We start from the raw sequence: 57,671 nt of genomic DNA, 5'->3' as shown, positions 1-57,671 counted from the left end.
GCATCATTGTTAATCTGTGACGCAAAAAAGTTGTTGGCAAAGTTGTTTGGTCCCGATAAAGCAACAAGTGTAGCCGAGGTTGGACCAAATAACGCTTGATCCCCCGAACGGTTGGCATCCCCCTCCTGTGCGCTGAATAACGCTCTGCCGCCAAGCGCACCTGTAATTGGTGTTGCGAAGCCTGTGATCGTAGTTGAAACTGGGGCTGAGGTTGCCTGTACAAGTATTGCACCTGCCCGTAGGGACATATTGCGAAAAGGTAAGGCTGTATTTTGGTAGATTACGCCTAATGTCCAGCCAGCATGGTTGGCCGTGGAATCACTAGGGATAACAATCGTACCCACTACACCGCCAGTGGTGTAGGTGCCGGCGCCGCCTTGTTGGATAATGCTGGTCACGTTGGCGGAACGAACATATGCTGATGCACCACCTCCCAAATCGACTACGTTGCTCGTTGCTGAGTCGGGAGTAACGCTGAATGTAGTGCCAGCAGGAGTTATTAGGGAGACAGGATTGTTAATGGCCGAACTGAGGTTAACGGTTCCGTTAATATAGGTACCGCCCCATATCAGTTCTGCATACAGCACTGTGCTGCCAGATGGTAGGACCAGTATGGCTGCTGAACTGTTGCTTGTATAAAGACTAGTAGTTCCGCTAGGATAGGAACCAAATGTCGATGAAGTATTAACAGTAGTAAAGCCACCGATGCTGTCTAGTGTCCCTGGCACTCCGATCGTATCGGAGCGGCTAAGTCCAAGCGTGTTGCCGGTAAATGTGATAGCACCGGTCGCATTGATCGTTGCCCGTACGACTAGTGGAATGATTCTCACCTCCTTCGAGGTTGATTTTGGCCAAAAGTGAACCGTCCTATAGTTAGGACGGCACAGTTAATACCTGTATGTTAGCCTATGATACAAAATGGGTATTAGTGTATGTCCCATCTTAAAATTATAGAAAAAAATGTCTGTTTTGTGATTTAAGTCTTCGTTCGACAAGAACATGAGGTTCAGGATAATGACTTCTGCTCATCAGCTCCAGCTCCTGATCAGTGATATTGTGCTTGACTACGACAAAATGGTACATGATTTCATGCACTACATTTGCTTGAAGGGTCTTTAGTATTTCTAGTTCTTCAGTTTCGTAAAGCGGATCTTCATAAGGGTGTTGATAGAATAACTCCATCCGCAGCAACCGATAATCGAAGGGTGGTGCGGGTACAGGGTAGTCTGGAATAGCTGGGCATACTGGACCGGATGGGGGTTGGAAGAAGGATCCTGTAAAATGCCGGGGGGTATATTCGTCAAACTTCTGCTTAAAGGAAGGATTGGACATATGGGCAAAGCTGTGGGCATAGGGTGCTAGAATGCAAACAACTGCTTTATGGATGCTAATTCTGTGAATTTCCGCCATGGCTGCGAATAAATTGTCCACATAAGGCAGTACACGGCTAGCCATAACAAACTCAGCGCTATTGTCAGGGAGAGGAATCTCTTGGCAAATATCACAGACAATATCTACAACAGGACCCGCGATCCGATCGATCCCGAGATAACCTGCTTCCTTATTAGATCCACAGCCGATATCGATTTTCAAGGGGCTCACTCCTTTGGGATAAATCAGGCTCACACTATTGTATTAATACCGCTGTAGCCTGCATCCGACGGATGCCTAATAGAGGCTGGAAGTTATCTAAAATTACTTCATATGAAACTTTCATAGAGTGGTTAACGTTATAAGAGTATACTTATGAAGATGACTTTGAAAATAATCGCCACATAGAGGAGGCACTCAACATGAAAAAACAACGTTCATTACCCGCCATAGCAGCGATTGCTGCCTTAACATTTGCCTTAACCGCTTGCGGTGGGAATAATTCGGCACAGACTTCAGGAGAACCGACTGCAACACCTTCTCCAACTCCAACCGAGAGCGCAAGCACAGCTGAGCCTACAGAAGCTCCAAGCACTCCCGTACCTACTGAGAACCCAAGTACAGCCACACCAACCGAAAATCCGAGCACAGCTAAACCTAGTTCTACTCCAAAAGCTGAAGGAAAAACAATAAAAATGACGGCCGTTTATATCGGACAAATAGATAGTCATTCCGTTGAGATTGCGACAAAAGAAGGTCCAACCGCTTTTGAGATTTCAGCTGGAATGGAGAGTATACTTGATACTTTGAATTCAGATGATTCCGTAGTTATTGAATACGTGGAAAAAGCAGTGGAGGGCGATCCGTCCGTCAAGCAACGTGTGCTGACAAAGCTGGCTCTAGCAAAATAATTGAAGGTATTGATTTGTAAATAGAGGGTGTCTCAGCAATCATATAGTGGTTGCTGGGACACCCTCGTATTTTTTAAGCATAGTTCTTGCTCAAAACACTAAACTTTGTTTGATCGATCACAGTCCGCATACCTACACCATTATGGATTAGGAGCCACACTATTGGAACTAGCAGCACCACTAACGGAACTAGTAGCACCTATATTGGACTCAGCAGCCATTAAACGCAGCTTTTCCCTACATTTAATTCGCTATCGGACCCCATAGCAGTTATTTCTATGAAAATCGCTCAATATGATCCTTTTTCCATGCAATAGCGTCACTGGGGTCCGAAACTGTGCTCCAAAGGCGAAAAAAACGTAAATAACGTCATCTGAGTCCGTGAGCCGCGGATGAGGGATAGGATCCAGCATTATCGGACCCAGCAGCCCTTAAACGCAGCTTTTCCCCACTTTTGATTCGCTATCGGACCCCATCGCAGCTATTGCCATAAAAAGAGCCCAATAGGATCCTTTTTCGATGCAATAGCGTCACTGGGGTCCGAAACTATGCTCTAAAGGCGAAAAAAACGTAAATAACGTCATCTGAGTCCGTGAGCCGCGGATGAGGGATAGGATCCAGCATTATCGGAATTATCATCATCGGAATCAGTATTATCGGACCTAGCAGCCCTTAAACGCAGCTTTTATTCACATTTGGTTCGCTATCGGACCCCATCGCAGCTATTGCCATAAAAAGAGCCCAATAGGATCCTTTTTCCATGCAATAGCGTCACTGGGGTCCGAAACTGTGCTCCAAAGGCGAAAAAAACGTAAATAACGTCATCTGAGTCCGTGAGCCGCGGATGAAGATGAGGACTCCCCAATGCAGATTTTAGATTCATACATAAATAAAGGTATCCTCACAACCCGCTCAAAGTTGTTGGGATACCCTTTTTAATGAAGTTAGCATGTTTAAAAGAAGCTTAAAGCGTTCCAGCATTGACTAGGAAGGTTGTAATAAGCAGCATAAAGAGTAAGATAATAACACCATTGACTATCGTGCCAATAATGCCAAACACCTTGCGACGTTTCCGAATGGAAAGCCCAATGATGCCGATGACTACACCGATTACATTAAGAGCAGCCAGAATAATAACCGTTAATCCTAGAAGCATTATGAATTGCGAGGACTGGCTTAATAGTTCGGAATTCTCATTAACCAATGAAGAAGACTTCATTATAATAGAGATAAAGATGGCTGCATAGCCGATGATCGACACGAGACAGATAATGAACGAAGCAATACCAGGTCCAGAATGTTGAAGATCATGTTCTACTTTTTGATGCGTAGATGATAAATCAGCGCTTGGGTAATCCGGATGAGGGTTGGGATTTCCCACCTCTGCCGCAGGTACGTCTGATTTTGACAGAGAATTTAAGTCCATGGTTTGCACTCCTTGAGAGATTAGAATGAAAATGTTGTTAATATCCACTTTTTCATATTGATGCTAAAAAAGCAACCCCTGAATGAGGCAAAATAAAAAATGACTGCTGGAAATAGGAACTGGCATTACGTTATGATAGAATGAGTCTAAAATTAAGGGGGTGTAATCATTTGCAACGGAAATTTATGGCCTGGGGGGCTGTGCTAGCAATGCTGGCAGTAGGAATTGGTGCTTTCGGTGCCCATCTACTAAAACCAGTGATCAGTGAAGACTATATGAAGGTATATGAGACTGGTGTGCAGTATCACTTGGTACATGCGCTGGGGGTAATTCTCATCGCACTGGCTGTGGGCCAATGGGGCGAAAGTGCCCGATTGCGTTGGGCGGGCCGATTGTTAATTGCAGGTACCATTTTGTTCTCTGGCAGTTTGTATGTTCTGAGTATCTCCGGAATTAAGGTGCTAGGAGCGATTACACCTATCGGTGGGGTATGCTTTATAATTGGCTGGTTATGCCTTGCGATAGAGGGATTTTCACGTAAAAAGTCGTCTTAGTTGTTAAAAAAAAAGAAAGACCAATAAGCACCTGTTCCCCAAAGAGGGAGGGTGCTTATTGGCTTGTAACGCATGCGCTTACAGAAACTCGTCGATTTCATTTAGATTAAAGCTGTACACCTGCTTCTCATCCACATGGTAGACACTTATAGAGTTGGCTGCTTCATCAAAGTTTAAAATACGACAGGGCATGGACACTTGTTTCCCGTACCGGTTCGCTCGTAAACGTACCAATTGATTATTCTGAATATACTGACGAATCTTCCCGTATGCATCAGCTGGCGTCTCAATGGCCGTTTGCTGTGCAGGCGTTTCTGCCTGTTTTTTTATCGGTGTATCCAGCTGCTTCTTCGTAGATTTTGGAGGCAGCTTTAATGAAATGGGAGGAGCAGAGTTTTGATTCAAAGCTAGTTTAGCGGAGCGTAGCAAGCTGTCAATGGTTCTCCCTAATTCAAGACCGGAGTTAATGTTGAAATCTGTGATATGGTCATTATTGTTCAACATTTCGAGCAGAAATTGCAGTGCAAGCGGGTTGGTACGGGCATTAATCAGGATGTCGACGTTAAATAAATAATTGCCGTCTGTGCGTTGTAGTTTCTCGTCCATAAATCCCCCAGCTTTTCGTTTAGAACATCTCTGAATGGTTACAGGAATGTAATTAACTATAACATTAAACATGCAATATTCATATACCCAGGACTACTGGAATAGGGACTATTATACTGCATTTTATACTAGGCATAGGACTACCGTCAGCACACCCACAGGAAAATTAGCATACATATACAACGTGGATAGTGAAAAAAAGGAGGTGCTGCTATTGGTTACTATGGAGCCTATTACAGTAGGTGAACATACGCTGATCGGGGTAGAGGTTAAGCTTCCCAAAACTACACTGCTCTCCATCAGCACGAACCGAGGTTATATTATGTGCGGTGCACTGGATGTCGGTCTCCTCAATGAAACACTTAGTGATCGGCATATCATCGCAGCTCGTGCGGTGGGTGTACGGACGCTTGCCCAGCTTTTAGCTGCCCCGTTGGAGTCTGTAACGATAGAAGCAGAGAGTCTTGGCATCGTACCAGGTATGACGGGTGCGGAAGCGTTACTTCTTATGGTCTGACCGGAAAATTCAACAATTCCAAACAAACGGGGCTTAGGCCCTTTTTGTTTGTGTGCAAGTATTCACATTTAAGCATAATCGGGTGTGTCTTTGCTCATGCTAGTACAAATAAAGGTGTTATGGAAGGCTTCTCCTTGTTTCGTATTACAGGTAAAAGGGTAAATTAAGAATAGACAAGTTACTACCGGACGAAGGAAATAGTAACCGGTAAATATAATGGATAAGGTAGGGATCATCTCATGGCTAAAGCATCGAATAAAGTAAATACAACTTCACTGGAACAGATCATGAATCGTCAGGTTGCTAACTTAAATGTCCTGTACGTAAAAATTCATAACTTTCATTGGTATGTCAAAGGAGAACAGTTTTTCTCCCTTCATGTGAAATTTGAGGAATTATATAATGAAGTAACCCTTCACATGGATGAAGTAGCAGAACGCTTGCTAACCATCAAAGGCAGTCCGGCAGCAACATTGAAAGAATATTTGGAATTAGCTACAATTCAAGAAGCTACAGGTAAGGAAGATACACGGGGAATGGTTCAGTCTCTGATTGAAGACTTCGCCACCATCTCTGAAGAGCTGACAGAAGGCATCGAGCTTGCCGAAGAAACCAAGGATCAGCCAACCTCAGATATGTTCATTAAAATCCGTAGTGATCTGGAGAAACACCAATGGATGCTACGTTCGTTTCTTAGCTAATCATTAAGCAGTTTGAATAAGGCTTCCTGCGGGAAGTCTTATTTTTGCGTAGTCTTATGTTTAATGAAAATCTTCTCTGAGTCACAAGTGATTAGCTAAAGAGAAATTTGTAAAAAAACAAGGTTTGATATAAAATTAGTGAGAATCATTGATAATCATTGTGATTCAATTTATAATAATTATAATGTGATAGAAAATCTAATTGTGCTGGGAATCAGGATTATCCTGTTTCAATACAACTTTTGATTTCGCAAATCGATCAATGGAGGGAATAATATTATGGCAGCAGAATTTGTCATTGAGGGTCTTAAAGCGACGATTGAGGGGAAAGAAATTTTGAAGGGGATTAACCTTCAAATGAAAGGTGGCGAAATTCACGCCATCATGGGACCAAACGGTACAGGTAAAAGTACTTTGGCTTCGGCGCTAATGGGTCATCCTAAATACGAAGTAACTGATGGAACTGCAACTCTTGATGGTGAAGATCTTCTGGAGATGGCTGTTGATGAACGCGCACGTGCAGGTCTTTTCCTTGCAATGCAATATCCAAGCGAAATCTCTGGAGTAACTAACTCCGACTTCTTGCGTTCTGCCATTAATTCCCGTCGTGAAGAGGGAAGCGAAATCTCGTTGATTCGTTTTATTCGCCAAATGGAAGCAAAGATGAAAGAACTAGATATGAACCCTGAGTTTTTACACCGTTACTTGAACGAAGGCTTCTCCGGTGGTGAGAAGAAACGTAATGAAATTCTACAAATGATGATGCTGGATCCAAAAATCGTGATCTTGGACGAAATTGACTCCGGTCTTGATATTGATGCTTTGAAAATTGTAGCTGAAGGCGTAAACTCCATGCGGAGCGAAGAACGCGGCTTCTTAGTTATTACCCACTATCAACGTCTTTTGAACTACATCAAACCTGATTATGTTCACGTTATGATGCAAGGTAGAATCGTGAAATCCGGTGGTCCAGAGCTTGCACAGCGTCTGGAAGCAGAGGGTTATGAATGGATTAAAGAAGAACTCGGAATTGAAGATGAAACTGTAGGGCAAGAAGCGTAAGAAACGCCAGGAAGGAGGAGACCACTATGACGACACAGACCATTCTTCCGGTGGATGCCGAACGCTTGAGCGAATTATCGCACAGCAGCGGCGAACCGGGTTGGCTGAAAGAAAGCCGCTTGAAGGCACTAGAATTGGCAGCTACTCTGACACTGCCTAAATTAGAGAAGACACGGATTGATCGTTGGGATGTCAATAATTATGGTAGCTATAAAGCAAGTGCACCTTTTGCTTCGCTAAGTGATGCACCTGCATCTATTTCTTCCTTGATCAAGGATCAGGAGGAAGGCAGCCTGATTATTCAACGCAACTCTGGTGCAGTATATACACGTATCGCTCCTGAGCTTGCAGAACAGGGTGTTATTTTTACAGATCTACAGACAGCTGTTAAAGAACACGGAGATTTGGTTCAACGTTACTTGCATAAAGCCATTCAGCCAGACGAACATTCTATCGCAGCGCTTCATGCTGCATTGTGGAATGGTGGAGTATTCCTCTATGTTCCTAAGAATGTTGTTATTGAAACTCCGCTTCAAGCAGTGCTGTTAACGGATGATGCGGAAGCGACTTTTGTTCCACACATTCTGGTCGTAGCTGATACTAACAGTTCCGTAACCTATGTAGATAACTACGTATCGGATAAAGAAGAAGCTGGACTACACAATGGTGCGGTAGAGGTATTCGTGGGCGCTGGCGCTAAAGTTCGTTATGCCACAGTGCATCAGCTTGGTGTAGATACTACAGATGTAACTTATCGCCGGGCTGTTGTTGAGAATGACGGAGTCATCGAATGGATCGTTGGTGAGATGAACTACGGAGATACTGCGAGTGATACCAAGTCTGTGCTTAAAGGCAACGGTTCTAGCTCCGATGCTAAAGTAATTGCAGTAGGTACGGGATCACAGAAACTGAATTACACCACTCAAGCTCAGCATTTTGGCAAAAGCACACCAAGTGACATGATCACTCGTGCAGTTATGCGTGATTCTGCTACTTCTATCATCAACGGAATCACCAAGATTGAGAAAGGTGCTACTAGAGCGGACGGCCAGCAAACGGAAAAAGTATTGATGCTGAGTCCAAAAGCCCGTGGTGACGCCAATCCGATCCTGCTTATTGATGAAGATGATGTTACAGCCGGCCATGCCGCTTCCGTAGGTCAGGTCAATCACGAGCAAGTCTTTTACCTAATGTCCCGCGGAATTACACGGCATGATGCAGAGACTCTGATCATCTACGGCTTCTTGGCTCCTGTTGTGTCACAAATTCCACTGGAGGGACTGCGCAATCAGCTCCAATCTCTTGTGGAAAGGAAGTTAGTGCAATGATTAGCAACGCCATCCGGGAGCAATTTCCCATACTGAACCAAAATGTGAACGGACATCCACTGGTCTATCTGGACAGTGCTGCTACTTCACAGAAGCCTCGGAAAGTAATTGAGGCGGTCAAGTCGTATTATGAGTGGGATAACGCCAACGTACACCGTGGCGTCCATACTTTAGGCAGCCGAGCAACCGATGCCTACGAGGGAGCCCGGGAGAAGCTAGCTAAGTTTATTAACGCCCGCAGCACTAAAGAAATTATCTTTACACGCGGAACAACTACAGCCTTAAATCTTGTGGCCTCTTCTTACGGACCCTCTGCTGTGGGTGAAGGCGACGAAATCGTCATCACCTTAATGGAGCATCATAGTAATCTGATTCCATGGCAGCAGCTCGCTAAGAAGACAGGTGCTACATTAAAATATATACCGTTGCAACCTGATGGAACGGTTACGTTGGAAGCTGCCGAGCAGACGATTACGGATAAAACCAAAATCGTTGCTATCGCTTATGTATCCAACGTTATGGGAGTAACTCATCCTATTAAAGAGCTTGCGGCTATTGCTCATCGTCATGGTGCAGTAATTGTCGTAGATGGTGCACAAAGCACACCACATATGAAGGTCGATGTGCAGGATCTGGATTGTGATTTCTATGCACTATCTGGTCATAAAATGCTCGCACCAACCGGAATTGGCGCTTTGTATGGCAAGAGAGCACTTCTCGAAGCCATGGAGCCCGTCGAATTCGGTGGCGAGATGATCGATGATGTGGGTCTTTATGAATCCACATGGAAAGAACTGCCTTGGAAGTTTGAAGGCGGTACGCCGATCATAGCTGGTGCTGTTGGTCTAGGTGCAGCCATTGATTTTTTACAAGAAATCGGTTTGGATGAGATACACCGCCATGAGAAAGCTCTTGCAGCGTATGCAGAGCAACGTCTCTCGGAGATCGAGGGTCTGAACATTTATGGTCCTCGAAATCGTGAAGTCGGCGTTGTCACCTTTAATCTGGGTGACGTTCACCCGCATGATGTCGCTACAGTGCTAGATGCGGAAGGGATTGCCATCCGCGCCGGGCATCACTGCTGTCAGCCGCTGATGCGCTGGCTGGAAGCCAGCTCTACAGCACGTGCAAGCTTTTATCTGTATAATAACGAGCATGATGTAGATCGACTGGTGGACGCTTTAATCAAGACAAAGGAGTACTTCGGCTATGAACTTGGATGACTTATACAGACGCGTAATTATGGATCATTATAAAAGTCCTCGAAATCGCGGTTCATTTGAAGATGATGCTCTAAAAATTGAACTGAATAACCCAACCTGTGGTGACCGTATTACTCTTCAGCTTAAGGTAGAGGATGGAATCGTAAAGGATGCCCGTTATAATGGTGAAGGCTGTTCGATCAGTATGTCGTCGGCTTCGATGATGACTGAGGCGATCAAAGGACAAACGGTTGAACGTGCACTTGAACTAGCTGATAACTTCTCCTTACTGATGAAGGGTGAAGACGTGGATTTTGGAGATTACGAAGACATTGAAGCCCTTTCGGGTGTGAATAAATTCCCTGCGCGGATCAAATGCGCAACACTGGCTTGGAACGCACTTCGTAAAGGAATTGACGAAGAAGAGCAACATAAATAACAGTAGAACAAGGAGGCTGACACCATGGCTAAGAAAGCGCCTGATATGGAAGAATACCAGTACGGGTTCCGTGATGAGCATAAGTCGATATTCCAGTCTGGTAAAGGTTTGACGGCCGAAATTGTTAAAGAAATTTCAGCAATCAAAAATGAACCACAGTGGATGCTTGACTTCCGCTTGAAATCTTTGGAGCAGTTCCGTAAAATGCCAATGCCTACATGGGGCGGCAATATGGATGATTTGGACTTCGAGGATATTCAATACTATGTAAGACCTTCAGAGAAGCAAGGGAAGACTTGGGAAGAAGTTCCTTCCGAAATCAAAGAAACCTTTGATAAGCTGGGGATTCCGGAAGCGGAACAGAAGTTCCTCGCCGGCGTATCGGCACAATATGAATCTGAGGTAGTCTATCACAGCATGCAGAAGAGCCTTGAAGATCAAGGGGTTATTTTTACAGATACCGACACTGCATTGCGTGAGCACCCAGAGCTTCTGAAAAAATATTTCGGGACGATCATCCCTCCAACCGATAATAAGTTTGCCGCACTTAACAGTGCAGTTTGGTCAGGCGGCAGCTTCATCTATGTTCCTAAAGGTGTGAAATGTGAAGTTCCTTTGCAGGCTTACTTCCGTATTAACTCTGAGAACATGGGACAATTCGAACGTACTTTGATCCTTGCTGATGAAGACAGCTTCGTGCACTACGTAGAAGGATGTACTGCTCCAATCTATAGCACGAACTCTCTGCACAGTGCGGTTGTTGAAATCTTGTGTATGAAGAACGCTCGCGTTCGTTATACCACAATCCAGAACTGGGCTCCAAACATCTACAACCTCGTTACGAAACGTGCGGTTGCAGAAGAGAATGCTACTATGGAATGGGTCGATGGTAACATCGGTTCCAAGCTGACCATGAAATACCCTGCGGTTGTTCTTAAAGGCCGTGGTGCTAAAGGTTCAGTACTATCCATCGCGGTAGCAGGTAAAGACCAGCATCAGGATGCGGGTGCCAAGATGATCCATTTGGCTCCAGATACAACATCCACCATTGTATCGAAATCCATCAGTAAACATGGCGGTAAAGTAACTTACCGTGGTCTAGCTTCCTTCGGCCGTCAAGCAGAAGGTGCGAAATCGAACATTAAATGTGATACGCTGATTTTGGATAATGAGTCCACTTCGGATACTATTCCTTACAATGAAATCATGAACGATAACATCGTTCTTGAGCATGAAGCAACCGTGTCTAAAGTTTCTGAGGAGCAACTGTTCTACCTGATGAGCCGTGGCCTCACAGAAGCAGAAGCGACTCAAATGATCATCATGGGCTTCATCGAGCCGTTCACAAAAGAACTGCCGATGGAATATGCGGTCGAAATGAACCGTCTGATCAAGTTCGAAATGGAAGGTTCAATCGGTTAATAAGAGCGCTTATGAATGGAGGCCCGTCCTCCTAACACTTATATATTTCTTCAAAGCATCCGTAGATATTTTTCTGCGGATGCTTTTTTATTGGCACAATTGAAAAAATCCCCGAATGCTCCGGGGACACACCTTTAATATTTTTTATTATCCATTTCCGGCAACGGCAATTCCACTGAAGGATCTGGCTCCCAGAGATGCCGTTCTAATCGCTGATGCTACAATGGTGTATTGGATCTGGCCGGTAAGCACATCGGTTGAAGGCGGATAGTCGACAGCGGTGATTCCAACCATTTCATATTGGGTCGTTGTATTATTAATGTTTCCGGGGTAGGTTGTACTAAAAATTAATATATTATTGCGGTAAATACTAAAAGTAACATCATTCTGAACTATAATGCTGACATCAACACTAAGTCTGGCAAAAGCATTCAATGTGACTCTCACTAAGCCTGCATTTGCAGGTGTAACATTTACTGTCTGAAGTCCAATGTCACCGAAAATTGCACTTGAACGAACTAAATTAAGACTTTGTGCATCCATAGTGCTGCCCTGTGAAATTCGCATATCAAGAAACTGTATACTCATCCTATTCACCTAACCTCTCATTGTAGATTTTATATTTTATGAGAGAAAAAATAGAATGGTGTGTAAGATACAAACAGATAGCGGGTTGATTATATGAAACGCTGCTGAAACCCAATTATAAACAGAACCCCCGCCAATCACTTGGCGGGGGTTCTTATATGGTATAGGTTACTATTTTGCCAGATCATTCACTTCTTTACTAAAAGCCTCTGAATATTGATTAAATTTACCTGCATCAAGTTTTAAGCTGTTATCGTTTGCTTTTGGAGGTGTCTCCTGGATCTGTTTATATAAAAGATCAATTTCTGGGGAAAGCTTGGCCCATATTTTTTTTATAGAATCATACTTAATATCTAACTCGTTCATATATGTATCGTATTCTTTTTTCTCTTCCATGGCTTTGCCAAGCTGTTCGATCGTAAAGTCAATGTCCATGCTCGCTCCTGTACTGCTTGTACCACTTCTAGTGTATGAGATAACATCTACAAACCCCACATTCCAAATGTCAGCAATAACAAAATTGCTTATTTCTCTTAGCATTTTTTCAGGTGAGGGTGCTGTATCAGTTTTTGAGGAGATTTCCCCGAAATTAAACAAGTTTTTAGATTCGTTGATCGCTGTGTTTGCGTCCGTAGGGTTATTGTTATTTGTATTGCTACACCCTGAAAGAAGGATAATGGCGATAATACAAGATAAAACAAGCTGCTTTTTCAATAAAGTTCCCCTCCATAATATAAGTAAAAAGTGTTGTATTACTATATTACGGTAAATTGTGGTAAAAGTTTTACATCTGAAGCAAATTTAAGACGGCGAAAAAGTGAACTCTTCGTATCCCGGAATAAATTCCAATAATTATGCAAAAAACCGAATAAAGGTCCTCCTAATATTACACGATGATTACAATAATCATGTAGATTCTTAATTCATCAGGATTAAGGAGGAAACACGAGCATTTTAAGATAACGAGGGTCCTTTATATCATGTAGATGCTGCTTTTTTCCGAAATAACCGCAAAAACGCGCAATTCTCCCCTTTGCCGCATTAAATTATGGATGATACACTGCTTAAAGTCACTAAATTGTAAGCGCTAAAAAAAGCTAGCTTACGATGTAACATTTGCTTTATACAAAAAATTGCTTACTAAGTAAGCCTTAAGGAGGAGAGATATGGATGTTCTCAGGCAACTGCGCGGTTATTATCGGGAGAAGCTGCATTTTCTGATTCTTTCGATTATATGTTTGGCCGCTGCAACTGCAGTGGGGCTGATTACCCCCAATTTGTTAAGAAAGCTGATCGATGAAGTTATTGTGCCACTTAAGTTTACAGAGGTGCCAGTGCTCGCATTGAGCGTGTTAGCTGTAGTAATAGTAAAAGCATGCCTGCAGTTTGCACATGGATTTTTTGGAGGACGGCTAGGTAACTTTCTTGCATACCGGCTGCGTAATGCTTGTTATGAGAAGCTGCAATTCCTATCTTTCCGTTATTATGATACCGCGAAAACGGGAGATTTGATGTCCCGGCTAACCGGAGATTTGGAAGCGATTCGTAACTTTATCGGTTTCGGTTTTGCTCAGCTGCTGAATGTCTTTTTTATGGTCATTTTTGGTTCGATTATGATGTTCTCACTCAATTGGCAGCTTACTCTAGTAACTTTGATTACGATGCCCATCCTGGCGTTTATTGCGCTAAAATTCGAGTCTAAGATTCACCCGGCCTTTCAAGAGATGCGTCTTGCACTCAGTTCTCTGACAACGGCTGTACAGGAGAATATCACGGGTGTGCGCACCGTCAAATCATTTGCGAGAGAGGCTCATGAAGTAGAAAAATTCTCACACCGCAACGAACGTTATAAGAATAACCAGATTTTTGCCGCTGAGCTCTGGAGTAAGTTTTTTCCGGCGATGGAGTTTTTAGCATCGATCAGTGCAGCTATTCTGCTTGGAGTAGGCGGAACGTTAGTTATTAAGGGGAAAATGTCACTAGGCGAACTGGTTGCTTTTTTCAGCTTAATTTGGTACATCATTGGACCGATTTGGGGTCTTGGATTCCATATTAATAACTATACACAGTCCAAAGCATCGGGAGAACGTGTATTGGAAGTACTTAATCAGAATATTGATGTGAAGGATAAAGAGAACGCCCGTGAACTGGTACCTTCTGAGGTTAAAGGAGATGTAGCGTTTAATCACGTCACATTTGCTTATGGGAACAAAATGCCTGCGGTTACAGACATTGATTTTGAGGCCAAATCTGGTGCGGTTATAGGGTTCCTTGGAGGTACGGGCTCTGGTAAATCGACCATTACACAGCTGATGATGCGTGCTTATGACGTTAATGAAGGCAGCATCACACTGGATGGGATGGACATCAGAGAATACAATGTTCGCAGCTTGCGTTCACAGATCGCGACGGTCTTTCAGGAGACCTTCCTGTTCTCCTCCTCAATTCGCAACAACATCTCCTATGGGTTGAAGAATGTAAGCATGGAAGAAATTATCCGAGCTGCACAACTTGCCAAAGCCCATGATTTCATCATGGAGATGGAAGACGGTTATGACACTGTGGTGGGTGAGCGCGGAATGGGTCTTTCCGGTGGACAAAAGCAACGGATTGCCATCGCTAGAGCCCTGCTTAAGAATCCGCGGATTCTTATCCTCGATGATGCGACCAGCGCTGTCGATATGGAGACGGAGCACGAGATTCAAGCCGGATTCCAAGAGGTCATGAAGGGGCGCACTACACTTATTATTGCCCATCGGATCTCCTCCTTGCGCCATGCGGATCAAATTATCGTCATGAACGAAGGTCATGTACAGCAGCGTGGTACCCATAAAGAGCTAATTGAAGTGCCGGGTCCTTATCAGGATGTATACCGGATACAGTATGCTGATTATCTGGCCAGAGCGACCGGAAGAGGGGAGGAGGGAGGCATATGAAACTTGAAGCCAAACCAATGACCGCTACGGGAGCAAAAAATAAAGCAGCCGAGCAGCAAGAACTGGATGAACGTTTTGTATATAAAGATGATGATGTCATCGATAAGGCTTTTGACTGGAAGCAATTCACCAGACTGTTCGGGTACATGAAGCCTTATGCAAAGCAGATGCTTCCATTGGTGTCCATCATGATGATTCTGGGAACCATCACGAAGTTGACCGTCCCGTTCCTAACAAGTTTAGCCATTGACCGTGCAATTGCGCCAAAGGTGGGGAATCCCAGCTTATCACTGCTTTATTCGCTTACAGCAGGGGTAATCGTCTTATATCTGATTCAATGGATTGCGGGAGTGTACCGGATTAAATACACGAACATCATAGGCCAAAGAGTGATTTATGATTTGCGCTCAGATTTGTTCAAGCATATTCAGAAGCTCTCCTTTAACTTCTTTGATAAACGTCCGGCAGGCTCGGTATTAGTACGGGTAACCAATGATATCAACTCTCTGCAGGATCTGTTCACAAACGGGGTTGTCAATCTGATGATTGACTGCGTGCAGCTTATGGGGATTACCATTATTCTGCTAGTGATTAACTGGAAGCTAGGTCTTGCAGTAATGGTTACGGTTCCGATTATGTTCTTTGTTTCAACTAAGCTGCGCCAAAAGATTCGGATCGCTTGGCAGGATGTGCGGATGAAGAACTCCAGAATTAATTCTCATTTAAATGAATCGATTCAGGGAATCAGAGTCACACAAGCCTACACCCAAGAACAAGAAAATATGAATTATTTCGATGTTATGAATACCGACAGCAAAAAATCCTGGAACAAAGCCTCTGCGATGAACCAGGCGTTCGGTCCGATTATTGAGGTCACAGGTGGTTTTGGAACAATGATCCTCTTTTGGCTGGGGGCTTATCTGATCCAATCTGGAGAACTCACAGTAGGTATGCTGGTAGCATTCAGTTCTTATGTCAGCAACTTCTGGGATCCGATTAATCGCCTTGGGCAGATGTACAATCAGCTGCTTGTGGCAATGGCTTCCTCGGAACGGATCTTTGAATATTTGGATGAGCAACCGGCGGTGCAAGATAATCCTGGTGCTAAGCCAATGGGAACGATTCGTGGGGATATTAACTTTGAAAAGGTCATTTTTGAATATGAAAAAGGCCGGGCTGCACTAAAAGGTATTGATCTGGATGTAAAAGCAGGACAGTCGATCGCGCTCGTAGGTCATACAGGTTCTGGTAAAAGTACGATCATTAACCTGATTGGCCGGTTCTATGATATTAAGAGCGGCCGAATCACGATAGACGGTGAAGATATCCGCGGGGTTACATTAGACAGCCTGCGAAGGCAGATCGGAATCGTGCTGCAAGATACCTTTATTTTCTCGGGAACGATTCGGGATAATATCCGTTTTGGCCGTCTGGAGGCTACAGATGAAGAAGTGGAAAATGCCGCAAAAGCCGTGGATGCCCATGACTTTATCATGAAGCTGCCCGGAGGGTATGAGACTGAGGTGGAAGAGCGCGGCAGCGCATTGTCGATGGGACAACGTCAGCTGCTCTCCTTCGCCCGGGCGCTTTTGGCAAATCCGCGGATACTAATCCTGGATGAGGCAACTGCCAGCATTGATACGGAGACGGAGCTGAAGATCCAGGAGGCACTCAAAATCCTGCTTCAAGGCCGAACCTCCTTTATCGTAGCGCACAGACTCTCTACCATCCGTCATGCGGATAAAATAGTCGTCCTCGATCACGGAGAGATTAAAGAAGAAGGAAACCATCATGAGTTGACATCCCGTGATGGGGTATACAACGGTCTGATCGAAGCGCAATTCCGTTTCCTATAGACCGACAGAACGGAACATAGCGGAACAGAACATAACACAACATAACACAACAAAACAGAACAGAACAGAACAGAACAGAACAGAACAGAACAGAACAGAACAGAACAGAACAGAACAGAACAGAACAGAACAGAACAGTACAGAACAACAGCTCATTCCCGTTGCTTAGGCAACTGCGGGGTGGGCTGTTTTTTATAGGGATATAGTGATTAAGGTGGTCGGGGCTTGGTGGATCAGAGTAGAGTGGAATATGGCAGAGGTATTACGGAACAAGGCAACCGAAGAACGGAAGAACAGCAGAACGGAAGAATGAAAGAATGGAAGAACGGAAGAACGGAAGAACGGAAGAACAGCAGAACGGCAGAATGGCAGAACAGCAGAACATAATGCAGCAGGGTAAGATTTCTATGATTCAGTTACTTGGGGCGTTTGGATACCCTGCCCGTCACATGCAGCTCAAACATTTGTGCACAAATATCTTGATGCCATTGTAGATCAGCTGTCTGTTCCGCTAATAGGATTTCATTTTGTAATCGGGCCATCTCATAGCAGTAGGTAGCGTTAATTTGCAGGCACTGCTGTTGCTCCGTTTCCTCAGCAGCAGTAAGCTGCCGTCTACGGCTCAGGGTGAACAACTCGGCAAGGCGTTCATGGACAGGAAGCATGCTTTTTTCCTCCTATAGCAATTTAAAACCACATATTAGTCTCGCCATTAGAAGAGGAATTCAAACGTTACGTCAGATAATTAAATTGAGGGGCATTACTATGTTGAGGGTAGGAGGAACTATCTTCGAAGTCAGAAGGAAACAATAGAGGTGAGAGAGGTGAGAGAGGTGAAAATCGAGGAATGTTTAGGAGTAATCTGGAAACCAATCTTTAGTTGCAGTTTGTACAATAGAAACCATCATTCTCGTTATAAAAATACTGTTAATTGCACTTTGTGCAGCTATTTTCGAGAAATGTGCTTATAAAGAGCATTTTCCTTAATTCTAGTTGCACAAAGTACAACTAAATCAGAATTTGGCTTGCTAGACGTGGATTTAGTTGCACAAAGTACAACTAAATCAGAAGTCAGCCTGGTAGACGTGGATTCTGTTGCACAAAATATAACAAAATCAGAAATCGGCTCGCTAGACGTGGATTTAGTTGCACAAAGTACAACTAAATCACAATTCAGCTCGGTAGACGTGGATTCTGTTGCACAAAATACAACTGAAAAATCCCCCGTAGTTAAACCGGGGGATTTAGTGTACAAACAGCAGCTCTGAACCTTCTGCTAAGCAACGCAGGACCTCAAGAAACGCCCTAGTCCATGTAGATTTCCACAATCGTAACGTTACGTTCGCGGGCTAGATCGACAAATAATCCATCGATCTTTACCAGCGGACGGAAAATATCAACTGGATTGTTCATGATAATCACACCTGTATCCCCCGTGTTCAGTAATACTCGCTTGCCGATAAAGTTGGGCATTAAATGTTGTATAAAGGCTTGAACCGTTCTGCCGTTCAGCTTACCAAAGCTGAGGTCATTTAGTTCACGTAGGACAGAAATAAGCTCTTGCTTGGACTGATAGACGCGTTTGGAAGTCATCGCACTATAGATGTCAGCTACAGCAGCAATTTGCGCATAAGGATGAATCTCGGATTTGGTTAGATTATTAGGATAGCCAGAGCCGTCCTCACGTTCATGATGCTGTAGGGCTGCCAAAGCTGTATGTGAGTCATCCATCGAATTGCGGATAATTTCGTAGCCGTACTTAGTATGTAGTTTAACTTCTTCGAATTCTTCCGCGGTTAATTTTCCAGGCTTATTTAATAGAGCAGGTGAGATTCTACATTTTCCAATATCAATTAAATATCCAGCTCGTCCAATCTCATAGCATTCTTGTTTGGAATACCCAAGCCAGATTGCAATATAATAAGAGAGCATACCTACCTGCAAAGAGTGGTTGTAGGTATAATTATCTTCGCGATCGAGCAGAAGCAGCAGGGAGACTACATCCTTTTGCTTGTCCAACGATTGAAGCGAAGGCTGAAGAATGTCGTTAACCACGGATTGGTTAAAGCTTCCTTTTAATAGTGCTTCCATATAAAGATTCTCAAAGCCGTCAATCATGGTATCAAAACTAGTGGTCACCGTCTGAATAATTGAAGGTCTGCTTAATGGGGCAGGTTCTTCCACTAACGTCTGGATATCAACATAATCAACTCCATGCTGCATCAGCTTGGCGATATCATCTATCTGGAGCAGCGATCCCTTTGGTAATACATGCAGACCTCTTGAACTATAAGCGTCTGAGTTGAGGTGATTACCAGGTTTTAGATCCGAGACGTGTACTCTCAATGCCTATGCCACCTTTTATCCGATTTTATCCAGAATATCAACAAAGTGCAGATTTTTCAATGAAAAAGGAGTGAAGATTAATTGTGGAGGGAATCGGCAGCCTTTTGTTCAGAGCCTACCCAGTGCTGGCCTGATTCATTGATGTCTTTTTTCCAGATAGGGACGGTCTGTTTCAGCAGTTCAATGGCCAGACGACTAGCCTCGTAACAGGTATCGCGATGAGGGGTGGAGACAGCAATGATAACGCTTGCTTCCTTAAGACCAACAAGCCCAATGCGGTGGGAAATCGCGCAGCGTGCATTCCAGCGATTCTGTACCTCATCACCAATTTCTTTCAGCTTATTTAAGGCCATAGGAATATAGGCTTCATAGTCTAATGCTGTTGTGCGTTGTTCTCCGGTCATTTCGCGTGTAGTTCCTACAAATAATAGGGATGCTCCATGATTGGCATCGAGGACGGCATCCAGAAGCTTCTCAGCATTTAATGGCAGATCCGTTATGCTATAGAGGCCGTCAGGAGTGCTCTCATATAAAGAACCATTCTCTCCCCCGGAAACGGGAGGGATTAATGCAACTTCGGCAGACTCGGTGATGAGGGCTTCATCAGGTGCATATTCCCGGTCAATAGCGACCAAAGAAGTTCCAATTAGGGATGCTGCATCCGGATAAGAGGTTGAAAGGAGTTCTTTTAACTTCCCAGCGGTTAAGGGATTCTCCGTCGCATGAAAGGTCAGAGAAGATGAACCGATAATCTCAGCCAAACCCGCGAACAGGCGGATTGTGATATGCATACTTATTCACCTCTGAAATATGTTGTAATGTCTACAATATACCATAATGAGCCTGAAAATGTTATGCTAGGCTCTATAAGATCATGCATCGGCTGCTTCATTAAAGAGCGGCTCAACAGGTAGGAGGAATGTTGCTAATGGGGCATGTGCCGCAAAGACTGACCATACTTCATACCAATGATATACATAGCCATTTCGAAATGGTGAGTCCATTGGCAGCAGAAATCGGGAGACAAAGAGCTGCAGCGGGAGAAGCGCCTGTGCTGCTGCTGGATATTGGCGATCATATGGATCGTGCAGCCGTCGAGACAGAAGGAACTATGGGTCAGGCTAACATTGATGTACTTAATTTAACAGGATATGATGCTGTAACCATCGGTAATAATGAGGGGTTAACATTCTCACAGGAGATGTTATCCTCTATTTTCTCCGGGTTACAGTGTCCAGTGGTATGCTGTAATTTTGTGGAGACTGCAACAGGGGAACCTCCCCACTGGATGAAGCGTCATGCCATCTTGGAGAAGGACGGAATCAGAATAGGAGTGACTGGAGCGACAGCGGCATTTACTTCGTTTTATTCCTTGCTGGGCTGGGATGCTCTGGATCCCGAGACAACCCTTCGGGAACAATGCCTTCTTCTAGCTCCTCAGGTGGACATTCTAATCATCCTTTCTCATTTGGGGCTTCCCGCAGATCGAATTCTGGCAGAGCGGCTGGAAGGTGTGCATGCTATTCTAGGTGGACATACACATCATATGCTGGAAGAACCGCTCATGATTAACGGAACAGCTGTATGTGGAGCCGGGAAATTCGGGCGTTACCTCGGGCGGCTTCAATTTGAGCGGAGAGAGGGACAACCTGGATTTAGCCTGGTGGCGGGTGAATGTATTCCGATTGACCCAGGACTGAAGGAAGAGATTGTAGGTCCTGCCGCTACTATTCATTTGGAGCGTGGTCGTGAGGCTCTTCAGCAGACCGTTGCGATCACAGATCGTGAGCTTCCTTTGAATTTGCAGGGAGAATCCCCTTTCGGCAATCTTTTAGCCCAAGCTGTACGTAGATTTACAGGCACTAGTTTGTCGATAGTTAACACAGGCCAGCTTCTAGGACCTTTGCCTGAAGGGGAGGTTACAGCGGGAATGCTGCACGCCCTATGTCCTTCTCCCATTAACACCTGCGTAATCAAGCTGAAAGGCCTAGATATTCGCATAGCTTTGGAGCAGAGTCTTACTGAAGAATTTTATAATAAGGTGATTTTTGGGTATGGCTTTCGCGGGGATTATCTGGGCAGCTTAGCAGTAGATGGGATAAAAATCTTGTACGATCCGCAGAAGATACCGTATGATAACAATATTGCAGTTTTTGTCGAAGGAAACCCGCTGGAGGATGATAAAGAGTATAATGTTGGTACGCTGGACATGTTTACTTTCCGTGCAGGCTATGAGACGATCGCCAATGGGAAGGATCCTGTATTTTTGCTGCCTCATTTTTTACGCGACCTGCTTGGGATGGAATTGCAGCGTCCGGACAGTCTTGATGAATGCATGCTCACTCGGTGGGAGATCAAGTCTGAGTAAACCTGCAGCTCACAAGATATACTTTTTGATTCCATTTAAACAGTGCTAGATTCCCGAAAAATAGGAGGAGATTATGGACACGATTACAGCTATTATTTTAGCAATTGTCGAAGGGATCACTGAATTTATTCCTGTTTCTTCTACAGGACACATGATCTTGACCTCGAAGCTTCTGGGCTTTGATGAGCAGGATTCGATTATGAAGACTTATGAAATCGTTATTCAGCTAGGGGCAATATTGGCGATTGCGCTTGTTTACCGCGAGCGTGTGCTTAATTTGCTGGGCATTGGGCGTAAGAACTCAGGAAGAGGCGGTGTGATGCCGGCGTCTCGTTTGAACTTAATCCATGTAATACTTGGGATTGCCCCAGCACTAGCTGTGGCATTTTTTGCCCGCGATTTTATAAAAAGTCTCTTTGGAGCCACGACTGTTCTTTGGGCGCTTGTCGCCGGCGGGATTCTAATGATTATCGCAGAATGGGTAAACAGACGCAAAATTAGAATTACAGCGCATGAGCTGGACGATCTTTCTTACGGACAGGCGCTGGCTATCGGGATGTATCAGATTATTTCAGTGCTGTGGCCAGGATTTTCCCGTTCGGGATCTACGATCTCCGGAGGGATGTTAAGTGGGGTTAGTTATAAAGCGTCTGCGGATTTCTCCTTCCTTATAGCCATTCCTATTATGTGTGCGGCTTCCGGATATGAAATGTTGGATTCTTATAAGAACTTCACTAGTGAGACGATTGGCTATTTTGTAATTGGATTTCTGATTTCTTTTGTAGTGGCTTATGTAGTGGTTATTTTGTTTATGAAATTGATTCAAAAGATTAGATTGACGCATTTCGCGATCTACAGATTTATTCTTGCTGCTATATTCTGGTTGTTTATTATGCGTTAATGCCCATAGGCAAAGACCTAGACACACCCGATGTTCTTCATGGTGCACCTGTCTGATCTCTACATAAACGGTATAGACAAAGCGTGTGACCCAAGGATTTCAAAACAGAATAGCATTTTACCGTTAAAGGCAGGAGTGAGCTAAGTGCGTTTAGTATCCGTGAATCAGCTTCAAGCAGGCATGAAATTAGGTAAAAAAATATATAATGATGAAGGTCTAACTCTCCTCGCGGATGGGGTGGAGCTTACTGATGCATTGATCAAAAGGCTTTCAAGAATTGACATCGGTTATATTTACATAGAGGACTCTGTCACGGACGATGTTGAAATTATAGGTATGCTTCAAGATGAGACACGTAATCAGGCACTGAAGGTGATTCGTAATCAGTTTCAGCAAATGACAGGCGCTTCAGGAATAAGTAAGGGATTCTACCATCTGGATAAAAAATTCTCAAAGATCATGGATAGCATCCTGGATGATTTGTCTTTACAAGAAGATCCGATGATCATGCTGCTTGATATGCACACCGCTGATAACTACTTGTACGTCCATTCCCTGAATGTCTGCTTGTACACTTTGGTGCTTGGCATTGCGCATGGGTACAGCAAAGAGGAGCTTCGAGTGATTGGTCTGGGTGCGCTGCTGCATGATATTGGCAAGACCCAAGTCCCGATAAAAATCATTCAAAAACCCGGTAAGCTCAGTGAAGATGAATTTCGCCATATGCAGGCACACACCGAGATCGGGTATCAGATTCTCAAGGAAGAACCGAATATCCCGCTGCTCGCGGCTCATTGTGCGCTTCAGCATCATGAACGCATTGACGGATCCGGATATCCGCGGGGATTAAAAGGGCCTCAAATTCATGAATATGCCAAATGGTTGGGCGTGGCTGATTCCTACGATGCCATGACCTCCAACCGGGTCTACAAAAAGGCTATGCTGCCACATCAAGCCGTTGAGGCGCTTTATGTAGGTTCTGGTACATTGTATGAGCAGAAGCAGCTAGAGTTATTTAGAGATCGTGTGGCTATCTATCCTCTTGGTCTTACGGTGAAGCTCAGTACGGGTGAAAGTGGAGTTGTTGTCAAAATAGACCCAAGTACGCCTCACAGACCGATTGTACGTGTGCTTACAGGGCCTGAAGGAGAGAAAGTCGTACCGTTCGAAAGGGATCTAGGAAAAGCCCTCTCCGTTGTTATCGTTGACGTCGCAGATCAAGGCGATTCTGTGGGAACGCCAAAATATTTATCATAGCAGCGAAGAGAGAAGATTAGGCTTGTCCGCATAACTCGCGGAAGCCTATTTTTCGTCTCGCTGCTATTATTTTTTACAGTGAAAAAGCTTGTAAGGTCAGTCTGAAAGACATCCGAAGTGCAGTTTTTCTGACTAACGTGGTATGATATAGGATAAGACACCGTTCAATCTTCATGATTATGGGTTAATAATAGGAATAAGATTTAAAGGAGCTAGTACAAATGAATGTTTTAAGACCATTAACATCTTCACCGAAGGAGCTGTCGCCAAGCTACGATCCGTGGGATCCCATTACTTCTTTACGTAAGCATGGACGCCATGTGCTAACGAGTGTGGAATTCACAGTAACCAATTTATGTAATATGCGGTGTGAACACTGTGCGGTAGGTGATAGTTTAACCTCTAGAGAAGGGGATATGCTGCCGCTTAAAAATATGTTGGACCGTTTAGATGAAGTAGAGCATCTGGAGACGATTAGTATTACCGGCGGAGAGCCTATGTTCTTGGCTGGAACGGTGGATAATATCATAGTGCCGCTCTTAAAGTATGCCAAAGAGCGGGGGATTAGATCGCAAATTAATTCTAATCTGACGATGCCGTATGCTCGATATGAAAAGCTGCTTCCGTATTTGGACGTTATGCATATTTCTTTTAATTATGTGAACGGAGACGATTTTCATGAAGTTGGTTTTGCCAACAGCGGGCATGCAGTTTCAAAAGAAAGTGCATATCGGTTATATAATGCAATGATTGAGAATTCTCGACGGCTAAGTGAGGATGGTATGCTAATTTCTGCGGAAACTATGATTAATTACCGTACACATACTAAGCTGCCTGAAATTCATAAGTTGATTCTCGATATGGGCGCCAAACGGCATGAGGTACATCCTATGTACAACTCCAGTTTTGCTTCGGCTTTGCCAGTGTTGTCCTTGAATGAAATGCGGACGGCAATCCATAAACTACTGGATACCCGTGATCCGGAGATTTGGATGCTGTTTGGGACCCTTCCGTTTTTTGCTTGCAGCTTCCTGGAAGAAGATCAGAAGCTGATAAGCAGAATGCGCGGCGAGAAGAATGTTACCCTTCGCAATGATCCGGATGGCCGGAACCGAGTGAACGTAAACATGTTTACTGGCGATGTTTTTGTTACAGATTTCGCTGATATCGCAGCCTTTGGCAACATCGAGAACCAAAAGCTGGATGATATATTTATCGATTGGCAGACTAAACACCCGCTGAACCAAAAGGTGAACTGCCACTGCGATGCAGCAGGCTGCTGCGGACCTAATCTGTTAGTGGCTGATATGTATTATCCGGAAGTTGACTTCAAAACTAGAAAAGCGATCAATCTGTAGAAATGAGGCGTTGTTAAGTGGTGCATACGGAATTTGAAGTAGGGAGATTATTGCTTAATCTTTTGCTGGTTCTGGTGCTCGTATTATTGAACGGTATTTTTGTAGCAGCGGAATTTTCATTAGTTAAGGTCAGGCAGTCCCGCCTGACCCAACTTGTCAGTGAAGGTAATAAAATGGCTGGATATGCTCTGAAAGTAAATAAGAGACTGGATTCCTATTTATCCGCCACTCAGTTTGGGATAACACTTGCGTCGCTGGGCTTAGGTTGGGTTGGAGAGCCCGCGATTTCTGAGCTGTTGGTCGAACCTTTAATGTACCAGATGGGGATCACCGATCATACCCTGATTTCTACCGTATCTGTGATTATTGGATTTTCGATCATTACATTTTTACATATTGTACTTGGGGAGCTTGCTCCTAAATCGCTCGCGATTCAAAGAACAGAAGGTTCGGCACTGTTGTTATCTGCACCCCTGATGTTCTTCTATAATGTGTTCATGCCTTTTATCTGGGTGCTGAACGCTTCAGCCAACGCGTTGCTTCGGTTAGTCGGTGTGGAGCCTGCAAACGAAAGTGAAGCAGCACACTCGGAAGAGGAAATACGTATTCTGATGAATCAGAGCGCCAAGAGTGGTGTCATTGACAAAGATGAAATGAAACTAATGGATAATATCTTTGAATTCTCAGATCTGCTTGCACGTGAAGTCATGCTGCCTCGTACAGATATGGATGTGCTTTACAGCAATCTTTCGTTAGAAGAAAATATGAAGATTATTACCGAAACGAGACATTCGCGTTATCCGGTTGCTCTGGAAGATAAGGACCGTATTATCGGTTTTATTCATATTACCGACCTGTTGTTTGCTCCACCGGAGCAACAGAATGATCTTACAACTCTGGTTCGGCCTATCCTTAACGTTCCGGAATCGATGGAAATCAGCCATACTCTTCGTTTTATGCAGAAGAATAAGGCTCAGCTGACGTTAGTTGTCGATGAATATGGCGGCACGGCAGGTTTGCTGACAGCAGAAGAGATTCTGGAAGAAATCGTAGGCGATCTGCATGACGAGTTCGAAGATGAGCGTCCAAGTGTGGAACATAACGGGGAGTACATCTCTGTTGAGGGCCGGATGCTGATTGAGGATGTCAACGATCTTACGGGTGTTGTGATTGAAGACGATGAGGTGGATTCCATCGGCGGCTGGTTGTTTAAGGAGCTGGAGGGTAATCCAACCAAAGGAAAACGTGTCAAAGTAGAAGATGTTATTTTTGAAGTCGAGGAATCGACAAGATTGCGTATCACTAGAATTAATATCCACCGGGAACCACGTGTCGAGGACGAAGAAACCTCATCAGAACCCAATGAGGATAAAGAATAACCTATTAAAAATTATAACGTATTGTTCCGGTTGATCAGGGATATAATGAACTCCTCCTGCAAGAGCTGTATGGCTCATGAAAGGGGGAGTTTTTTGTGGACACATAAAGGACATAACGCTCGTCTATGCTAATGTTTATTAATTGTTTGAAAGCGGGGTCTAGATTGAAAAAGAAACTTCTTCTCGTTGAGGATGAAATTCGTATTCGTGAACTGGTATCTGATTATTTCTTACAGAATGATTGGGAGGTACTTGAGGCGGATAATGGAAGAGATGCATTGGTTTGGTTTGATTCACTGCTGCCGGATCTGCTGATTTTGGATATCATGATGCCTGCTATGAATGGATTTGAAGTGTGCCGTGAAGTTCGTGAAAAATCAGCGGTACCCATCATTTTGTTAACAGCCAAGTCCACAGATGACGACAAAATCTACGGTTTTGAATTAGGAGCCGATGATTATGTTACAAAACCATTTAGTCCAAAGGTACTAGTAGCCCGGGCAAATGCACTTATGAAACGGGTTGAAGGCACTCATCAGCCTGAATCTAGCATAATAAAATTTGGTTCCGCGATGTTTAATACCATGGCCCATCGGCTGGAGGTAGAAGATGCGGAAGTGGAGCTTACCCCTAAGGAATATGATCTTTTATGGCTTTTAATACGAAATAAAGGGATTGTCATTTCAAGGGATACGATCCTCAGTCGGATCTGGGGAATTGAATTTGAAGGAGATTCCAGAGTTGTGGACAGTCATATCAAAAAGCTGCGAAGTAAATTGGGTTATGAATCACGTTTTATTCGTACGGTAATTGGCACAGGATACATGTTCGAGGAAGAGGCATGAGAAGACGGGGAATTACTTTTAAACTGTTTGTGATGACCGTTATCTTTTTCCTTTGCTTCTATGGCATGGTGATTCTAAGCCAATTGCTGTTGTTTGACAATTTCTATCAGAAGCAAAAAGAGCACCGCGTGGAGAAACACCTTAAGAGCTTTGCGGCAAGATATATAAGCGAGCCATGGGGAAGCACCCGAACCTCTCAGGAGCTTGTCCGGTTTATGCTGCGGAATAAAACACAAATGGTTATTTTGAAGCTGGATGGAAAGATGAATTCAGAAGATCCATTTCATATAAAGCTAATCGATGATGACGGGAAGAGTATGGTTGTTTCTTTATCCCTATTCATGAATCAGTACGGAGATTCACTGAGAGCAGCAAACATTAAAGTAGATGATCAGTTGAGCGTGGAAGGCGAACTTCTGGATGAAGACAGTGCTTCACCCGTTATACTCTACCCCATAAGCATTACAAAAAAAGGGGGCGGAACCATAGGGGAGACGGGAGAGACTGGGACGATTCATGCATCTGGTACTGTTGCAGAAGTTGTACTGCCTGATTTAAAAATATGGAATCCCCGCCAGGGAATATTGTTTGAGGCTCTTGAGGAATGGTTTCCTTTGACACCAGCGCAGATAGAAGACTTTAAAAATTTGAAAATACAGAAGCAAGACTGGGTTGCTCCCTGGAGTGGGAGTCGCAATTCTGTGGTTATTCTGCCCCTGAAGCAAAGTAACGGAGAAATTGAATTACTATTCACAGTCACTTCATTACAGGAAGTTAAGGATTCGAACGATGCCTTACGTTGGTTCTTTTTATATCTGGGAATGGGTGGCTTTGTCCTGATTCTGGTGCTTTCTCTCTTTTTCTCGAAAATGGTAACGCGTCCGCTAATTAAGTTAAACAAGATAGCAAAACGGATGGTTTCTCTGGACTTTACAGGGGACACATCGATTCGGCAGAAGGATGAGCTAGGCAGCCTTTCTAACAGCATGTTCACCTTATCACTAAGTCTGGACTCTGCTTTAGGGGAGTTAAGAGAGGCCAATCAGCAGCTAGTTGAGGATATGGAACAGAAGCAAAGAATGGAGATCATGCAGCAGGACTTTTTTGCCAACGCCTCCCATGAATTGAAGACACCCCTCAGTATTATCAAAGGTTTTGCTGAAGGCTTGGAAGACGGCGTTAGTGCCGGCAAGCAGGATCACTACATTAAGGTGATTATTGAGGAAGCCGATAAAATGGAGTTTCTTGTTAAAAATATGCTAGATCTAGCGCGGTTGGAGTCGGGTACGATTAAACTACGGAAATCTTCCTTTATGTTAAGTGAACTGACGGAAAAGGTGACAGACAAGCTGGTCCACTTGCTGAGTGAAAAACATTTGGAGGTCATCATTATTCCTGCGAATGAATTACCGGTCTATGCGGATGTGAACTGGATCGAACAAGTTATGCTAAATTTTATGACCAATGCTATCAGGCATGCGGAAGAAAGAAGTTCTATCACCGTCAATATTGAGAGTCATGCCCAGACTATTGTATTCACTATTCAAAATATAGGAGAATCAATCCCAGAAGATCAGCTGGAGCAGATCTGGGAACGGTTCTATCGGTCGGAGCCATCCCGCAGTCGAATGACAGGCGGTACGGGTCTTGGGCTTTCCATCGCGAAGCGAATACTGGATATGCACGCTTGTCTTTATACAGTGAAAAATACGGAGAACGGTGTCAGCTTTACAGTGACCTTTGAAGGTTAAACCGAATCAACAGAAATACTGCTATGAAAGGGGTGAAATTGTATGAAATTGAACTGGTTGCCTTCAACGTGCACACTCGGAAATTTGGGATTAGGATCACTATCCTTGTATTTTACGATTCAAGAACGATATAGCCTAGCTTTATTAATGATATTGCTCGCGGCAATATGTGATGTACTGGATGGATTACTGGCAAGAATATTGCAATGTACTAGTGAATTCGGTAAACAATTGGACTCATTGGCGGATATTATATCATTTGGTTTAGCGCCTACCTTCCTTATCTTGTTGTATAGGTTAGAAGATGCCCACTGGATTGGACCTGCAGCTGCAGTTTTCTTTTTGATCTGTGGCGCACTTCGTTTGGCCAGATTTAATCTGTCGGCGCCTTCCAAAGGGTTCGTGGGGATGCCCATTACTGCTGCTGGAGTCATTCTGTCGATGATTTCTTTACTAGATGAACGGATGAAACCAGGACTGGTCATCGGATTAATGGCATTGCTGTCCGTAATGATGATCAGCCGTATCCCATTTCCGTCCCTTAAAAAATCCTTCAACAGGAAGTGATACACCCATGCCTTGGATTATAGAGTTCATTTCACAATACGGATATTTAGCCATATTTGGCCTTATGGCACTTGGGATTATCGGACTTCCTGTGCCTGATGAGGTGTTAATGCTGTTTGTAGGCTATTTATCCTCCGTTATGGTTTTGGATTTTTCACTTTCCGTATTGGTTTGTTTTATGGGATCCATCACAGGAATGCTTATCAGCTATACCATTGGTTTAAGGCTAGGACAACCTGTGGTAGCTAAATTCGGCAAGTGGGTTGGCCTTACACCCAAGCGTTTTGCCAGTATGAAAAGATGGTTTTTGCGGTTCGGAAACTGGGCGATTTTCATTGCTTATTTTATTCCAGGTCTGAGGCATGTATCGAGCTATATCTCTGGAATCAGTGCTATGTCTTTCAAAAAGTATATACTCATAACGACTGCAGGAGCGCTAACCTGGTCACTCCTTTTTGTTTCCATCGGCTTTTTTGTGGGGGCTAAGTTTTCCTTTTTATAGCCATTGAAGCTTAACATTATTAATCGCAATTGAATGGAGCAAGATCAATGAATGTATTCAAGCGATTCTACGCGAATAGTACTACCAGACGCTTTTTTATTCTCGCACTTATCGGGTTGCTGCTGTACATGGTTCGAGGGATGCTTAATCTGGTGCTGCTGACGTTTCTGATTGCTTTTGTCATGAACAGCTTTCAGATTGTGCTCAGTAAACGAATTGGTAAATTCATGAAGGTCAACAGTAAGGTGATTATTGTCATTTTATACCTTGCTTTAATCGCATTGATTGTACTGGCCCTTGCAAGATATCTTCCTAAAGTATTGGAGCAGATTAAGCAATTAGCTATCTTCCTCACCAATCTCAAATCAGAGGATCTTCCGCAGAACAAGATTACATTATATTTGTATGATATGCTCAGGGACCTTAACTATCAGTCCTATATCAAAAGAGGCATCGATTATGTGCTGCAGGTTAGCAACTGGGGTGCAACTTTCGTTCTATCAACCATTTTAAGCTTTGTGTTTATTCTGGAGAAGAACCGGGTCGTCAGTTTCACTTCTAGGATGAGAGAGAGCAGGATTGCCTGGTTTTATATAGATCTGGAGTATTTCAGCCGAAAATTCATCGTTTCCTTTGGAAAAGTAATTGAAGCGCAAATTCTCATTGCCATGTTCAATACCTGTCTTACTGTTATTGGCTTGTGGCTGCTTAACTTCCCGTATTTATTTGCCCTAGCGATTTTGATTTTTCTGCTCAGTCTCATTCCGCTGGTTGGTTTTTTGATTTCGCTCATTCCGCTTTTAATAATTGGTTACAACATCGGCGGTCTGATAACAGTTACTTATGTGCTGGCGATTATTGCGGTGTTGCATTTTATCGAAGGCTATTTCTTGAATCCTAAGTTGATGTCCACAAAAATGAATTTGCCGATGTTTTTCACCTTTAGCGTGTTGTTGTTCTCTGAGCATTATATGGGTGTCTGGGGACTTATTCTTGGTATTCCTATCTTTGTATTTATGTTGGATATCCTTGAGATTACCCACGAAGATTCGTTCAAAAGAGCGAAGCCCTAAGCTGAATACTAAAAAACCCAAGTTATAAGCTGTTTTCGGTACTTTTCCGGAGACAGCTTATTTGTCATACACATTGCACAAAAAAAATTGCTAATGGGCTTTTTTTGTGAATAACGTTTTATATTGTGTCCTGCTGTCATAAGTTAGCTAAGGGAGTAATGTTCAGAGTCTTTAAAGAAGGAACAGGAACAAAGGAGGTACAAAAAAGATGGAATCACAGCTGCGGAGGTATACCCCCTTTAGGGGCCCGTTTGATCCTTGCCCACCGGTGCCGTTCAAGACGTATGTAGTTCCACCCAATCAATTTATCACCTTTCAGCCGCCCGATTTGCCACAGTTTAGTTTGCAGGAGGCTCTGAAGTATGGAACGCTCTGGCCAGCACTATTTAGTCCGTATGAATCCAAGTGCAAAGGAGGAGGGAAATAGACTATGGAGGCAAATCCTTGCGACCAACGTTATTATGAATTGCTTGAACAGTTGCAGACCCTTGATTTTGCCTTAGTGGAGTTGAACTTATACCTAAATACGCATCCTGACGATCTGAGAAGTATTGAACAATTTAATCAGCTTACGCTGGAACGAACTAAGCTAGCGAATCATTTTCAGGAGTTATATGGCCCGCTGCAGAATTTTGGCCGCGCATATTCTAAATGTCCATGGGAATGGAATCAACCCCCTTGGCCTTGGCAGGTGTAAGAGGAGTATAACCGTAAGGAACTATTTTTCTAGAGGAGGGAAGTTCCCGAATGTGGATATACGAAAAAAAACTGCAATATCCGGTACGGGTGGGTAAATGTGATGTCCGGATGGCGCGTTATTTGAGTGAGCAATACGGAGGCGCAGATGGCGAGCTCGCCGCTGCACTACGCTATATGAATCAAAGATACACGATTCCAGATAAAGTTATTGGCGTGTTGAACGATATTTCTACTGAGGAATTCGCTCACCTTGAGATGATTGCCACGATGATCTACAAGCTGACGAAGGATGCTTCGGTATGTGAATTAGAGGAAGCGGGATTAGGGCCACATTTTGTAGCGCATGATCATGCCCTGTTCTACACGGATGCTAGCGGAGTTCCATTCACCGCAGCCTATATTCAAGCTAAGGGAGATCCGCTGGCAGACCTTTATGAAGACATTGCGGCTGAGGAAAAAGCCCGGGCTACATATCAGTGGCTGATTGACATGACGGATGACGTGGATCTGCAGGATAGCCTTAAGTTCCTGCGGGAGCGGGAGATTGTGCATGCATTACGGTTTAAGGAAGCGGTGCAGATTATTATTGATGATCGGAATCAGAAGCGGGTGTTCTAAGGATTTCTGTGAAAAAGACATTTAAAGCCGTTCTCTTTTAAAAGAGAACGGCTTTTTTACGTTAAAAAATATGGAGGCTCCGCAGGAATTGATAGAAGAAATACCCGCCAAAGCCGATTAATACAACACCTGCGCTGATAGTCACCCATTTAATAGCCGTCCGGTTCATTGCTTTTCGTGTGGTGGATACAATCGTCATCAGGCCAATATCATGGAGCAGGATACCAATCAGGATACCTAATCCCACTAGCAAAAAGCTGCCCGTATTAGTACGGTCAAAGGAGTCGGACAATACGGTACCAAAGACACTAACCCAAAATACCAGGTTTCCTGGTGAGATCGCCACTAGCAAACCATTTTTGTAAGAAGAGAACAGCGATTTGGACGTCTTCTCTCCTCCAAGGGAAATATCATGATCTGCATTCTTGATGCTGTCATATCCAACGTAGCATAGGAAGAGAGCTCCAACTAACCACATGATTACTTGTATGATAGGCATGGAAAGAATAGAGGCTAGACCCAGGTATAAGCCTAGAATTAGGAAGAGGTCGATAGTCATTCCCCCGAGGCCAACAATCCAACCATGCATAAAGCCATTTTTTAAGCCTTGTTTGGTCATTTCAATGGTAATGGTACCTACAGGTAGAGCGATGGAAAAGCCGAGCAAAACGTATGTAAGAAATAAAGTCATTAAAATTTAAAGCCCCCTTTATCAAATTAAACGAAAGTATATTTTACACCATGAAGTAATAGGGGGCAATTCTTTTGAGTGAATTTATCTATTACAAATTTGCTCTAAAATTTTCGACCGCTCTAATAGAGACGGTCTTTTTTATTTATTTGAGGATCGCCAGAGATGAATATTAATGGTCTCGATTTTCTTTACCGATGAATTATTGCTCGAAAATTAAAGGGTGACATGAGATGAAAAATGTGATTTAGTTAGGTGAAAGTTAGTATATAAGCGATTAATTGAAAAAAAAGAGCCTCATTAGCTTCGGCTAACAAGGCTCTTAATACTGTCATGAGTTTGGATTTCATTATTTAATTGTTATCTTTATCGGTTTGTTTGATCAGTTCATAAGCGATATACCCGATCATTCCCAAGAACAACCCTGTGCCTGCAATAATGTAAACAATCGTAAATATTTTTCCGAGTGCTGTCTGGGGAACAAATGTTGGATGACCTAATGTACTAAGCGTTGCAACGCAGAAATAAATAGCATCCAGAACAGACAAACCTTCCTGTTTGACATAAAAAATGGTTCCAGACAACAGCGTCATCAAAACTAATAAGAATAATGCTTGGAAATTTTTACGTTTGAGCGCTTTCCATAAGCCCGAGAATAAACGTTTTAAAGTTAGTAAAAATGATAACATGCAGCTCCACCCTTCATTTATATTAGAGCATACATAACAAATCGTAGTCAAACTATTGAAACCAAGCAGCCTCTTATGAGGTTGCTTATTTGTTTTGAGAAATAGTTAGAGTCAGCAGCAACTTCCTGGTTCTCTCCCAAGTTAAATTCCTTCTAAGAGCATAAGTTTCCTTCAATTTGATAGAAATATTCTGATTCATAGGATCTATTATGGAATGTTGATTTCAAAGTAAAGCTTTGAAATCTTCTATTTAGCAATGGAAGCGGATAGGAGTAATGAATAACCTTGTAAAAGTAAATGTGCCAAATGTCTTAAATTTAACTAAAAGAAAAGTACGATGAGGTGACCTTAGAACTGGATCTATATACACTAGTAATTTTACTATTATGAAAATAATGGTTATTTATTGGGGATATTTGAACCATTTTAGCAAAAAATGTTATGGGAAATATAAACTATTCAGTCTTCAAACCGATAATGCAGTATGTATATCCTAAAATGGAAAAAAATTTATATTTTATTTAAAATTTACACTATTATTTCTTGTTAATCCAAAATTCCTATCCAGTGGTGATGAAAAAGATGAGTGCTCAAGAAAAGCTAACCAATCAGGTACAAAGAACCCCTCGAATTAAACCAAATTACCCGGAAGGTGAATTGGTTTTGGAGGATCCTGCCCGGCCATCGGGAAAACCAACCTTCTCATGGTTGACGATTATAGTCCCCCCCATCGGGATGTTAGTCATCTCTATATTTATGTCAACATTGACCAGGTCATTTACCATGCTGATATCAACCATGGGTATGACTCTTCTGACGGTCATGGTTTCAATTTTAAATTATAAATCTAGTGTGAAAAAACATCATGAACAGAACAAAAAACTTGAAAAGAAATATCTCAACTACTTATTTCAGGTTCGTAATGATTTACAAAGTGCCGCGAGTACGCAGCGAGAAGCCTATACATATATCCATCCAAGTATTCAATCTTGTGTTGAAATCGTACGGGGGAGAAGCAAGCAGCTGTGGGAAAAAACAGGAATTGAAGATGATTTTCTGAATCTCCGGGTTGGTGCTGGAATCCAGCCGATTGCTCTGGTGCCAACATATAGCTCAAAAGCGAAAGCAATTGATGACGACAACCCACTTGAAGAAATCGCCAGTAAAATATGCGAAGAGATGTATTTTGTACGAGACATTCCAGTCTACATACCGTTAAGGAATATTAATACGCTCGGAATATACGGCAAACAGCAGGAGGTTCGTGATTTCCTCAATGCTATCCTGGTTCATTTAACAACACACCAAGGCTACGATGATGTAAGGGTAATCTGCGTGATGCAGCCTGATGATCTGGAACACTGGGAATGGTTAAAATGGCTGCCCCATACATGGAATAAAGATCGAAGCCAGAGAAGTTTGGCTACAACATCCTTTGATGCCTCTAATATTGCGGATGAATTACTTCCGGAGCTTAGAAAAAGAGAAGAAAACAGCAAGAATGGTTATGGACTACAGCCAATGCAGGCCCCACATTATGTTTTTCTGGTTTTTGCTCCTGAACTGTGGGACAGCACGGATATGATGAAGTATTTGCTCTCGGGCAATGCTTCACTTGGAGTGACCAGCATTTTTACATCAGAGAAGATTGATGTTGCGCTGCCGCTGAATTGCCAGGCTATTCTGGAAATTAAGGGCGGTAAGGGGATGGTTCGCAAAGATACTAATCAGCTGTTAAGTCATTTAGCTGATTATTTTTCTGCCGATTCTCTGGATAAAAAAAATTCGGAGTTTTTTGCCCGTTCTTTGTCTCCGCTCAGAATTAAAGAAGGTCAAAATAACAGCTATATCCCGCCAATGGTTACTTTTCTAGAGAGCTTTGAGGTTGAGCAGGTAGAGTCTCTAAACGTAATGGAGCGCTGGTCAAAAAACCAGGCTAACCGTACCATGTCCATTCCTCTGGGGCTCGGGACAGGTGGTAAATTTCTTTTGTTCGATATGCACGAAAAAAGCTATGGCCCACATGGTCTAGTAGCCGGCACCACCGGATCGGGGAAAAGTGAGCTGCTTCAGTCCCTACTTTTGGGTCTGGCGGTAAATTATCATCCGCATGAGATTGCTTTTGTACTGATTGACTATAAGGGTGGAGGGATGGCTAACGCTTTTCTTGGGCTTCCACATCTGGTGGGAACAATCACCAATCTTGGTGGTAATCAGATCAATCGGGCTCTTGCCTCCATCAAAAGTGAGCTTTTGCGGAGACAGCGACTGTTCAGTGAAGCCGGAGTGACCAGCATTGATAATTACATCGTTCTTTACCGCAATAAGGAAGTTAACCTTCCCTTGCCGCATTTGATCATAGTGGTGGATGAGTTCGCAGAACTTAAATCAGATCAACCGGAATTTATGAAAGAGCTGGTCAGTGCGGCACGGGTCGGAAGAAGCTTGGGGATTCACTTAATATTGGCAACACAAAAACCTTCTGGCGTAGTTGATGACCAGATCTGGAGTAACTCCAGATTCAAATTATGCCTGAAGGTCCAGACACCTTCGGATAGTCAGGAGATGCTAAAACGCACGGAGGCAGCAGAGATCAAAGAAAAAGGCCGTGGGTATTTGCAAGTTGGTAATAATGAAGTATTCACTTTGTTCCAATCCTCCTGGAGCGGAGCGCCTTATCAAGCTGGGGAGACAGATCAGGATGGAAGTCCCAAGATGGATATCGTTTCACTAAGTGGTGAACGCAGAGCCCTGATTCCGAAGGGGAAAAACAGTGATGATGTCTCAAAACTGAGTGAGCTGCAGGCTGTGGTTAATCATATAGCTGCCATTTCTGCTGAGCAATCGATCGGAGAGGCCTTTCAGCTGTGGCTGCCTCCACTTCCGGAGACCATGACTTTAGCAGATGTTATGGATCAGAATCAGATCTGGGATGGGCAATCATGGAAGCAGCCAGATCAGAATCTTATTGCCACCGTTGGACGAATTGATAATCCGTCAGATCAGGAGCAATACAATCTGGATATTAATTTTAATCAGGACGGACATTTACTGGTTTATGGAGCACCGAGCAGTGGTAAGACAACACTGTTAAAGACAATTATCATGTCCCTCGCCTTGAAATATGAACCTGATTACGTTCATTTCTATATATTGGATTTTGGTACACGTACCTTGGGAGTATTCCACGAGCTTCCACATGTAGGGGATATTATTTTTCCAGAGGATGAACAGAAGCTTGGAAAACTGATCAGTTGGTTGTTGTCCCAACTGGATGAACGCAAACGTAAGTTTTCTCAGCTTGGAATCAGCAATTTGGTCTCTTACAGTGCGGCCACTGGAGAGAAGGTTCCTTACATTGTTATTCTGCTCGATAATTACACAGGATTCTCAGAAGCATATGATGACTTTATCTTAGAGCTTTCCAAGTTGGTGCGTGAAGGCGGTAATTACGGGATATACTTCGTGTTCGCTGCCAATGCTGTAAACTCTTATCCTTACCGAATCAGCCAGAATATTAAGCAGGCTCTAGTATATCAAATGTCTGATAGATTGGATTATTCCAGTATTCTGGGCAGAACAGAAGGGATGGAGCCAACGAATACCGTAGGCCGCGGACTGCTCAAAGATAACCAGATTCTGGAATTTCATACCGCACTTCCTGTGGATGGAAGCTCGGATGATCAGATTGCTGCCTCTCTCCGCCGGATTAGTTCGGAGATGAAAGCAGTGGCAGGAGTGAATAACCCTATGGGGATTTCAGTGATCCCGGACAAGCTTTCACTGGCAGAGCTTTTGGAACGTGTGCCTAAGGAACAACCGCAGGGCAATTATCTGGTACCGCTCGGGCTGGATTGGGATACTACACTTCCGGTAGAGATTAATGTAAAGCAGGTTAGCAATTTTGTAGTGTCTTACACCACTCAAAAGTATGTGGACTTTAGATTTAACGCCTTAATACAAGTTCTTGATAAATCGGCAGGCGAAATAAACATGGAATTCCATCTGTTTGACAGTGGTGTTGTCAGTATACCAAGCCTGAAAGCTAGTTCAACGATTACCCGCTATATGAGTACAGCTGAGGAGTTTTTACAGCTCACACAATCCTTGGTGAATCAGCTGCAACTAAGGAAAAATGATGCCCGGCAAGCTTTTGCAGATGTCCAAAACCGTGAAGAATTTGACGAGGCTGAGTATATTCTGTCTAAGTACCCGCTTCTTGTCATTGTAATGCCTCATCTTAAGTCTGCTTTTGATCTGATGGAGAATGATTCACTGGATCATTTGGAGCGGATAGCGAGGTTTGGCGGTGGACTTGGTGTAATGCTGCTGGTCGGCAGCGATTCGTTTGAACTGAGTCAAATGCAATTGGTCACTGATTTTGCCGGTGAACTGATTAACAGTGGACATGCATTGTTGTCCGATGGAAGACCCAACGATCATTTGTCTTATGCACCACTACTCGAGGGTTTGGAATACCATGAGCTGAACGAGGTGTTGGACAATACTGAAGCGATGCTGTTAACAGAGGGATCCATTTCACGCCTCAAAATGATTACAGAACTATAGATAAGCAGGTGAAGAAAGCGATGAAGCCGGCTCGTGAAATATTTGAATTGCATCCTTTAGAAATTATCTATTTAACTGCTTTAATAGGAGGAACCAGTTTTCCAGGTCTGGAAATCGATCTTAAAGGTGAATCGGAGCGCAATTTACGCTCCCTAATGGATACACAGATGAGGTCGCTGGAAGTGAAGGGATATTTAGAGGTTGATTTTGTGGGGCTCGCCAAAGTGAATGAAGTGCTTCATAGAGGTATCGCTGTTGCATCCAGTTGCAAATCTTATTATTGCCAGCTTATGCATACAAATCAGCAGACTTGCAAGGTCTTCTATTTTGTTCAGGATGAAGTTTGGTTTGAACTTGAGCATCAGCCGGAAAGTAACACCTATAAGCTTCAGGAGATTTATGCACTACATGAGCTGATGTATCAGGTCATTGAAAGAATCCCTTTAGTGTGGGAATTGAGCGATAAAGAAAAATTACAAAAAGCGATAAATAAAGAAGTAGATCTTGAAACGTGGATGGGGAAATCTCTTCAAGCAGGTGCATTCATAACTTCCTTGGCAGAAATCCAATGCATTACTGAGGAGGCACAGGTGATTCGCGAACTGAACCTGTTGATTCATGAAGAACAAATGTGGCTGCTGCGTGGGGTGGAAGAAGACGTCAGTCAAACCACGCAATCCTTGCCTGCAGTAGTTAATGAGTTATGTAATTGGCTGCAAGAAGCTTAACAAATCTGGGGGATCAGACTATGTCAACTGCACTGACTACTTTTGTATTTAAAGGTGAAAGAGAGAAGTATTTGGATTTGGAAGTCTCTCTTTCTATTTCTACAGGGCAATGTATCGAGCTACTTAAGCAAGCCAACTGGCTTCCGGATAACTGGGAATTTAAATGTGAAGCCAGCCGTACGGGCGAAGAATGGATGGAGTTGGGGCCGCATGCTGTTCTCGCAGAGATTATACAAGGGGACGGAGCCATAGTTCGTATTTTACCCTATTGAGCTGGGAGATCGTAAAGGAGGATTCCTATGAAAAGCGTACACTTAGTCTGCTCGCCTGAACTTATAATGCTGCTATCCAGGTCGCTGGAACATGAGGGTTATGTAATTTCCGGTAAACATTCTACATTACATAGTTTTATAAGTGGTTTCAGTAGCAAGGAAGTTGATCCTTCATCCATTGTAATTATGGAGGGCGGCGCGGGTCTGGGCACACCGGTCAAGGCTGCGGATATTATCAGTTTCATGACACTGATCCGCAAATATCTTAAACATACGCGGCTGATTGTTCAGTTAGACCCGGTGCTGCAAACGGATATTGAATTTATACGGACCCTTGTAAATATGAATATACATGATCTTCAGTTCACTACGGAATTCCAGGGCGATGATCTTCTAAACTGGATCAAAGAGAAAAAAACTACAAGGGATTATTATCATATCCTGGGGAAAAAGAAAGGCCTTTTTGCATCGTTTAAAGGCTCATCATCAAGAGCAGCTTCTGACGCGGCAGTGGAAGAGGCACCGTCTGCTCCTCCGAGACCGGTGGAGTCGCTTACCCGTCCACAGCCAGTGGCGGCCGGTTCCAGAACTGTAGCAGATGCCGCCAACAGGAGACCTTCCGTTGCTCCTCGCTCTTCAGCAGGATCAACCCCGCCTAGACTGGGGCCTCCGGCCAGAAAGGAGACCCCGTCATTAGCCGAAGCGGAAACGCTGGAGAGTCTGGAACAATCTATTCCGGTAGAAGAAGAGTCGATGCCAGCAGCAAGTACGAGAATTCTGGGCAGCAATGTACCACTTGTCATCGGAGTTTGTGGTGTCGGAGGGGAAGAAGATGTAGGTGCGGCGGCATTTCTGCTGGCTGCGGGTCTGGCAGAACTGGGCTGGAAGCCTCTGGTATGCGGAGATGACAGGCCCGAAATCAGTTCGCTTGAACAGATTGTTTTTAAGGGGGAGAAAGAAGATTCGGTTTCTACCATGTTCGAATATGAAGGAGTCACTTTCTACCGCAGAGGGTATTCGTGGGATATTTCGGAGCTTTTGGCCAGTGAGTTCACGCATATCATTCTATGGGTAGATATCCATCGGGAGCGGAAGGGCACCAGCGGACTCGAGCTGTGGTGGAACTCGCAAATTCCTATTTTGATAGGCAACGGGGCTATGTGGAAGTATGAACTGCTGAAAGAGAAGCTGAACACCCTTAATCCTTATGAGCGCAAGCGGTGCAGGTTACTGCTGGAAAATGGACATCAGGAAGTATTACAAATGTTGAAAAAGGATTTTGCAGAAATTCAAACGACTCTGATGCCTGCACATCAAGATCCTTTGTATCCAGATAAAGCGGCTGTTGAATGGGTAATGAAGCTGCTGACCGTTCAGAAAAAGCTCTTTCGCAAGCAAACGTTGCTCTGGGGAATTGTTGGGATGGTCTTATTTGTGACCTTGTTATTAATAGGCATAGGATTTTCATTCGTTCCGGAGAGCCGATAATTATAAATCAGGAGGCTGGGTATGAATTCAGGTATGGTTAGGGGCATTGCTTTTGATTGCCATCGACTTCTCTCCCCTGCCCAGGAGTGCAGCGATAAGATGAGAGCGGCAATCACAGGAGTGTCTGGTTATTGGGTAGATTTGGGTGGGGAAGAGTTTAAGCAGCATTGTGAGGAATGGATTAAGAAAATGAACGAATTTAAAGCTGCCATAGCCCAAATTGAAGCAAATATGATGAACTATGCAGATAAATTGCAGGTGGAGGAAGAGAGAGCAGAGGCAGCCAGAATTAAGGAAGCTGAAAGACAAGCCTCCGAACGGGCAGCAGCGGCAGCGGCGGCCGCAGCCGCAGCCGCAAAATCTACAGGGAAAATTAAATAGGGATGGAAATGAGGTCTTGAAGTGGCAATACGTAAGCGGAAAAAAATACTGAGATATACGATCCTATCAGGTTGTCTTGTTGCCGTTGCCACATCCGGGGTATGGTTTGCAACTTATCGCCATTATAACGTTAAGCTGATCGATGAGCGGGCAGCTTACGAAGAACAGCTGAATGATAAAGATGAAGTCTTGCAGCGCTATATGGACCAATCCCAGACAGCCTATGTATTGATATCTCCAAAGCTAGCTGGAGAGGTGATTACTGCTGAGGATGTAATGGAAGAGAAGCTACCCAAATTCTCCTCACCGGATAATCTGATCAGCGAGTCTAAAGCAATTGTTGGTAAGTACTTGAAGATTGATGCATTATCAGGCACAGCGGTAACTACTGAAATGATACGTGATGAAGCGAGATTGGAGCCTTCAGAACGAAAAGAAGAGACTGAATATATTAAACTGCCGCTTCGGTTAACGAAAAAAGATGTCGTAGATATTCGGATAGTTTTTCCAAATGGCGAGGATTACATAGTAGTAGGAAAGAAGTCGCTGAAGGACGTAGATTTAGCGAATCAATATACATTTTTTAATGACAATGAAGAAGAAGCACAGCTCCTGCAAGCTGCCCTGGTGGATGCATACATAAATAACGCAGAGCTGTATATGAAACAGTACGTAGAACCGGAGCTTCAGCCTGAACCTGTAGTCAATTATGTCCCTAATCTGGATGTACTTGGAGTAATTAAGGATAATCCTTTCATTATAGATCAGGCCAAGTGGAGTCTTGCTGCCAATCTTCGTAAGGAACTGGAGAAACGTCTCGAAGTTATGGAGGATGAAGATAGAATTCGTGTGGGAGCACAGGCACCAAGCGGCAGTGGTGTGATCCAGAGAAAGGCTGTGCAGGGAGCGGCGGCAGCAGAGGAGGCTGCAAAAGTTGATGACAGCCAATCCGTGAACGGAGTGATAGATCGGACCAATCAAGCGCCGATCGATTCAAGTGCAGACCAGAGTTCAACGGGTGTGACGAATAAAGAAGCAGCCACAGATGACAGTCTGCTGGAAGGAGAGTGACCGATTTGCACATTGTTGTTGCAGGGGATTGCGAGAAGCATGATTTCATACTGGCAGCGGCTATTCTGTTGAGAAATTATTTCAACAACGATGTCATGATTATTTCGGATAACAGCAGGAATTATCAGTATTTTGAAGGCGAAGTGTCTGGTATAAAGATTGCAGATTCAACCGTAGCTGACAAACCGGATATCGTTCTGTATGACTGGCATAATGGGTATCCTGAGGGTCTTAAGGAGGAGATTATTGTCTTCGCGACTACCTATGACCGTCAGTCTATGGAGAACGTAGATAAGTTGCTGGATCAGAAACGGATGCCTACTGTACTGCTTGTCATAGAAGAAGAATGCGGACTTGGGCTGAAGTATGTGGATAAATATTATCCAGTGATTACTTCGAAAATCAGTTACATCAGTAGTCCGGAGCGAAGAATTAATTGGGTCCATGATGGAAGGGTGGATCTTAAGGTAGATAAGGATTTTGCCGAAGCTGTAAATGACTTTTTGATTGGAATTTGCGATGTTCCAAAGCAAGACATCAAGAAGCTGTGGCAGTATGCAAGGAAACGGGGGTAGGTAATTGTGCTAGTGGCTTTCTGGGGACCTGCTCAAGGGCAGGGGAGAACAACTTCGAATATGGCAGCTATTGCGGCTACCATAGCGCTAGATCATCATATCCGCGTGTTAATGACACATACGCATTTGGAGCAAGGTGTGCTTGAGCATTTGTTCTCACAGACAAGAACAACGCTTCAATCTGCGAAGACCACAGGTGGAATGGATGCGATTGAGAGATTAGTGCAGTGTGGAATGCTTACACCTGAAGGAATTAGAGATCATGCGGAGTCCATTCTTAAAGATCGGTTGGAACTGCTTAGTGGATCTATGAGTGCTGAGAAACATGAGTCAAAGCTCTTGCTTCCGCATATCTTCAAGGATTATCGCAGGTTTTATGATTTGTTATTTGTGGACCTCTCCTCCGAAGATGATCCGGAGGTCGTATCTCTGGTTATGGAACAGGCAGATTTGATTGTGGTTAACCTAAATCAGAATCAGGTAAGTCTGGATTCCTATTTTTTGAACAAAAACAAAGCTCCTGTGCCGAGTCATAAGTCAGTCCTCTATTGTATTGGGGCTTATGAGCGCAGCTCCAGGTTCAATAAAGAGAGAATTATTAAGCTGTATGAATTGAAGAAAAAAGCAGTAGGTGTTATCCCACATCATATTGGTTATATGGATGCTCAAAATGAACGGCGTTTTGTTCAGTTTCTATTGAAGGCAAGAGAAGCTAAATCCCGTTTTCTGGAGTTTAGTGAGGACGGAAACTTCACTGAGGCGGTACGACATATGGGACAGCTTATTCTCCGGATGCTGGAGATTTCTCCAGTATCGGAAGTGGATGCTGCGAATGATTAATCTGATTCTGATCTTTGTAGTCCTGATAGCTATTGGAGTGTTCCTGTACTTATGGCTGGGCAGACGTAAGGATGCTGCTCCACCTTCCGTCCAACTGAAATATGATATGAATGAAATCGTGCAGTTTCTGAGAAGGGCTTTTGAGGAGATTATAGCGGCGTCTCTTTATGAAGGTAGCCCAAGTGAGGAGGAATACAACCGTCGGAAGGCGCGGAGAAGGGAATTGCAGAAAGCGCTCCGAAGTTGCATGCACGGTGATCTTTCCGCTAAGAAATATGTGAAGCTTTATATGAAGGATCTATTAGTTCAGACCTACGGTCTGGATGAAGGAAATGTAGATAAGATTATCAGCTTCGGCCATACGAATCGATTGACTTCACAGGATTGCTTCGATATCTTGCTTTATGTTTTCAAAAAAGATCATGGTCAGAATGCATTTAATGTAATAGTAAGCAAATATAGCCTGGACACATTGCAAAAGCTGCCTGATGGATCTAAGGGGTATAAGATCACCGAAGAACAGATTCGCCATATCTATCAGTCAGAGCAGCCGAGATTGTCTATCCAGGACAAGATTGAAATTATTGTTCAGAGAGCTTATCAAATTTATAAGGGGCTCGGCGTTATTGATGAGCTTCGAGATCAGAACATCGACGGAGTTAATGGAGGAACAAGTGGCATGCCTCCTGATGTCGTGCAGACTACAGATTTTCTGGAATATACGAAGCAGCAGCATTTTATTCCACAATCCTATGATGCGGTATGGACATTCTACCGCGGAAAATCGCTTCACCTGGAATTCTTAAGTTTTGGTTCTGAGAAGGAGCTTAAGCGGGTTTGCCAAAATATCTATGGGTTTGGTAATCCTGGGCAATTAAATGAATCCAAGGGTTATATCATCAACGATATGGCTGATGGCAGCCGGGTCGTGGTTGTGCGGCCCAAAATGGCTGAAAGCTGGGCTTTTTTTGTCCGCAAATTTAACGATTCGCTCGTGGAATTGGATCAGCAGATCCAAGATCAAGGGGCACAGCTTGCGATTGATATGCTTATTTTTCTCATCTTGGGCCATCAGGTCACCGCCATCACTGGCAGACAGGGCTCGGGGAAAACAACGCTGCTTAAGGCACTGATCAAATATATTGATGCGAAGAATATCCGGATTCAGGAGACTTCCTTCGAGATCTGGGCGAGAAAAATGTATCCGGGTAAAAATATTTTATCCTTTAGAGAAACCCCCTCCGTTAGTGGGCAGGATGGGCTGGATGTGCAGAAAAAAACGGATGGCGCTGTGAATATCGTCGGTGAGGCGGCTACTCATAGTGTGGTCAGTTATGTGATTCAGGCAGCCCAGGTAGCTTCTGAATATACATTGTTTACACACCACGGCAAAACACTGCCCAATTTGGTCAGCGCTTTGCGCAACAGTCTTATTGCATCGGGAGCTTTCAGTAATGAGAAAATTGCTGAGGTTCAGGTTGTTGAGGCGCTTGGTTTCAACGTTCATCTGGTACTACGTGCTGGGAAAAGATATATCGAACGGATTACAGAGATTATTCCGGCAGATCCCCAGTTCGAATATCCTCAGAACTACAAGGATCCTGAGAATATTACGGACAAGCTGGATGCTTTTATGGATACCGTGACCGAATACTTTGGCCGGATGACAGATCGGCGTTCCTATGATTATAAGGATGTCATTGTGTGGGAAGCCGGAGAATACGTGACCAAGCATCCGATCAGCAGCCGTAAAATCGATGAAATGCGCAAAAATATGGATGAAGAGGATGCACTAGAATTCGCTGCATTTCTTGAGAAGTATTGGGGGCAATCCGCATGAATCTGCAAAACCTATTATTGATTATTTTGGGAACCTCGGGAGTGCTACTGGTTGTCCTGCTTGTGCTGCTTAACATAGTGCAGCGTAAATTGAAGGGAACACAATATCAAGAGCAAAGGCGGCTAAAGGCTCTCCTGCCAACGAGAACAAAGGAAAAAAGATGGTTGGAGCAGGCCCATAAAACTTATCCGGTACTTGATGAACTGCCATTAGTGAAGAAACTTCTTCACCGGATGCGCTCGCGTCTGACCTTGGTTCATGCAGGCAATGAAATCATGATCAGAAGTCGCGCGGCTGCGCTGACGCTAATGATTGTTGCTTGTATTCTGATCATTTCGTTGAGTTCATTCCTCTGGACTTCATCGTGGGTAAGCCGTGCGACTATTATGCTAGTCTCAGTTTATCTTGGAGGTGTCCTTAGTGATCTCTTCATTGGGCGTTTAGTAAAGCAGATGTTATATGACCAATCGTCCATGATTCTGGATATTCGCCATGAATATCATCAGACACATATGGTGCAAGTCAGCTTGGAGAATTCTGCGGAACGTTCGAAACCAATGGTAGCCGTGCATGCCCGGCAGATTGCCGGGATTCTGGCAGCGGTGGACCCGGAAGATGAACTACAGAAATATTATGAGATTGCACCTAACCGTTATATGAAGCAACTAGCTGGGGTGAGTTACAAAATAGGTGAATATGGCGATGCGGATATCCATAAAGGGGAGCGTTCGATTTATCTATCGATGCTTGGCAATATCAGAGAAGAGATTCATATGGATATTAATCGGCGTGAACGAATCGATCGTTTGTTATATGGTATCGTTTTTGTAGCCATTTCACCCGTATTCATGCTGGATCCAATCCGCAATTGGGCGGAGGGAATGTTTCCTATTGTATCTAATTACTACAATTCGGCCTGGGGGTTATATTCTTTAATCTTACTTTATATCACGTTCATAATATCGTTTATTGCCTTGCGGATTCTCAAGGGTGTGGATGAAGATACACAATCTATCAAAGATGAGGGTAAGTGGTTAAAACGGATTCTGAAGAAAAAATGGATCTTTAAATTGGTGGATCGAATCACGCCGGCAGAACATGAGCCTCTTCATTTCAAGGTAGCCGGCAAATTGAAGGATGCTAACTCCGGATTGTCGCAACAGGCCTTCTTTTTGCAGAAAACATTAGCGGCAGTAGTTATCTTTATGCTGATCGTATCGCTTCAATTTTCCATCCATGCCAATATCAAGCACAACATTTTGCACCCCAATAAGCAGATTACAACAGGGGGCAATCAGACAGAATCTCAGAAGCTGCTGAGCGAGGAACGGTACGCTTTTGAGCAGACTTTAATTGGAGAACTGGTAGCGAAGGATATTACACCGGATCAGATGTTGCCCTACATTCAGGAGAAAGCGGAGAATAAGTCTTTCCTTCAGAACAATCTGAACCAGAATGCCTATGCTGCACAGTTAATGAACAGGGTAGAGCAATATCATGAGGAGTACTACAAATGGTATGAACTTTTGCTGGCTTTTGGGCTGGCGGTGGCAGGGTTTTATCTTCCGGATGCTTACTTAATCATTCGTACTCAGCTGCGAAAGTGGGAAATGCAGAATGAGGTGGATGGCTTCAATACACTTTCCATGATGCTGTCTCAATTTCCGAATATCAGCGTGTACGAAATGATAGAGTGGCTGCATCGTTACAGCTATATTTTTGAGCGGCAGCTGCTGCGCTGCATGCTGGATTATGAGGCTGGAGGCTGGAGTGCCATTGAGAATCTGAAGGAGGACGCACGTTTCGTTCCCCTCGAACGGCTCGCAGACCGCTTGCAGGTTGCAGCCGATCTGATCCCAGTGAAGAAGGCGTTTGATGATATGGATGCGGAGAGGGCATTCGCGATGGATCAACGCAAGGAGCACTATGAGAAGGTCATCAGCAGGAAAAGTACACTGGGTAAAATGTTTGGGTTCTTGCCGATGCAGGCAACGTTCACCTTATATTTACTGCTTCCCTTCGTCTATATGGCCTTCCAGCAGCTGGGTGACCTGACTGTTGTAACTGGCAAAATGTGAAGGAGATACAGGCATGGAGAATATAGCAAGCTTTTTGAAAACAACAATATCGATTCTGATCACACTGGCCATTATATCATCCGGTCTGTTCTTGTGGGGGAAGACACAGCCAGTTGTCGAATTGGCGAATAGCCAGGCGGCGGCACAGGCCAGGGAGCTTTCGGAGCAGCAATATTCCGCATTTGACAATCAGATTGTCAGCGGCTCCCAGATTCTCACAGCTTATCGGAGGTACGAGTCGCAGCAAGGCTTCTGCCTATACGTTGAGAAACCATATGCTAATGGTCAGAATGAGGCAGAAAGAAGATTTAGCATGAATCCAAGTGGAGAAGGTTATTGCCGTGCGTTTGATTATTCCGGAGCGAAGTTCAAGGAGGGAAGCGAAAGTGGTGTAGATGAAGAAGAAATCTCGAATGCTTCAGGACAATATTATATCAGTCCACAAGCTAGATATAGGGCGAGGCTGATAAAAGATAATAATGAGCGCATTGCAGCTATTTTTTTCGTAGCGGAGTAGATGCGTTAAGAGCAATAAAATAAAAATTAGCTCCAAATAAGGTGAGGAGGAAACATCATGGAGAATATCTCGACCGGACTTAAATGGGTGATTGGCATTATTGTTACCATTCTGATTATTGCCGCAGGTGTAAGTATTTATCTGGTTATCAACAACTACTTCATCCGCGCACAGGAACAGACTCTGGCCCAGACCCAGATGATTAATCAAGCGGAATTCAACAGCTATGATAACAAGGATGTATCCGGCCAGGATGTGATTAATGCGGCAATGCGGTATAAGGGACGTCCGCAGTTCGCGATTAAGATTAAAACAGGGGAAAATACAGAAGGGTTCTACGCGCAGAATACTTATGGGGCTAGCTACGAAGAACCTAAAGACACTACTAATCCGGTAGTTGATTTATCTACTACTAGTAATCTTCAAGGTGATGTCAGTGTTTCGACGATGCTTGATCAGACAAATTCAGATTCATATAACAGTGATAATTATTTAGTAAATACACTCTCCGTCTTTAAAGCGGTTGTTTATAAGGACAGCAATGAGGAGGTTCGCTTAATAGTTTTTACCCAGAAATAAAAACGATATAGAAAAGGGTGGGTATAGATGGAGAATATTTCTACGGGACTTAAATGGGTGATTGGCATTATTGTCACCATTCTGATTATTGCCGCAGGTGTCAGTATATATCTTGTCATTAATAATTATTTCATCCGTGCCCAGGAGCAGACCTTGGCCCAGACTCAGATGATCAATCAAGCGGAGTTCAATTCTTATGATAACAAGGATGTATCTGGTCAGGATGTTATTAACGCGGCAATGAGATATAAGGGACGTCCGCAATTTTCCATTCTGATAAAGACTGGAGTAAATAAAACTGGTTTTTATGCGAAAAACACATATGAAACTTATTATGAGCCTGCGAAAGCGGCCAGTGGCGGAAACCCGGCATCAGAGCTTGATCTTGGAGACAAGAACAGTGGTGCTGATAACTTTAGTGTATCAGCAATGCTCGACCAGAGCTCTAACCAAGATAACAGTAAAAACTGTAATGTCAATACGCTTTCTATTTTTAGAGCTACCTTACATAAGGACAAAAATGATGAGGTTCGAATTATTGAATTTAATCAGAATCCGGATCATAAATGAAAACTAGCACTCAATTTCTACTAACCCTCTTTGCTTGGATCTTGTTTGCTGTCGGCGGATTTACGTTTTTGCGGCTGGAGATGGAGAGTTCTGTTCCAAACAGGCACTATGAGCTGCCGACAGTTGCATCGGCACCTTACAAAGGGATAGGTGATTTGAACAAAATTAGCGGTGAGCAGGTCATTGGTATGATCTCTCCAGCACTGGAGGGGGAATATATTTTATATATCGATGGCATTGCAATTAATGAGGAAACGGACCTTACAGCAGTGGATTTGCGTGGAGTGCCTGATGCTGCTTATCAGTTAAGAGTCACGCGAACCGATGAGATGATTACGCAAATCTCCGCCACCCGCTAGAAAGGAGGAGCCGCATGGCAGACGCGCTGAAAGGTGTAATTATTATTATTTTGCTGGCATTTGTGTTCGGAGTCTATCCGGCATTCCGTCAATCCGAAGTTGTAGAAAGGAATACTAAGCTCGCCGCCAATGCGGCTGTGGTGGAATTCGTGGATACCGTTCGTGCTAAAGGATACTTGGATACTTCCGATTATGAGCTGTTTCTTCATTCGTTGGATGCTTCATATGGTGTTTTCAAAGTGCAAATGGAGTATTACAAAAAGAATTTACAGCCCTTATATACGAATCCTGATGATTATTCTACATTCCAGAACAGCTTTAGTGTCCGATATGACGGATATTTCAGCAAGGATATTTTGGAAATCTTATATCCGCATTCAGGAACTTTACTGGCTGCAGATGATCCAGGTAGAAGGTTTACCATGCATGTAGGCGATCTGTTCAATGTCCGGTTAGAATCTGAAGGGACGACACTTGCCTCACGGATGCGATCGCTCTTGTTTCATAGTGAAATGATTCCGGTCAATTTGAAGTATGGGGGGATGGTCCGAAGTGAAGCCCCTTAGTGTTGTGCTTGTTTTTCTAATTCTGGTCATTCCTCTTGTTCTTATGGGCGACACTCGAGAAGATCTTCAGGTCTTCAATCAGGACATGTATAAACGCTATTCGGATGATTTTCAAGCCGCAGTGGATGATGCTGGTGATTATCTGTCACGACTGGAACAGCAGCCTACTACCACAGCAGTGCACTATGGGCGGGAACGCCAACTGCAACTGGATCAGGATGTGCTAAGTGTTTTTTACAGTGATTTAGCTTTGAAATTTGGGCTGGAGAACAACCAGACTGAAATGAACAATTTAAAAATGCATATACCCGCACTGGTGATGTTTGGATATAGCGGCTATACGTTGGTTACTTTGGACGACACGGCTAGTAATAGCGGGAAGGATGAACTTAAGCCTGTGAGTTGGCCTGAGCGTCCATATTATTACAAGCTTCAGAACGGCAATTTGCTTTATTTCACTTTGGACGATAATGCGCGGGTGTATGATACTACCTCTAATGAATTCTATGAGGGGGAGTATACAACCCTAGCGGCTGAGACCAATCTTAATCCTCTGACCTCTATAGAACTATTTCACGAAATCCGGCAGAGTACGATCACATCACTCGTTGAAAAAGACTTGGCAACAGCCATTAACAGACATTTGGAGCTAGTGAAACGAATGGGCTTGTCGATTCAGTTCACCCTTCCCCGCGGCTTGCAGGAGCAATCCATACAGGATGTAGGGATTATGGCTTTTATTCAAGGTTATCCACTTCCTGGGGGAGAACTGCTGGATGCATATTCCTTAGGTAGTGGGGCAGTAATGCGACGAAAGGTTCTGATAGGTACCCGGAATTCAGCAGGGAGACATATTGCTTATGGAGAAAGCTGTGTACCCCCGGGGGTTACTGTTATAGAAAGTCTGTTCGATCCAGAGGAGGCTGCGCGAAAAGGGTATTTTATTGAGGATTGTGCGGTTAGGTGATAGATGTGGGAGTAAAAGATTTGGTATGGAGAAATAGGGTCATCGGATTAAAAAAAAGTTTCATTGTGGAGGAGTGAGAACATGAGGAATTTTAAGTTTAATAGTCTATCAGCAATTATTAGATCAAAGAAGGCAAGAAGAGGCATGACTATAGTCATTTGTGTGTTCGCAAGCTTAGTGTTGTTAATTACTACAGCGGGAGCGGCAGGAACAGCTGCCAAAGCAGTGAACGTCATCATGGACGGCATTAAATATCCACTGACAAAGGGACATCCTTATTCAGAAAATGGGACGACAATGATCCCATTCCGCATGATTTCAGGAAAACTCGGCACACAAGCTAACTGGAATGCAGCAAACAAAACGTTAACTCTGCAGCAAAAAGAAAACAAAATTGTACTGACAGTAGGTTCTTCTTTTGCGAAAGTGAACGGGCAACCAGTAGCGCTTGGTGCTATGGTTGTACAAAAAGATGGAATGACGATGATTCCATTAACCGTTGTCTCTGATCTGTTATCCGCAGAAGTGGAGGTGGAGGTGGACGAATTTTCTCAAAGTGTGCACATTCACACGCCGGGTAAAGATTTAGGGGAACTTGATTATTTTGGAAGGAAAATACGTACGACAAACCTACCTAAGAACTATAAAGATTATCCATATATTCTGGAAGACATCCCGAATGAAATGTACGAAATGAGGCATACCATAAACTACTCTGCTGGGAATGCTGAGACTGGAGCGCAGGTGTTTAGCAAAAAAGAGTTAACGAGTGAAGATATGGCCAAAATCATTAAACGTATGAAAATTGGGTTTGATCTACGGTTGAATGTGGATTATAAAACGATTAATCCGGCAAGTTATGCGAAAGAATCCTTTAAGTACGAGAATCAATCGTCTTCTATCCGGGAAAAGGAAATTGAAGAATATGCCGAATGGGTGAAGAAAAATAAGATTCAAATTGAAGGGGCAATTGACCCTGAATCGTCCGTGTTGTATTACCCAGGAACCGGGGATTACCGCGTTCGATCCATGTTCCGATTCAGAATTAATAGTTTTACAGAGTATAAGGACTTATTTAATGACGTATACTTCAAACTTGCTGAATTCAGACTTCACGAGAAATTAAAAAAAGGGGTCTGGTATGAGGGTTATGCTGATTTAAGTATCTCTACGAATTACTATAATCCTATAGTAGGTGAGCATTTTAATATAGATGCACTCTCAAGCTTGTTTGAAAACACCACCCTTCATGAAGTGAAGTGATGAAAGATGCGGCGTAAATGCCTCGGTTGTCTATTGTTAATTCTAATAAATTCTTTATTGTTTTCTCCTTTTATAAGTCTTGTAGAGGCTGCCTTTATGGCCAAGTTTAAAGACGGGGCATTTCTTTATACAACAACTTCCAATGAAGCCTCTTCGAGTATAAGATTCCAGACGGTAGGTTGGTATATTCATACCCAACCAACGTGTGCATCCTCTGGAGCCTATGGAGGTGAAGTGCAATGCGACCCTACCTCATTGCCTTCTAATCAACGTATTAAATTACAAGATAATGGCGGAGGGCATGTGAAATCAGAAACTATTGTAGATGGGATAGTGACTACAAACTTCGAATGGACTAAAGCAGAAGTGCTCGCTGCTATTGGACAAGCTAAGGCGGAACAAGTCATCTCTGAAGGCACTCCATTATACGCTAGCGCCATAATGCGAGTAGTGACGGGGTCCAGAACGAACCCAATCCAAGTTTCCGGACCCTATCATACGTTGTATGATATTAAACACGCAGAGAGTTGGGCTCATCCAGAAGATTTGAGACAATATTTCGATGTCACAGTTCCCTTTCAGGGGGAAAATTATCCGGTTAATATGATTCTTAAACTTTCGAACGGAATCGTGGTGAGCGATCAATTAATTGGTAATTATAAGGCTGGTTATAACATTGTAAAGTCTTTTCCCCTGACCGTTCAATACGAGGGAGAGGAATATCAAATTAACCAATCTTGGCTTTCTCCGATTCTGAGGCCAAGCGATCAATTATATATTCAAAGCAAAGCTTCGAATGATCCCAGCTTAGTTCAGCGTAATTTTAAGGTTTATGTAGGTGGAGTCAAAATGGTGGCCAGTTACAAAAAAGTTGGTAGCCCTCCCACCGAGGGAGAAGGCTCAGGCGAATGTAAGTATACTATTGATCCTCCAAACAAGATCGCTGCTCCGCAAACGTCATTTATGGAACCGGATGCGAACGGGGCAATTCTAGGTGATGATACAGCAAATGGACGCCATTTTGATGCACCGGTGGGAATCCCCACCTCTGAGAATTTATTTTCCAATGTGTGGGGAAAGAACTATTTGTTTGAACATACCTTCGCCAATATGGCAGGTCAGATTCGTTATTCCTGCAGTGTTAAAGTTACATATCCGACGAAGTGGGAGGAAGCGCAGCCGAATCTTCCAGGACCAAATGGAACATCGATTCCTCAAGCTCCGCTTCCTAAAACAGGGAAATTTGATAAGACCTATACCTTTGACTTGACTCCAAAAGAATATGCGTACTGGCAGGTAGATCAGTTAGCTGTTTATCAAATCGATCGTGCCCAGATGGAGAACTATGCGCTGCCTGGAGGAGAAGTCACTCTATATCCTAATAATTATGGTTCGCCGACGCTTGAGCTTACCAATAGTACAGAAGTAGAAGACCATGTTGTTCCCCAAGATACGGGAGGGATAGAATTCAAGCCAGAAGTGGTAGATGGTGGAGACCACGAACCGGGTCCTGAAGATGTTGATGATACAGACGTGCTCACAGACCTTGCGGAAATGCAGACCAAAGATCCTGAGGTGCAGAATGACCGACTAGTATTTAACGGGGAAACGATTATGGATGATACCGTTGCTAACAAGACCGGGCCTACCCCAGGGAGGATTCCTGATCCGCAAATCATCGGAGACGAGGTGCTTTACGAGGGCCAGTTAATGATCAATAGCGGTTTACTCAATCGGCAGAATACAACCAGCACGGGTACCATTTATTATACAATGCTGTCGGAGAACGTAGAGGGAAACGGAGATCAGGAATTTTTGATCTCTCCGATTAACTCCGTTACCGTGCACACACCGGTCGTCAACTACTCGCTACTTCCAGACGATAACCGCCCATTCGATCAACGTATGACACCGGATATGACTAGGGCGGTGCTGATCTTGGATCGGCCGTTCACCATACATTTTACGGAGAGTGGCCAGCATCTCAATATCCCTGGGTACGGCAACCGGGATTATGCCAAATACACGAAAAACAAGCGGATTCAATTTCCGTTTGGTGTGTTTCAAGGCAGCCAGTATTACCCAGAGAATACCTGGATCTACATCCCTGTTGGAACACCGTCCATGACCTTTACTATGCCAACCTGGGTGAATGAAGGCGACTATACCATTTATACGCAGTCTTGGGCTATAAACGCCCCGTCAGATGGATTGGATCTTTGTGAGGAGAACTTGAACGGTAATTTGACGAATTACTGCGCTTCGGAGAGTTTTAATATTGGGGTCGTCGGTCGACTGTTCGATTTTCGGATTTGGGACATCGGTGATTTTCGGTTTGAAAAGGTGTTTCGAACTGGCGTGGGGACACTTGAGCATAGCAACACGATGTACTATACGGGAGGGAATGATGAGAATGGCATACCGACCGCTTTAAGCGGACAACCACAGTGGCAGCTGCCGATCCGCAAGGGTTCTCATCCTACGGAGCAACGGACGGTACCGCATAACGGCTATTCCTTCTTGTTTGACTTCCGGACCATCGGGAACCTGTGGCAGCCGGGCGAGGGTATCCGGATCGAGCCAAGCTTCTATTTTATTCCGAAAAACGGAGGTACAGCGACACCTGTCGATCTGTACTATGATATCTCCGGTTCGAATAATAAAATGATCGGAGTCGGCTCTTCCAAGGATAAGCTGAGTTATTCTCGGACCTACCGCTTGGCGGATGGCTTGCGAAATATATCGAGTGGTGAATTATCGACGGCAGCAAGCTATGAGTACAATTACATACTGTCCGAGGCGGAGCGGGAAAAGACCTCTTGGCTGAAGTTCTATCAGCAATATACAAAGCGCAAAACTAAAATCGCTACAGGCTATAACCTAGAGCTTCTACCTTATAAATCGAGAACCTTAGTAGGTCCGACCGATATCCCTAATGGAGTGAATCCGATAGCGGCGGTTCGGAGCGTTCAACACTGGTACGGAGAATACAACCTGCCGATAGCCCCTTACATCCTGCCTAAAGGAACAGACATTGTCACCCTGGCGAATCATTATGGAGGGGCACTAGATGGGCATGAGCAGGAGTTTATCACTGGCGGCTATATCCTGGTAAATTTCGAAATTTATACGGTTAAAAATGGGGATGCCGACACTCGTATTTTAGGCTACAAGGCACCTATTGCTAACATGTGGGCGATTGAAGGTCAGATGACTGGGAGCACAGATGAAATGGGGCAAACGTTCTCTTTTTCCTCTGGGGATATCATTCTGTTTGAATCAGATTACTCTGTACGAAATGATTATCAGGGGCAGGCAAAATAAACTTTAGAAAAAAATAACTTAAATGTTTTATTTATCTTTAAATGGATTTAAATATAAACTTTATATCATTGAAGACCGATAATTATATAAAGGAAACCGGAGCTATAATAATGAACTTGAAAGATCTTTTGGGGTGTTAAAAAGTATTTTTTAAGTTCATTTTTATATAAAAAAACCACTTAAAGGAGAGGTTAATAATGGCAACAACCAAAGTTACATTGAGTTATGATGGATTAGCTGGCCAGGCGAAAATAATTAAAAATTACGGTACGGAAGTAGACGGTTTAATTAGAAAAGTTATGACTACGATGAAAAATCTTAACAGTGTTTGGGAAGATGATGCAGCAAAAGATTTTACAGATAAGGTGGAAAAATTGAAGCCGACATTTGATAAATTTGCAGAGTCGCTTCAGGATCTTGGAGATCATATGAATAATGTATCTATAAAGTATAAAGATCTTTCCGCTGCGGTTAAGAATTCGCAAAAATTCTAATATAGTTTTAAGTAAATCAAACTTCATGAGCCCCACTACATAAGAATTGTAATTAGCTATGCAGAGTGCTGCATAGCTAATTTTATTAGAAGCAAGCAGGGGGAATCACATGGCGTCAACGAAGCTTACATTTAACGTAGATGAAGTCGAGCGCCTGCAGACGAAAATAAGACAGGTAAGCCAGGACACCAACCGGCTGTACCTCCAGTTCAAAGGTCAAGCTAGTAACTGGAGTGGCGTCCCATTAGGATCAAACCAGGTGCAGGCGCAGATAATCATCAACGAACTGACGGTAGAAGCGGAAAAATTGGAAGACATCATTCGAGGCGCGATAAAAGGTGTTCAAGGCGCACAGGATGAGAATAAGCGGCAGGCAAATCAACTTTTTCAGCAGTTCGGTGTTCTTGGGGGTATGTTCGAAAGGTTAGGGAGCGGAAGTGCAATTGGGCAGTCTTCTATTCCGACGACGGCTCAGAAAGCGGTCACGAATCTGATCACCTCAATTGCTACTCTGATGGGTTGGGATGAGTTGAATAGTGATCCTATGGTGCAGAAGCTCGAGGCAACTGTTAAAAAGTCAGGATTGGGAACGATCGACTCTATAGCCGCGCAAAGTAAACTGAAGGATATCTACCTGGCGCGGGATCAGATCGCGAAGGCGCAGACAGCCTATGAGGTATATCAGGCGTTTGGAAATCAGACTCAAATGGACGCAATGCATAAGCTAGCGGAAGACGCACGCAAGAAGCTGAAATCCTTGGGTATAGACGAGGTCCAGTACCAGGCGGGTAAGGATCTAAGCACTTATTTTAAGAAACCAGCGGTTAAAGCATGTGATTATGATCCGTCGATTACCAGTAGAAGCATACCACTAGTGCAGAATGAAACGTATCAGTTGCTACTACGGACGGCAATGGAAAAAGGGGAGAAGGGAGCCTGGGCAAAAGGGCAGCTGGAAGGCGTTCAAACCACCATGGAACAGATGATTGCTACTGGAGTAAGTTTGGGTGTACATGTGATGACAAACCAAGGTGGAAAGGCTTGGGGAGATGTTATAAAATTGACTTCATCAGTCGCCCAACTGGATTCCTATAATCTGTTTAGAAAGAATAAAACGGAGGAACAAGCAAAACCCGAGGATTCTAAAAATGCCTTTTATAAATCGATAGACAGTTTTAAAGAGATTGGAACGGGTTTTGTAGGGACATTAAGAACTCGTGCGGATAA

55 protein-coding genes and 1 pseudogene (1 of these 56 running past the window's edge) are annotated in these 57,671 nt (G+C 43.7%); 45 read left to right on the top strand and 11 right to left on the bottom strand.

Annotation, left to right across the window (positions count from 1 at the left end; genetic code table 11):
• Together MKY14_RS18425 and MKY14_RS18420 are read right to left on the bottom strand one after the other, a co-directional pair.
• A protein-coding gene (locus MKY14_RS18425; protein WP_340977079.1) for a DUF7507 domain-containing protein crosses the window boundary here: on the bottom strand, window positions 1-830 show its 5' end (the start). 5,908 nt of this gene lie to the left of the window's left edge; 830 of the gene's 6,738 nt are visible here — the first part of the coding sequence; its start codon is at window positions 828-830; its stop codon lies beyond the left edge, outside the window.
• A gap of 118 nt (window positions 831-948) precedes the next feature.
• Window positions 949-1,593, bottom strand: coding sequence for a methyltransferase domain-containing protein (locus MKY14_RS18420; protein ID WP_076126477.1), 645 nt, complete (start codon window positions 1,591-1,593; stop codon window positions 949-951).
• 200 nt (window positions 1,594-1,793) lie between these two features.
• On the opposite strand from MKY14_RS18420, the gene MKY14_RS18415 reads away from it, so the two are divergent.
• Window positions 1,794-2,282: a hypothetical protein gene (locus MKY14_RS18415; RefSeq protein WP_036684361.1), complete on the top strand. Its 489-nt coding sequence runs from the start codon at window positions 1,794-1,796 to the stop codon at window positions 2,280-2,282.
• Between the two features lie 964 nt (window positions 2,283-3,246).
• On the opposite strand, the gene MKY14_RS18410 is transcribed toward MKY14_RS18415, so the two are convergent.
• Window positions 3,247-3,708, bottom strand: coding sequence for a hypothetical protein (locus tag MKY14_RS18410; protein WP_076124771.1), 462 nt, complete (start codon window positions 3,706-3,708; stop codon window positions 3,247-3,249).
• Window positions 3,709-3,878: 170 nt separating this feature from the next.
• Between MKY14_RS18410 and MKY14_RS18405 the strand changes: the two genes are divergently transcribed.
• Window positions 3,879-4,262, top strand: a complete 384-nt coding sequence (locus MKY14_RS18405; RefSeq protein WP_076305977.1) for a DUF423 domain-containing protein — start codon at window positions 3,879-3,881, stop codon at window positions 4,260-4,262.
• A gap of 78 nt (window positions 4,263-4,340) precedes the next feature.
• On the opposite strand, the gene MKY14_RS18400 is transcribed toward MKY14_RS18405, so the two are convergent.
• Window positions 4,341-4,868: a hypothetical protein gene (locus MKY14_RS18400; protein ID WP_036684355.1), complete on the bottom strand. Its 528-nt coding sequence runs from the start codon at window positions 4,866-4,868 to the stop codon at window positions 4,341-4,343.
• A 214-nt stretch (window positions 4,869-5,082) separates the two neighbouring features.
• Between MKY14_RS18400 and MKY14_RS18395 the strand changes: the two genes are divergently transcribed.
• The 7 genes from MKY14_RS18395 (at window position 5,083) to sufB (ending at window position 11,539) form a co-directional block, all read left to right on the top strand.
• Complete coding sequence (locus MKY14_RS18395; protein WP_036684352.1) at window positions 5,083-5,385, top strand: YunC family protein; 303 nt, start codon at window positions 5,083-5,085, stop codon at window positions 5,383-5,385.
• A 239-nt stretch (window positions 5,386-5,624) separates the two neighbouring features.
• Window positions 5,625-6,086, top strand: a complete 462-nt coding sequence (locus MKY14_RS18390) for a Dps family protein (protein WP_036684350.1) — start codon at window positions 5,625-5,627, stop codon at window positions 6,084-6,086.
• A gap of 279 nt (window positions 6,087-6,365) precedes the next feature.
• Window positions 6,366-7,148 (top strand): Fe-S cluster assembly ATPase SufC, encoded by a 783-nt coding sequence (gene sufC / locus MKY14_RS18385; RefSeq protein ID WP_036684347.1) that lies wholly within the window; start codon window positions 6,366-6,368, stop codon window positions 7,146-7,148.
• A 26-nt stretch (window positions 7,149-7,174) separates the two neighbouring features.
• Window positions 7,175-8,476, top strand: a complete 1,302-nt coding sequence (sufD, locus tag MKY14_RS18380) for a Fe-S cluster assembly protein SufD (protein ID WP_340977078.1) — start codon at window positions 7,175-7,177, stop codon at window positions 8,474-8,476.
• Complete coding sequence (locus MKY14_RS18375) at window positions 8,473-9,699, top strand: cysteine desulfurase (RefSeq protein WP_340977077.1); 1,227 nt, start codon at window positions 8,473-8,475, stop codon at window positions 9,697-9,699. The genes sufD and MKY14_RS18375 overlap by 4 nt, the downstream gene beginning before the upstream one ends.
• Entirely contained in the window at window positions 9,686-10,117 is a 432-nt protein-coding gene (gene sufU / locus MKY14_RS18370; protein ID WP_036684339.1) for a Fe-S cluster assembly sulfur transfer protein SufU, read from the top strand. The genes MKY14_RS18375 and sufU overlap by 14 nt, the downstream gene beginning before the upstream one ends.
• Before the next feature lie 24 nt (window positions 10,118-10,141).
• A complete protein-coding gene (gene sufB, locus MKY14_RS18365; RefSeq protein ID WP_036684335.1) occupies window positions 10,142-11,539 on the top strand; it encodes a Fe-S cluster assembly protein SufB in 1,398 nt (465 codons plus the stop codon).
• A gap of 147 nt (window positions 11,540-11,686) precedes the next feature.
• On the opposite strand, the gene MKY14_RS18360 is transcribed toward sufB, so the two are convergent.
• Together MKY14_RS18360 and MKY14_RS18355 are read right to left on the bottom strand one after the other, a co-directional pair.
• Complete coding sequence (locus MKY14_RS18360; protein ID WP_076191066.1) at window positions 11,687-12,127, bottom strand: hypothetical protein; 441 nt, start codon at window positions 12,125-12,127, stop codon at window positions 11,687-11,689.
• 171 nt (window positions 12,128-12,298) lie between these two features.
• Window positions 12,299-12,841, bottom strand: coding sequence for a hypothetical protein (locus MKY14_RS18355; RefSeq protein ID WP_340977076.1), 543 nt, complete (start codon window positions 12,839-12,841; stop codon window positions 12,299-12,301).
• A 452-nt stretch (window positions 12,842-13,293) separates the two neighbouring features.
• Between MKY14_RS18355 and MKY14_RS18350 the strand changes: the two genes are divergently transcribed.
• The 3 genes from MKY14_RS18350 (at window position 13,294) to MKY14_RS18340 (ending at window position 17,306) form a co-directional block, all read left to right on the top strand.
• Window positions 13,294-15,063: an ABC transporter ATP-binding protein gene (locus MKY14_RS18350; protein WP_340977075.1), complete on the top strand. Its 1,770-nt coding sequence runs from the start codon at window positions 13,294-13,296 to the stop codon at window positions 15,061-15,063.
• Window positions 15,064-15,080: 17 nt separating this feature from the next.
• The gene (locus MKY14_RS18345) at window positions 15,081-16,919 is read left to right on the top strand and encodes an ABC transporter ATP-binding protein (protein ID WP_036684176.1); all 1,839 of its coding nucleotides are present in this window, start codon (window positions 15,081-15,083) and stop codon (window positions 16,917-16,919) included.
• Between the two features lie 228 nt (window positions 16,920-17,147).
• The gene (locus MKY14_RS18340; RefSeq protein WP_340977074.1) at window positions 17,148-17,306 is read left to right on the top strand and encodes a hypothetical protein; all 159 of its coding nucleotides are present in this window, start codon (window positions 17,148-17,150) and stop codon (window positions 17,304-17,306) included.
• A 29-nt stretch (window positions 17,307-17,335) separates the two neighbouring features.
• On the opposite strand, the gene MKY14_RS18335 is transcribed toward MKY14_RS18340, so the two are convergent.
• The 3 genes from MKY14_RS18335 to MKY14_RS18325 form a co-directional block, all read right to left on the bottom strand.
• On the bottom strand, window positions 17,336-17,584 hold the full coding sequence (locus MKY14_RS18335) for a DUF7667 family protein (RefSeq protein ID WP_076309107.1): 249 nt from the start codon (window positions 17,582-17,584) through the stop codon (window positions 17,336-17,338).
• Between the two features lie 640 nt (window positions 17,585-18,224).
• Entirely contained in the window at window positions 18,225-19,265 is a 1,041-nt protein-coding gene (locus MKY14_RS18330) for an HD-GYP domain-containing protein (RefSeq protein WP_076191074.1), read from the bottom strand.
• Between the two features lie 77 nt (window positions 19,266-19,342).
• Window positions 19,343-20,056, bottom strand: a complete 714-nt coding sequence (locus MKY14_RS18325; RefSeq protein WP_076281049.1) for a molybdenum cofactor biosynthesis protein — start codon at window positions 20,054-20,056, stop codon at window positions 19,343-19,345.
• 137 nt (window positions 20,057-20,193) lie between these two features.
• On the opposite strand from MKY14_RS18325, the gene MKY14_RS18320 reads away from it, so the two are divergent.
• The 13 genes from MKY14_RS18320 to MKY14_RS18260 all read left to right on the top strand — a co-directional run bounded on the left by MKY14_RS18320 (window position 20,194) and on the right by MKY14_RS18260 (window position 32,583).
• Entirely contained in the window at window positions 20,194-21,633 is a 1,440-nt protein-coding gene (locus MKY14_RS18320; RefSeq protein ID WP_340393809.1) for a bifunctional metallophosphatase/5'-nucleotidase, read from the top strand.
• A gap of 73 nt (window positions 21,634-21,706) precedes the next feature.
• Window positions 21,707-22,534 carry an undecaprenyl-diphosphate phosphatase gene (locus MKY14_RS18315; protein ID WP_076124791.1) on the top strand — a complete coding sequence of 276 codons (828 nt, stop codon included), beginning with the start codon at window positions 21,707-21,709 and terminating at the stop codon, window positions 22,532-22,534.
• 144 nt (window positions 22,535-22,678) lie between these two features.
• The gene (locus MKY14_RS18310; protein WP_076187093.1) at window positions 22,679-23,791 is read left to right on the top strand and encodes an HD-GYP domain-containing protein; all 1,113 of its coding nucleotides are present in this window, start codon (window positions 22,679-22,681) and stop codon (window positions 23,789-23,791) included.
• Window positions 23,792-24,012: 221 nt separating this feature from the next.
• Window positions 24,013-25,149, top strand: a complete 1,137-nt coding sequence (yfkAB, locus tag MKY14_RS18305) for a radical SAM/CxCxxxxC motif protein YfkAB (protein WP_076124796.1) — start codon at window positions 24,013-24,015, stop codon at window positions 25,147-25,149.
• Window positions 25,150-25,169: 20 nt separating this feature from the next.
• Window positions 25,170-26,528 (top strand): hemolysin family protein, encoded by a 1,359-nt coding sequence (locus MKY14_RS18300; protein ID WP_076187132.1) that lies wholly within the window; start codon window positions 25,170-25,172, stop codon window positions 26,526-26,528.
• Between the two features lie 164 nt (window positions 26,529-26,692).
• Entirely contained in the window at window positions 26,693-27,373 is a 681-nt protein-coding gene (locus MKY14_RS18295; RefSeq protein WP_076187095.1) for a response regulator transcription factor, read from the top strand.
• Entirely contained in the window at window positions 27,370-29,124 is a 1,755-nt protein-coding gene (locus tag MKY14_RS18290) for a sensor histidine kinase (protein ID WP_076187097.1), read from the top strand. The genes MKY14_RS18295 and MKY14_RS18290 overlap by 4 nt, the downstream gene beginning before the upstream one ends.
• Window positions 29,125-29,166: 42 nt before the next feature.
• Window positions 29,167-29,691, top strand: coding sequence for a CDP-diacylglycerol--serine O-phosphatidyltransferase (gene pssA / locus MKY14_RS18285; protein WP_036684073.1), 525 nt, complete (start codon window positions 29,167-29,169; stop codon window positions 29,689-29,691).
• Between the two features lie 7 nt (window positions 29,692-29,698).
• Entirely contained in the window at window positions 29,699-30,193 is a 495-nt protein-coding gene (locus tag MKY14_RS18280) for a DedA family protein (RefSeq protein WP_076100017.1), read from the top strand.
• Between the two features lie 47 nt (window positions 30,194-30,240).
• Entirely contained in the window at window positions 30,241-31,266 is a 1,026-nt protein-coding gene (locus tag MKY14_RS18275) for an AI-2E family transporter (RefSeq protein ID WP_076187099.1), read from the top strand.
• Between the two features lie 208 nt (window positions 31,267-31,474).
• A complete protein-coding gene (locus tag MKY14_RS18270; protein ID WP_036684070.1) occupies window positions 31,475-31,693 on the top strand; it encodes a spore coat associated protein CotJA in 219 nt (72 codons plus the stop codon).
• A 3-nt stretch (window positions 31,694-31,696) separates the two neighbouring features.
• On the top strand, window positions 31,697-31,963 hold the full coding sequence (locus MKY14_RS18265; RefSeq protein ID WP_036684069.1) for a spore coat protein CotJB: 267 nt from the start codon (window positions 31,697-31,699) through the stop codon (window positions 31,961-31,963).
• A 50-nt stretch (window positions 31,964-32,013) separates the two neighbouring features.
• Window positions 32,014-32,583, top strand: a complete 570-nt coding sequence (locus MKY14_RS18260) for a manganese catalase family protein (RefSeq protein ID WP_036684067.1) — start codon at window positions 32,014-32,016, stop codon at window positions 32,581-32,583.
• 61 nt (window positions 32,584-32,644) lie between these two features.
• Here MKY14_RS18260 and MKY14_RS18255 read toward each other — a convergent pair whose 3' ends face one another.
• Together MKY14_RS18255 and MKY14_RS18250 are read right to left on the bottom strand one after the other, a co-directional pair.
• Window positions 32,645-33,274 (bottom strand): LysE family translocator, encoded by a 630-nt coding sequence (locus tag MKY14_RS18255; protein WP_076187101.1) that lies wholly within the window; start codon window positions 33,272-33,274, stop codon window positions 32,645-32,647.
• 353 nt (window positions 33,275-33,627) lie between these two features.
• The gene (locus MKY14_RS18250) at window positions 33,628-33,963 is read right to left on the bottom strand and encodes a potassium channel family protein (RefSeq protein ID WP_076124810.1); all 336 of its coding nucleotides are present in this window, start codon (window positions 33,961-33,963) and stop codon (window positions 33,628-33,630) included.
• Window positions 33,964-34,545: 582 nt separating this feature from the next.
• Between MKY14_RS18250 and essC the strand changes: the two genes are divergently transcribed.
• The 20 genes and pseudogenes from essC to MKY14_RS18150 all read left to right on the top strand — a co-directional run.
• The gene (gene essC, locus MKY14_RS18245) at window positions 34,546-38,532 is read left to right on the top strand and encodes a type VII secretion protein EssC (RefSeq protein ID WP_340977073.1); all 3,987 of its coding nucleotides are present in this window, start codon (window positions 34,546-34,548) and stop codon (window positions 38,530-38,532) included.
• A gap of 20 nt (window positions 38,533-38,552) precedes the next feature.
• A complete protein-coding gene (locus MKY14_RS18240; protein ID WP_076219072.1) occupies window positions 38,553-39,260 on the top strand; it encodes a hypothetical protein in 708 nt (235 codons plus the stop codon).
• A 20-nt stretch (window positions 39,261-39,280) separates the two neighbouring features.
• Window positions 39,281-39,532, top strand: coding sequence for a hypothetical protein (locus tag MKY14_RS18235; RefSeq protein ID WP_076104573.1), 252 nt, complete (start codon window positions 39,281-39,283; stop codon window positions 39,530-39,532).
• Between the two features lie 27 nt (window positions 39,533-39,559).
• Window positions 39,560-41,020 carry a hypothetical protein gene (locus MKY14_RS18230; RefSeq protein ID WP_076219073.1) on the top strand — a complete coding sequence of 487 codons (1,461 nt, stop codon included), beginning with the start codon at window positions 39,560-39,562 and terminating at the stop codon, window positions 41,018-41,020.
• 21 nt (window positions 41,021-41,041) lie between these two features.
• Entirely contained in the window at window positions 41,042-41,401 is a 360-nt protein-coding gene (locus tag MKY14_RS18225; protein ID WP_076219074.1) for a hypothetical protein, read from the top strand.
• Window positions 41,402-41,422: 21 nt separating this feature from the next.
• Entirely contained in the window at window positions 41,423-42,472 is a 1,050-nt protein-coding gene (locus MKY14_RS18220) for an SAF domain-containing protein (RefSeq protein WP_339190281.1), read from the top strand.
• A 5-nt stretch (window positions 42,473-42,477) separates the two neighbouring features.
• Window positions 42,478-43,047: a hypothetical protein gene (locus MKY14_RS18215; RefSeq protein ID WP_339190283.1), complete on the top strand. Its 570-nt coding sequence runs from the start codon at window positions 42,478-42,480 to the stop codon at window positions 43,045-43,047.
• Between the two features lie 6 nt (window positions 43,048-43,053).
• Window positions 43,054-43,887 carry a hypothetical protein gene (locus MKY14_RS18210; protein ID WP_339190285.1) on the top strand — a complete coding sequence of 278 codons (834 nt, stop codon included), beginning with the start codon at window positions 43,054-43,056 and terminating at the stop codon, window positions 43,885-43,887.
• Window positions 43,880-45,727, top strand: a complete 1,848-nt coding sequence (locus MKY14_RS18205; protein ID WP_081387195.1) for an ATPase, T2SS/T4P/T4SS family — start codon at window positions 43,880-43,882, stop codon at window positions 45,725-45,727. Before MKY14_RS18210 ends, MKY14_RS18205 begins: the two co-directional genes overlap by 8 nt.
• Complete coding sequence (locus tag MKY14_RS18200) at window positions 45,724-47,805, top strand: hypothetical protein (RefSeq protein ID WP_076279378.1); 2,082 nt, start codon at window positions 45,724-45,726, stop codon at window positions 47,803-47,805. The genes MKY14_RS18205 and MKY14_RS18200 overlap by 4 nt, the downstream gene beginning before the upstream one ends.
• A 13-nt stretch (window positions 47,806-47,818) precedes the next feature.
• Window positions 47,819-48,322, top strand: coding sequence for a hypothetical protein (locus tag MKY14_RS18195; protein ID WP_076219079.1), 504 nt, complete (start codon window positions 47,819-47,821; stop codon window positions 48,320-48,322).
• Between the two features lie 57 nt (window positions 48,323-48,379).
• Window positions 48,380-48,901, top strand: a complete 522-nt coding sequence (locus MKY14_RS18190; protein ID WP_076279377.1) for a hypothetical protein — start codon at window positions 48,380-48,382, stop codon at window positions 48,899-48,901.
• A 27-nt stretch (window positions 48,902-48,928) separates the two neighbouring features.
• A complete protein-coding gene (locus tag MKY14_RS18185; RefSeq protein ID WP_076279376.1) occupies window positions 48,929-49,471 on the top strand; it encodes a hypothetical protein in 543 nt (180 codons plus the stop codon).
• Window positions 49,468-49,830 (top strand): hypothetical protein, encoded by a 363-nt coding sequence (locus MKY14_RS18180; protein WP_076279375.1) that lies wholly within the window; start codon window positions 49,468-49,470, stop codon window positions 49,828-49,830. Before MKY14_RS18185 ends, MKY14_RS18180 begins: the two co-directional genes overlap by 4 nt.
• A gap of 14 nt (window positions 49,831-49,844) precedes the next feature.
• Entirely contained in the window at window positions 49,845-50,396 is a 552-nt protein-coding gene (locus MKY14_RS18175; protein ID WP_076279374.1) for a hypothetical protein, read from the top strand.
• The gene (locus tag MKY14_RS18170) at window positions 50,383-51,363 is read left to right on the top strand and encodes a hypothetical protein (protein WP_076279373.1); all 981 of its coding nucleotides are present in this window, start codon (window positions 50,383-50,385) and stop codon (window positions 51,361-51,363) included. Before MKY14_RS18175 ends, MKY14_RS18170 begins: the two co-directional genes overlap by 14 nt.
• An 81-nt stretch (window positions 51,364-51,444) precedes the next feature.
• Window positions 51,445-52,626, top strand: a complete 1,182-nt coding sequence (locus MKY14_RS18165; protein WP_340977072.1) for a copper amine oxidase N-terminal domain-containing protein — start codon at window positions 51,445-51,447, stop codon at window positions 52,624-52,626.
• 96 nt (window positions 52,627-52,722) lie between these two features.
• On the top strand, window positions 52,723-55,950 hold the full coding sequence (locus tag MKY14_RS18160) for a DUF5704 domain-containing protein (RefSeq protein ID WP_340977071.1): 3,228 nt from the start codon (window positions 52,723-52,725) through the stop codon (window positions 55,948-55,950).
• Between the two features lie 197 nt (window positions 55,951-56,147).
• Window positions 56,148-56,444, top strand: a complete 297-nt coding sequence (locus MKY14_RS18155) for a WXG100 family type VII secretion target (RefSeq protein WP_076135786.1) — start codon at window positions 56,148-56,150, stop codon at window positions 56,442-56,444.
• Between the two features lie 109 nt (window positions 56,445-56,553).
• Window positions 56,554-57,671 (top strand): annotated as a pseudogene (locus MKY14_RS18150) (hypothetical protein); the annotation flags it as partial.

The sequence above is a fragment of the Paenibacillus sp. FSL R5-0887 genome, from assembly GCF_038002305.1.
Taxonomy (GTDB): domain Bacteria; phylum Bacillota; class Bacilli; order Paenibacillales; family Paenibacillaceae; genus Paenibacillus_AQ; species Paenibacillus_AQ odorifer.
The sequence above is the reverse complement of the archived record's forward strand: the minus strand, read 5'-3'. Positions and strand labels throughout refer to the sequence as shown.

What these genes read in the sequence shown, in the direction of transcription:
- MKY14_RS18250 (WP_076124810.1), bottom strand. Translation starts at nt 33,963, where the DNA reads ATGTTATCATTTTTACTAACTTTAAAACGTTTATTCTCGGGCTTATGG.
- MKY14_RS18325 (WP_076281049.1), bottom strand. Translation starts at nt 20,056, where the DNA reads ATGCATATCACAATCCGCCTGTTCGCGGGTTTGGCTGAGATTATCGGT.
- MKY14_RS18200 (WP_076279378.1), top strand. Translation starts at nt 45,724, where the DNA reads ATGAATCTGCAAAACCTATTATTGATTATTTTGGGAACCTCGGGAGTG.
- MKY14_RS18315 (WP_076124791.1), top strand. Translation starts at nt 21,707, where the DNA reads ATGGACACGATTACAGCTATTATTTTAGCAATTGTCGAAGGGATCACT.
- essC (WP_340977073.1), top strand. Translation starts at nt 34,546, where the DNA reads ATGAGTGCTCAAGAAAAGCTAACCAATCAGGTACAAAGAACCCCTCGA.
- MKY14_RS18375 (WP_340977077.1), top strand. Translation starts at nt 8,473, where the DNA reads ATGATTAGCAACGCCATCCGGGAGCAATTTCCCATACTGAACCAAAAT.
- MKY14_RS18280 (WP_076100017.1), top strand. Translation starts at nt 29,699, where the DNA reads ATGCCTTGGATTATAGAGTTCATTTCACAATACGGATATTTAGCCATA.
- MKY14_RS18235 (WP_076104573.1), top strand. Translation starts at nt 39,281, where the DNA reads ATGTCAACTGCACTGACTACTTTTGTATTTAAAGGTGAAAGAGAGAAG.
- MKY14_RS18160 (WP_340977071.1), top strand. Translation starts at nt 52,723, where the DNA reads ATGGCCAAGTTTAAAGACGGGGCATTTCTTTATACAACAACTTCCAAT.
- MKY14_RS18165 (WP_340977072.1), top strand. Translation starts at nt 51,445, where the DNA reads ATGAGGAATTTTAAGTTTAATAGTCTATCAGCAATTATTAGATCAAAG.
- MKY14_RS18350 (WP_340977075.1), top strand. Translation starts at nt 13,294, where the DNA reads ATGGATGTTCTCAGGCAACTGCGCGGTTATTATCGGGAGAAGCTGCAT.
- MKY14_RS18225 (WP_076219074.1), top strand. Translation starts at nt 41,042, where the DNA reads ATGAATTCAGGTATGGTTAGGGGCATTGCTTTTGATTGCCATCGACTT.
- MKY14_RS18415 (WP_036684361.1), top strand. Translation starts at nt 1,794, where the DNA reads ATGAAAAAACAACGTTCATTACCCGCCATAGCAGCGATTGCTGCCTTA.
- MKY14_RS18345 (WP_036684176.1), top strand. Translation starts at nt 15,081, where the DNA reads ATGACCGCTACGGGAGCAAAAAATAAAGCAGCCGAGCAGCAAGAACTG.
- MKY14_RS18155 (WP_076135786.1), top strand. Translation starts at nt 56,148, where the DNA reads ATGGCAACAACCAAAGTTACATTGAGTTATGATGGATTAGCTGGCCAG.
- MKY14_RS18400 (WP_036684355.1), bottom strand. Translation starts at nt 4,868, where the DNA reads ATGGACGAGAAACTACAACGCACAGACGGCAATTATTTATTTAACGTC.
- MKY14_RS18335 (WP_076309107.1), bottom strand. Translation starts at nt 17,584, where the DNA reads ATGCTTCCTGTCCATGAACGCCTTGCCGAGTTGTTCACCCTGAGCCGT.
- MKY14_RS18255 (WP_076187101.1), bottom strand. Translation starts at nt 33,274, where the DNA reads ATGACTTTATTTCTTACATACGTTTTGCTCGGCTTTTCCATCGCTCTA.
- MKY14_RS18205 (WP_081387195.1), top strand. Translation starts at nt 43,880, where the DNA reads ATGATTAATCTGATTCTGATCTTTGTAGTCCTGATAGCTATTGGAGTG.
- MKY14_RS18230 (WP_076219073.1), top strand. Translation starts at nt 39,560, where the DNA reads ATGAAAAGCGTACACTTAGTCTGCTCGCCTGAACTTATAATGCTGCTA.
- MKY14_RS18190 (WP_076279377.1), top strand. Translation starts at nt 48,380, where the DNA reads ATGGAGAATATCTCGACCGGACTTAAATGGGTGATTGGCATTATTGTT.
- yfkAB (WP_076124796.1), top strand. Translation starts at nt 24,013, where the DNA reads ATGAATGTTTTAAGACCATTAACATCTTCACCGAAGGAGCTGTCGCCA.
- MKY14_RS18320 (WP_340393809.1), top strand. Translation starts at nt 20,194, where the DNA reads ATGGGGCATGTGCCGCAAAGACTGACCATACTTCATACCAATGATATA.
- MKY14_RS18260 (WP_036684067.1), top strand. Translation starts at nt 32,014, where the DNA reads ATGTGGATATACGAAAAAAAACTGCAATATCCGGTACGGGTGGGTAAA.
- sufD (WP_340977078.1), top strand. Translation starts at nt 7,175, where the DNA reads ATGACGACACAGACCATTCTTCCGGTGGATGCCGAACGCTTGAGCGAA.
- MKY14_RS18390 (WP_036684350.1), top strand. Translation starts at nt 5,625, where the DNA reads ATGGCTAAAGCATCGAATAAAGTAAATACAACTTCACTGGAACAGATC.
- MKY14_RS18265 (WP_036684069.1), top strand. Translation starts at nt 31,697, where the DNA reads ATGGAGGCAAATCCTTGCGACCAACGTTATTATGAATTGCTTGAACAG.
- MKY14_RS18175 (WP_076279374.1), top strand. Translation starts at nt 49,845, where the DNA reads ATGGCAGACGCGCTGAAAGGTGTAATTATTATTATTTTGCTGGCATTT.
- sufB (WP_036684335.1), top strand. Translation starts at nt 10,142, where the DNA reads ATGGCTAAGAAAGCGCCTGATATGGAAGAATACCAGTACGGGTTCCGT.
- sufC (WP_036684347.1), top strand. Translation starts at nt 6,366, where the DNA reads ATGGCAGCAGAATTTGTCATTGAGGGTCTTAAAGCGACGATTGAGGGG.
- pssA (WP_036684073.1), top strand. Translation starts at nt 29,167, where the DNA reads ATGAAATTGAACTGGTTGCCTTCAACGTGCACACTCGGAAATTTGGGA.
- MKY14_RS18270 (WP_036684070.1), top strand. Translation starts at nt 31,475, where the DNA reads ATGGAATCACAGCTGCGGAGGTATACCCCCTTTAGGGGCCCGTTTGAT.
- MKY14_RS18180 (WP_076279375.1), top strand. Translation starts at nt 49,468, where the DNA reads ATGAAAACTAGCACTCAATTTCTACTAACCCTCTTTGCTTGGATCTTG.
- MKY14_RS18240 (WP_076219072.1), top strand. Translation starts at nt 38,553, where the DNA reads ATGAAGCCGGCTCGTGAAATATTTGAATTGCATCCTTTAGAAATTATC.
- MKY14_RS18275 (WP_076187099.1), top strand. Translation starts at nt 30,241, where the DNA reads ATGAATGTATTCAAGCGATTCTACGCGAATAGTACTACCAGACGCTTT.
- sufU (WP_036684339.1), top strand. Translation starts at nt 9,686, where the DNA reads ATGAACTTGGATGACTTATACAGACGCGTAATTATGGATCATTATAAA.
- MKY14_RS18185 (WP_076279376.1), top strand. Translation starts at nt 48,929, where the DNA reads ATGGAGAATATTTCTACGGGACTTAAATGGGTGATTGGCATTATTGTC.
- MKY14_RS18360 (WP_076191066.1), bottom strand. Translation starts at nt 12,127, where the DNA reads ATGAGTATACAGTTTCTTGATATGCGAATTTCACAGGGCAGCACTATG.
- MKY14_RS18410 (WP_076124771.1), bottom strand. Translation starts at nt 3,708, where the DNA reads ATGGACTTAAATTCTCTGTCAAAATCAGACGTACCTGCGGCAGAGGTG.
- MKY14_RS18195 (WP_076219079.1), top strand. Translation starts at nt 47,819, where the DNA reads ATGGAGAATATAGCAAGCTTTTTGAAAACAACAATATCGATTCTGATC.
- MKY14_RS18290 (WP_076187097.1), top strand. Translation starts at nt 27,370, where the DNA reads ATGAGAAGACGGGGAATTACTTTTAAACTGTTTGTGATGACCGTTATC.